The organism is Pontibacillus litoralis JSM 072002 (genome assembly GCF_000775615.1).
In the GTDB taxonomy this organism is placed as follows: Bacteria; Bacillota; Bacilli; order Bacillales; family BH030062; genus Pontibacillus; species Pontibacillus litoralis.
Genome location: NZ_AVPG01000008.1, coordinates 57,672 through 113,219, shown reverse-complemented (window position 1 = coordinate 113,219; position 55,548 = coordinate 57,672). Strand labels below are relative to the sequence as shown.

46 protein-coding genes and 1 riboswitch (1 of these 47 cut by a window edge) are annotated in these 55,548 nt (G+C 38.5%); of the genes, 29 read left to right on the top strand and 17 right to left on the bottom strand.

Annotated features, from left to right (window positions below; translation table 11 throughout):
- Positions 1-8: 8 nt before the first annotated feature.
- The 4 genes from N784_RS07350 to N784_RS07335 form a co-directional block, all read right to left on the bottom strand.
- A complete protein-coding gene (locus N784_RS07350; RefSeq protein WP_052127188.1) occupies positions 9-668 on the bottom strand; it encodes a YpmS family protein in 660 nt (219 codons plus the stop codon).
- A gap of 1 nt (position 669) precedes the next feature.
- A complete protein-coding gene (locus N784_RS07345) occupies positions 670-1,497 on the bottom strand; it encodes an SGNH/GDSL hydrolase family protein (protein WP_052127187.1) in 828 nt (275 codons plus the stop codon).
- Between the two features lie 135 nt (positions 1,498-1,632).
- Positions 1,633-2,355 (bottom strand): amino acid ABC transporter ATP-binding protein, encoded by a 723-nt coding sequence (locus N784_RS07340; protein ID WP_036833744.1) that lies wholly within the window; start codon positions 2,353-2,355, stop codon positions 1,633-1,635.
- 196 nt (positions 2,356-2,551) lie between these two features.
- The gene (locus tag N784_RS07335; RefSeq protein WP_036833742.1) at positions 2,552-4,048 is read right to left on the bottom strand and encodes an FAD-dependent oxidoreductase; all 1,497 of its coding nucleotides are present in this window, start codon (positions 4,046-4,048) and stop codon (positions 2,552-2,554) included.
- Between the two features lie 127 nt (positions 4,049-4,175).
- On the opposite strand from N784_RS07335, the gene N784_RS07330 reads away from it, so the two are divergent.
- On the top strand, positions 4,176-4,748 hold the full coding sequence (locus tag N784_RS07330; RefSeq protein WP_036833741.1) for a biotin transporter BioY: 573 nt from the start codon (positions 4,176-4,178) through the stop codon (positions 4,746-4,748).
- 58 nt (positions 4,749-4,806) lie between these two features.
- On the opposite strand, the gene N784_RS07325 is transcribed toward N784_RS07330, so the two are convergent.
- The gene (locus N784_RS07325) at positions 4,807-5,454 is read right to left on the bottom strand and encodes a glycoside hydrolase domain-containing protein (protein WP_036833739.1); all 648 of its coding nucleotides are present in this window, start codon (positions 5,452-5,454) and stop codon (positions 4,807-4,809) included.
- 77 nt (positions 5,455-5,531) lie between these two features.
- The gene (gene rarD, locus N784_RS07320; RefSeq protein WP_036833737.1) at positions 5,532-6,470 is read right to left on the bottom strand and encodes an EamA family transporter RarD; all 939 of its coding nucleotides are present in this window, start codon (positions 6,468-6,470) and stop codon (positions 5,532-5,534) included.
- Between the two features lie 344 nt (positions 6,471-6,814).
- Between rarD and N784_RS07315 the strand changes: the two genes are divergently transcribed.
- A complete protein-coding gene (locus N784_RS07315) occupies positions 6,815-7,447 on the top strand; it encodes a LysE family translocator (protein ID WP_036833736.1) in 633 nt (210 codons plus the stop codon).
- 110 nt (positions 7,448-7,557) lie between these two features.
- A complete protein-coding gene (megL, locus tag N784_RS07310; RefSeq protein WP_036833734.1) occupies positions 7,558-8,751 on the top strand; it encodes a methionine gamma-lyase in 1,194 nt (397 codons plus the stop codon).
- A 56-nt stretch (positions 8,752-8,807) separates the two neighbouring features.
- Here the strand turns inward: megL and phoU are convergent, their stop codons facing one another.
- Complete coding sequence (gene phoU / locus N784_RS07305) at positions 8,808-9,464, bottom strand: phosphate signaling complex protein PhoU (RefSeq protein ID WP_036833733.1); 657 nt, start codon at positions 9,462-9,464, stop codon at positions 8,808-8,810.
- Between the two features lie 210 nt (positions 9,465-9,674).
- Here phoU and N784_RS07300 point away from each other — a divergent pair, with 210 nt between their 5' ends.
- The 5 genes from N784_RS07300 to N784_RS07280 all read left to right on the top strand — a co-directional run bounded on the left by N784_RS07300 (position 9,675) and on the right by N784_RS07280 (position 13,725).
- Positions 9,675-10,283 (top strand): metal-dependent hydrolase, encoded by a 609-nt coding sequence (locus N784_RS07300; protein ID WP_232305989.1) that lies wholly within the window; start codon positions 9,675-9,677, stop codon positions 10,281-10,283.
- 157 nt (positions 10,284-10,440) lie between these two features.
- Positions 10,441-11,259: a pyrroline-5-carboxylate reductase gene (gene proC / locus N784_RS07295; RefSeq protein WP_036833731.1), complete on the top strand. Its 819-nt coding sequence runs from the start codon at positions 10,441-10,443 to the stop codon at positions 11,257-11,259.
- 239 nt (positions 11,260-11,498) lie between these two features.
- Positions 11,499-11,678, top strand: a complete 180-nt coding sequence (locus tag N784_RS07290) for a hypothetical protein (RefSeq protein WP_036833730.1) — start codon at positions 11,499-11,501, stop codon at positions 11,676-11,678.
- 192 nt (positions 11,679-11,870) lie between these two features.
- Positions 11,871-12,305, top strand: a complete 435-nt coding sequence (locus tag N784_RS07285; protein WP_036833729.1) for a MarR family winged helix-turn-helix transcriptional regulator — start codon at positions 11,871-11,873, stop codon at positions 12,303-12,305.
- Positions 12,306-12,333: 28 nt separating this feature from the next.
- Entirely contained in the window at positions 12,334-13,725 is a 1,392-nt protein-coding gene (locus N784_RS07280; RefSeq protein WP_036833728.1) for an MATE family efflux transporter, read from the top strand.
- 131 nt (positions 13,726-13,856) lie between these two features.
- Here N784_RS07280 and N784_RS16810 read toward each other — a convergent pair whose 3' ends face one another.
- Together N784_RS16810 and N784_RS07275 are read right to left on the bottom strand one after the other, a co-directional pair.
- Complete coding sequence (locus N784_RS16810; RefSeq protein ID WP_198134408.1) at positions 13,857-13,994, bottom strand: hypothetical protein; 138 nt, start codon at positions 13,992-13,994, stop codon at positions 13,857-13,859.
- Between the two features lie 51 nt (positions 13,995-14,045).
- Complete coding sequence (locus N784_RS07275; protein ID WP_036833726.1) at positions 14,046-14,345, bottom strand: hypothetical protein; 300 nt, start codon at positions 14,343-14,345, stop codon at positions 14,046-14,048.
- 311 nt (positions 14,346-14,656) lie between these two features.
- Between N784_RS07275 and N784_RS07270 the strand changes: the two genes are divergently transcribed.
- Entirely contained in the window at positions 14,657-16,027 is a 1,371-nt protein-coding gene (locus N784_RS07270; protein ID WP_036833765.1) for an alanine/glycine:cation symporter family protein, read from the top strand.
- A gap of 302 nt (positions 16,028-16,329) precedes the next feature.
- Here the strand turns inward: N784_RS07270 and N784_RS07265 are convergent, their stop codons facing one another.
- Complete coding sequence (locus N784_RS07265) at positions 16,330-17,532, bottom strand: S1C family serine protease (RefSeq protein WP_052127185.1); 1,203 nt, start codon at positions 17,530-17,532, stop codon at positions 16,330-16,332.
- Between the two features lie 187 nt (positions 17,533-17,719).
- Here N784_RS07265 and N784_RS07260 point away from each other — a divergent pair, with 187 nt between their 5' ends.
- Together N784_RS07260 and N784_RS07255 are read left to right on the top strand one after the other, a co-directional pair.
- Entirely contained in the window at positions 17,720-18,415 is a 696-nt protein-coding gene (locus tag N784_RS07260; RefSeq protein ID WP_036833725.1) for a response regulator transcription factor, read from the top strand.
- Positions 18,412-19,740 (top strand): sensor histidine kinase, encoded by a 1,329-nt coding sequence (locus tag N784_RS07255; RefSeq protein ID WP_036833723.1) that lies wholly within the window; start codon positions 18,412-18,414, stop codon positions 19,738-19,740. Before N784_RS07260 ends, N784_RS07255 begins: the two co-directional genes overlap by 4 nt.
- Before the next feature lie 51 nt (positions 19,741-19,791).
- On the opposite strand, the gene N784_RS07250 is transcribed toward N784_RS07255, so the two are convergent.
- A complete protein-coding gene (locus tag N784_RS07250) occupies positions 19,792-20,763 on the bottom strand; it encodes a GGDEF domain-containing protein (RefSeq protein WP_198134407.1) in 972 nt (323 codons plus the stop codon).
- A 166-nt stretch (positions 20,764-20,929) separates the two neighbouring features.
- Here N784_RS07250 and N784_RS07245 point away from each other — a divergent pair, with 166 nt between their 5' ends.
- A complete protein-coding gene (locus tag N784_RS07245) occupies positions 20,930-22,831 on the top strand; it encodes an ABC-F family ATP-binding cassette domain-containing protein (protein ID WP_036833721.1) in 1,902 nt (633 codons plus the stop codon).
- A 40-nt stretch (positions 22,832-22,871) separates the two neighbouring features.
- On the opposite strand, the gene N784_RS07240 is transcribed toward N784_RS07245, so the two are convergent.
- Positions 22,872-23,336 carry a DUF948 domain-containing protein gene (locus tag N784_RS07240; RefSeq protein ID WP_036833720.1) on the bottom strand — a complete coding sequence of 155 codons (465 nt, stop codon included), beginning with the start codon at positions 23,334-23,336 and terminating at the stop codon, positions 22,872-22,874.
- 22 nt (positions 23,337-23,358) lie between these two features.
- On the bottom strand, positions 23,359-23,763 hold the full coding sequence (locus N784_RS07235) for a DUF948 domain-containing protein (protein WP_036833719.1): 405 nt from the start codon (positions 23,761-23,763) through the stop codon (positions 23,359-23,361).
- 218 nt (positions 23,764-23,981) lie between these two features.
- On the opposite strand from N784_RS07235, the gene N784_RS07230 reads away from it, so the two are divergent.
- Entirely contained in the window at positions 23,982-24,803 is an 822-nt protein-coding gene (locus N784_RS07230) for a YihY/virulence factor BrkB family protein (RefSeq protein ID WP_036833717.1), read from the top strand.
- Positions 24,804-24,893: 90 nt separating this feature from the next.
- Here the strand turns inward: N784_RS07230 and thiE are convergent, their stop codons facing one another.
- The 3 genes from thiE to tenA are packed head-to-tail and all read right to left on the bottom strand — an operon-like array spanning position 24,894 to position 27,070.
- Positions 24,894-25,535 carry a thiamine phosphate synthase gene (gene thiE / locus N784_RS07225; protein WP_036833714.1) on the bottom strand — a complete coding sequence of 214 codons (642 nt, stop codon included), beginning with the start codon at positions 25,533-25,535 and terminating at the stop codon, positions 24,894-24,896.
- Positions 25,532-26,335 carry a hydroxyethylthiazole kinase gene (gene thiM, locus N784_RS07220; RefSeq protein ID WP_036833713.1) on the bottom strand — a complete coding sequence of 268 codons (804 nt, stop codon included), beginning with the start codon at positions 26,333-26,335 and terminating at the stop codon, positions 25,532-25,534. The genes thiE and thiM overlap by 4 nt, the downstream gene beginning before the upstream one ends.
- A 36-nt stretch (positions 26,336-26,371) precedes the next feature.
- Positions 26,372-27,070, bottom strand: a complete 699-nt coding sequence (gene tenA, locus N784_RS07215) for a thiaminase II (RefSeq protein ID WP_036833712.1) — start codon at positions 27,068-27,070, stop codon at positions 26,372-26,374.
- Positions 27,071-27,228: 158 nt separating this feature from the next.
- Positions 27,229-27,337: riboswitch (TPP riboswitch) on the bottom strand.
- 124 nt (positions 27,338-27,461) lie between these two features.
- Here tenA and N784_RS07205 point away from each other — a divergent pair.
- Both N784_RS07205 and N784_RS07200 read left to right on the top strand, forming a co-directional pair.
- Entirely contained in the window at positions 27,462-28,181 is a 720-nt protein-coding gene (locus tag N784_RS07205; RefSeq protein ID WP_036833710.1) for a GntR family transcriptional regulator, read from the top strand.
- Between the two features lie 121 nt (positions 28,182-28,302).
- Positions 28,303-29,760 (top strand): APC family permease, encoded by a 1,458-nt coding sequence (locus N784_RS07200; protein WP_036833709.1) that lies wholly within the window; start codon positions 28,303-28,305, stop codon positions 29,758-29,760.
- Between the two features lie 191 nt (positions 29,761-29,951).
- On the opposite strand, the gene N784_RS07195 is transcribed toward N784_RS07200, so the two are convergent.
- Positions 29,952-31,265: a nucleotide sugar dehydrogenase gene (locus N784_RS07195; protein ID WP_036833708.1), complete on the bottom strand. Its 1,314-nt coding sequence runs from the start codon at positions 31,263-31,265 to the stop codon at positions 29,952-29,954.
- A gap of 233 nt (positions 31,266-31,498) precedes the next feature.
- On the opposite strand from N784_RS07195, the gene N784_RS07190 reads away from it, so the two are divergent.
- The 14 genes from N784_RS07190 to N784_RS07125 all read left to right on the top strand — a co-directional run.
- The gene (locus N784_RS07190; protein WP_036833706.1) at positions 31,499-32,806 is read left to right on the top strand and encodes a UDP-glucose dehydrogenase family protein; all 1,308 of its coding nucleotides are present in this window, start codon (positions 31,499-31,501) and stop codon (positions 32,804-32,806) included.
- A gap of 239 nt (positions 32,807-33,045) precedes the next feature.
- Positions 33,046-34,152: a glycosyltransferase gene (locus tag N784_RS07185; protein ID WP_052127189.1), complete on the top strand. Its 1,107-nt coding sequence runs from the start codon at positions 33,046-33,048 to the stop codon at positions 34,150-34,152.
- Positions 34,149-35,279, top strand: a complete 1,131-nt coding sequence (locus N784_RS07180) for a glycosyltransferase (protein WP_036833700.1) — start codon at positions 34,149-34,151, stop codon at positions 35,277-35,279. The genes N784_RS07185 and N784_RS07180 overlap by 4 nt, the downstream gene beginning before the upstream one ends.
- 32 nt (positions 35,280-35,311) lie before the next feature.
- Positions 35,312-36,091, top strand: coding sequence for a glycosyltransferase family 2 protein (locus N784_RS07175; protein ID WP_036833698.1), 780 nt, complete (start codon positions 35,312-35,314; stop codon positions 36,089-36,091).
- A 53-nt stretch (positions 36,092-36,144) separates the two neighbouring features.
- Entirely contained in the window at positions 36,145-36,936 is a 792-nt protein-coding gene (locus N784_RS07170) for an ABC transporter permease (RefSeq protein ID WP_036833761.1), read from the top strand.
- 101 nt (positions 36,937-37,037) lie between these two features.
- The gene (locus N784_RS07165) at positions 37,038-38,765 is read left to right on the top strand and encodes an ABC transporter ATP-binding protein (protein ID WP_084600172.1); all 1,728 of its coding nucleotides are present in this window, start codon (positions 37,038-37,040) and stop codon (positions 38,763-38,765) included.
- A 25-nt stretch (positions 38,766-38,790) separates the two neighbouring features.
- Positions 38,791-40,728, top strand: a complete 1,938-nt coding sequence (locus N784_RS07160; RefSeq protein ID WP_198134406.1) for a glycosyltransferase family 2 protein — start codon at positions 38,791-38,793, stop codon at positions 40,726-40,728.
- On the top strand, positions 40,718-42,883 hold the full coding sequence (locus N784_RS07155; protein ID WP_052127184.1) for a glycosyltransferase family 2 protein: 2,166 nt from the start codon (positions 40,718-40,720) through the stop codon (positions 42,881-42,883). Before N784_RS07160 ends, N784_RS07155 begins: the two co-directional genes overlap by 11 nt.
- Positions 42,880-44,301 (top strand): ATP-grasp fold amidoligase family protein, encoded by a 1,422-nt coding sequence (locus N784_RS07150; protein WP_052127183.1) that lies wholly within the window; start codon positions 42,880-42,882, stop codon positions 44,299-44,301. Before N784_RS07155 ends, N784_RS07150 begins: the two co-directional genes overlap by 4 nt.
- A 123-nt stretch (positions 44,302-44,424) precedes the next feature.
- Positions 44,425-46,047: an acylphosphatase gene (locus tag N784_RS07145; protein ID WP_036833697.1), complete on the top strand. Its 1,623-nt coding sequence runs from the start codon at positions 44,425-44,427 to the stop codon at positions 46,045-46,047.
- A gap of 46 nt (positions 46,048-46,093) precedes the next feature.
- Positions 46,094-47,734 (top strand): acylphosphatase, encoded by a 1,641-nt coding sequence (locus N784_RS07140; RefSeq protein ID WP_036833695.1) that lies wholly within the window; start codon positions 46,094-46,096, stop codon positions 47,732-47,734.
- 99 nt (positions 47,735-47,833) lie between these two features.
- A complete protein-coding gene (locus N784_RS07135) occupies positions 47,834-49,258 on the top strand; it encodes an ATP-binding protein (RefSeq protein ID WP_036833754.1) in 1,425 nt (474 codons plus the stop codon).
- Between the two features lie 345 nt (positions 49,259-49,603).
- On the top strand, positions 49,604-53,479 hold the full coding sequence (locus tag N784_RS15945) for a peptidoglycan-binding protein (protein WP_052127182.1): 3,876 nt from the start codon (positions 49,604-49,606) through the stop codon (positions 53,477-53,479).
- A 147-nt stretch (positions 53,480-53,626) separates the two neighbouring features.
- Positions 53,627-55,548: the 5' portion of a peptidoglycan-binding protein gene (locus tag N784_RS07125; RefSeq protein WP_052127181.1), read on the top strand. 1,249 nt of this gene lie beyond the right edge of the window; 1,922 of the gene's 3,171 nt are visible here — the first part of the coding sequence; it begins with the start codon at positions 53,627-53,629; the stop codon falls past the right edge of the window.

The following is a 55,548-nucleotide window of genomic DNA, read 5'->3' as shown; positions in this document are numbered from 1 at the left end:
AAAGTTACTTAACTTTTCCCTCTACTCGATTGGAATAGTTTCTTGAGCCATGGAGCTTCCCCGATGCCAAGAGCTTCGTGGGGAATAGTAACTTTGAATGCGATTTGTTCATTTTGTAAATGAAACGTTTCGGCTTTAATGTTCACATCATTTTTCGTTTCGATTTGGGTTATGGCTACGTAAATATTCTCATCAGTTGGATTCACCATTACCCAATGGGGCATAGGATAATGGTCTTTTATATAATCGAGTACTTTTTTGTTTGGAAGTTTAAGCCGACCTAAGGTAATGGATTGTGGTTGTAGGATGAGGTCACCATTGTATTGAACGATAGGGTTGAACTTCATCGTTAATGGGATTTTCTTATCAAAGGCTTCAATCGTTCCTTTTAATTCGACAGCTTCTTTCAATTTTACCGAGTATTCTAATGGTTGCTCATCTGCTAGATCATTTAAGTAACTTTGAATAATGCTGTTAATGTTATCGGTGGTTGACATCACAATAAATTCAGCCTGTTCTTCTTTAATAGGAGCTTGTTTAGGAATGACCGTTTTAGAACTAGGTACGTAAAGGAGTATAAATAGTAAAATGAGTATACCGATATTACAAGTGGCTAACAACCAGAACAGGATTTTCCATTTGTTTTGAAGATGTATTGCTTTAAACATATTATCCCCGCTCTTCTAATGGAATTAAGTCTTGTTGTAAATAGTGTAAGACTCTTGTGGCTATAAGTTGATAAGCGATCTTATTTGGGTGAAAGTGGTCCTCGGCATATAGGGGTTGATTAGCATTTTCAAAAATATCTCTAATAGGAATGAACTGAGCATTTGGGAATTCATTTGTTACACGCTGCCCAACATTGTTCCAATCGTTCATAATCTGATCCAACTCCGGAATGTCACTGAAGTATTCTTGAAATGGATTGTATAGCCCAATTAAGTACACCATTGCATTCGGATTAAAGGCGTTTAATTGACTAAATATAGACCGAAGTCTCTTCTCGTATTCATCTTGCTCATTAGCAAAAGCCTCGTATTGTAAGTTGGTAAAGTTATTTTTGGCTACTTTCATAATATCATTAGCGCCAATGGTCACAATAATAACATCTGCTTTCGATATAGCTGATTGAATGTCTAGTTGCTCTTCTAGTCGTTTTAAAAGTTGATCGGTCCGGTTGCCTCGTTTTCCAAAACTTTTGATGGATATATTTTGTACAGCCTCATGTTCTTTGAGTGTTTGTTCTAGCGCACCTACATATCCACCGTTTTTCGATTCATCTCCAACTCCTTGTGTAAGTGAGTCGCCAATGGCAACGATGTGCAAATCTTCTCTCTTATGCTCATCCTCTTTCAAACCGTAGGAGAATGTTTCTTCCACTTTTGCTTGCTCTGTATTAGTAGTGATTTCTTTCTTTTGAAAATGAATGGAGCTGATGAGTGCAATAAAACATAGTAACACAATGAAGGAAACTCGCTGTATAACTCTTTTAATCATTTGCCTCCCACCTATCATGTAATTACCTTATATTATATATATTCGTATTATTATTCTATTCATGACGTTTATGTATGGAAAAGGAATTGCAAGAAAATAAAGCCCCACCTTCATAAAAAGAGGCAGGGGGATGTGTTAAAGTAGTTTACTTAAGAATGCTTGCGTGCGAGGGTTTTGCGGGGAATGGAATATTGTCTCTGGTGGTGCTTCTTCCATAATGATACCTTTATCCATAAAGAGAACGCGGTCTGCTACTTCTTTAGCGAAGCCCATTTCATGTGTCACGACGACCATGGTCATGCCTTCCCGTGCTAATTCTTTCATAACGGCTAGCACATCTCCAACTAACTCAGGGTCTAGTGCTGATGTAGGTTCATCAAAGAGCATTATTTTCGGGTTCATGGCAAGTGCACGTGCAATGGCAACTCGTTGTTTTTGCCCGCCAGATAGACTTTCTGGATATGTATGTGCTTTGTCAGAAAGGCCTACTTTACGTAGAAGTGTAAGCGCCGTTTGGCTAGATTCTTCTTTCGTTTTTCCTAATACTTTCGTTGGCGCAAGCGTAATGTTGTCTAAAACTGTCATATGAGGAAATAGGTGAAAGTGTTGAAATACCATCCCTACTTTGGAGCGAATTTGGTTCATATTCGTCTCGTCATTCGTAAGGGCGACTCCATCGACAATAATGTCGCCTGAGGTCACAAACTCTAGTCCATTTAAACAACGAAGAAACGTGCTTTTCCCAGAACCAGAAGGACCGATAACACAAACGACCTCTTGCTCATGAATAGTGGCATGAACGCCTTTCAATACGTCCATTTCACCAAATGATTTATATAAGTTCTTCACCGTAATCATAGTACTTATTGTGCTCCTTTTCTCATTTACGTATAAAGCATACTTGTGATGGTGGTGTCCAATGCTAGCAAACGCTTCTTGGACGCCCCTTCACGTATTGAATATACCTTACTGTAAATGATTTCAGCAATAGATGTGAGGAGAAAAGTAGAACATATAGGTGGGATGTCGTGTTTGGTATTGGTGTAATTTTTTGTTATTTAAAGCGTTTAAGCGACTTTTTTGCGGGTCCTTCTAGTACTTCCCCTTCAATAGAAAATCGTGATCCGTGGCAAGGGCAATCCCAAGACTTTTCGTCATTGTTCCATTCCACTTCACAACCTAAATGGGTGCATGTTGTATCGACAATATAAATGTCTCCGTCTGTATTTTTATAAGCGCCTGCTCTTTGATTGTTGTAATAAATAGTCGCCCCTTCATCCGCTTGGAGATCTTCTGGTTGACGAAACGTAATCTCAAGCTTTCCTTTCATTAGTTGGCTAGCCACGTTTACGTTCTGCATGAGAAAATGTTTAATGCTTGGATCCGCGTAAAAGCGTGATGGTGCAAATACATCTTCATATGGGGAAGGTTGTTTTTGTACTAGATCTGTTAAGAGAAGTGCCGCTGCTGTTCCGTTCGTCATCCCCCATTTACGAAATCCTGTTGCTATCAAAATGTTGTGACGACTTGTTGTGATTTGTCCTACGTAAGGAATATTGTCTAACGTAGTAAGATCTTGCGCACTCCATTGGTAGAGGGGCTCTTGGATGTCGAAATAGCGCTTGCCAAATTGTTGCAATTGATGGAAAGGGTTCTCGATGTCTTCGCTTTGTCCAGTTTTATGGCTTTCTCCTCCAATTAATATGAAATTATTCCCATTTAAGTTAGCTGTCCGGATGGAGCGCTTTGGTTCATCAGCACTTAAGTACATCCCTTTAGGTGCTTGTTTGTTTAAGGGGGCCGCTATGACATAGGAGCGTTCAGCATACATGCGGCTAAAGTAAAATCCTTTGTCGTAGAAAGGGAAATGAGAACAAGCAACAATCGTATGGCAGGAAATATGGTAACCGCTTTTGGTTTCTACTTTATGCACCCTTCCTTCTATAACATCCGTGACAGGTGTATGCTCAAATATATGAACGTCCATATCTGCTAATTGTTGAACGAAATACAACAAGTACTTTCTCGGATTAAATTGAGCTTGATTGTTTACAACTAATCCTGCTTTCGTAGGTAAATCAATAGGGATAGAAGATAAGTATTTCCCTGTTATCCCCAATTGCTCATAGGCTCTCGCTTCTTGCTGAAGTTGTTCAACAGTTGTTTCCTTATCGGTATAAATATACGCGTTTTGCTCTGTCCAATCACAATCAATGCCGTGTTCATGGACCATGTCATTCATAAATTCGAGCGCTTCTTGATTGGCTTTATAATAGTTTCTGGCACGTTCTTTCCCGATATGGTGCATGAGTTCATGGTAAATAACGTCATGTTGAATGCTCACTTTGGCTGTAGTGTGACCTGTTGTTCCTTTAGCTATTGTATCTGCTTCAAGTAAAGCGACCTTATATCCGGCTTTCCCGAGCAAATAAGCAGTAGTGATACCAGTAATTCCAGCACCGACAATAGCGACTTCTACATCTAGGTTACGATCTAGTTCGGAAAAGGATGGATAATTCGTTTGATCTATCCATATACTTGTAGATTTCATACCTATTCCTCCAATAAAAGTTGTTTTTATATATACGATGCCAATTTTATTGGTGAAATATACCCTTTACATCATCAATGATTTTAGTTAACCTTTAATATATAAAGTTAACGAAAGAGGCCTAGATATGAGAAATAACAAGCTAAAGAATATGATTATTTGTTCTATGTTCGCTGCTATAACAGCTGTATTGGCCCAAATAGAAATTCCGTTACCAATTGTACCGATTAGTGGACAAACGTTAGCGGTTGGTTTAACGGCTACCATAATAGGTTCTCGCTTAGGTACAATCGCAATGCTTCTATACGTCGCCATGGGAGCAATCGGTTTACCAGTATTTGCTGAAGCTAAAGGTGGCGTGCAAGTGCTAGTAGGTCCTACTGGAGGGTATATTTTTGGTTTCATCATTACAGCCTTTGTTACAGGGTATATATTAGAAAAGACGAAGTTCATATTGCCTTGGGCGATGGTAGCGAACACAGTAGGAATGGTTATTACATTAACAATAGGAACTGTGCAGTTGAAATATGTATTGGACATGACATGGACAGCCGCCTTTGTATCAGGTGTAGCACCATTTATTGTTGTCGGGCTTATTAAAGCGTTTTTAGCAAGTTGGATCGGTATTACCGTGAGAGCAAGGCTACAATCTGCTAATTTGTTACCTTCATTGAAGCAGTCCAACCAACATACTGCATAAGAAAAGAGATTTCCCAAAGGTCGAGTGGCTTCACTTTCGGGAAATCTCTTTTTCTTCTTTACCAAAGCATTTCATATAATCGGTTATTGATTACATTTGTATCGATGGGACATGCTTCTGCATCACGCCCGTATTGCCATCCCCATACGTTTGCTTTACAATTCGGTTTTTGTGGGTTGAATTTCGGTGCCTTTCTCGCTTTTGTTACTCCTGTTTCAGGCTCTGCACTCCAAAGCACCGCTTGCGTTCCTACACGGTTATCCTTTGCTAAAGCATCACAATACGCTTTTTGAAAGGGTCCATTCACGGGATCATTATAAAACCCGGGTTTATAATTCGTGTTGTACATCGCATCAACATAACCACGAATCCACTCTTCATCGACGTCAAAAAACTTTTCTACATTAGCGAACAGAATATTACCTTGAGGAAACTTTAGTCTGTTCGCATGAAATGCAGCATTTTGGGCTGTGACTCGCCCTTTGCGATACCCTGTTGCTTCTTTGAAATTATTATAAATCGCCATCACTTTCGTACCACTGTTCTGTAATAGATCAATTTCTTGTGGCGTAAGTCCTTCTGATGCGTTTGGGACAGTCGTTAAGTATCGCCCCCAGTATTTCGGTTTGCCATAATGGTTCAGCACACAATTGTACAATTCTTTTGTTACTGCTTGTGCAGAATCGACTCCCCATATATATGCCATTCATGTCCACCCTTTCCTAATGAAACTGTCCATTTATATATATTCAAAAAGAAGAAAGGTGACATTGTTTTCATTCATTATATGTGGTGGTGGGCTGATTTTTTTCTAGGAAATAGCTTTTGCTCGATGGAAATGAATAACTTTGTTCGTGATAGACTATAAATGAGGAGGCCACACCATATGAATACAAACGATATAAATGCTGTTTTCGTAAAAGGCTCATTATATAGAAAAACGCCTAACAGTAGCATAAGTGTCGGTGCGATATATTGTAAAAACCCGAGCATAGATAGTGGAATTCGACGAGCGCCACTAGCGAAAAATAAAAGAGGAACGGCTGTCATGGCACCAGCACCGATCAACAACAGGGTGACAACTGGTGAAATCGTTAAGGAACCATTTCCACTTACATGACTTTGCGTTAAAAAGATAAGTGCAATAGGTGTCACAATTAATGTTTCGATGGTAAGTCCGAACATAGAGCTTAACTGGATTTGCTTCTTTAATAAGCTGTATAAAGCAAAGCTAAAGGCAAGTATAAATGCAACCCACGGAATTTGATTCGATTGTAGCATTAAGTTCATAACACCAACGGCTGCTAGTAAAAAGGATAGGCTTTGCCACGGAGACAATCGCTCTTTCAACACAAGTACACCGAGTAAAATGCTAACGAGTGGATTCATATAATACCCTAAACTAACTTCAACAACGTGGTTTGCATTCACAGCCCATATGTAAGTTAGCCAGTTCATGCTAATCGTAATGGATGCGACTGTAATACCAATTGCTTGCCGTTTATTGCGAAATAATCCTTTCATCTCTTGCCATAGTGCTTTAGTGTTTCGAGTTATTAGCACAATAAAGAGCATAAATAAGAACGACCATACAATTCGATTCGCCAAAATTTCCCCAGCAGGAACTTGTTGAATCGTCTTCCAATATAAAGGTAATATGCCCCAAAGAATATAAGCGCATAATGTATAGAAAATGCCCCATTTATAATGCTGGTTGCCCAAACGAAACCCCTCCTATATCTTTCCATGTATATGCATTTTAGTATATCGGAAAAAAGGAATACATACTATAAAAGAAATGTAAAAATTATATAAGTTAATTTCATCATTTCTATACAATGTGATACATATTGTTTGACGCTCATGCTGTCTGATTAAAACGCAAGGTGGTAACTCTAGCGGGTCATACCCATAGAAAGCGCTCTCTGAAGTGGAGTGAAGTATTGTTACCCACATAGATTTGGTTCGGGTTTCAATAGGGTTATGCCTTTTTGAAATACTTTTTCTAGTTTCGTAAAGCCATCCAATGTAAAATAAATATAATACATTGGGAAGGGGAGGGAGAAATGGATTTTACTCTACTTATTTCATTTCTAGGAGCGGCGATTGTATTAACGCTGATGCCAGGTCCGGACAATTTATTTGTATTAGCCCAAAGCATATCGCAAAACAAACGAGCCGGCATTGCAACGACTTTAGGATTATGTACGGGAATATTATGCCACACGATAGCTGCCGCTTTAGGCATTTCTGCAATTATTTATCAATCAAGCTTTGCTTTTGCAATAGTAAAGTATGCCGGGGCAATTTATTTACTCTATTTGGCGTGGGAAGCGTTTCGAGAAGAAGGACAGACGTATACAATGGATCAGCAGCCGACGTTAAGCTTTAGGAAGTTGTATAAGCGCGGCATATTCATGAATGTATTAAACCCTAAAGTGTCTTTATTCTTCCTTGCATTGTTTCCGCAATTTATTGATGAGAATTCAGGTGCGTTACTTGTACCTGTACAAATGGTCATATTAGGGTGCGTATTTTTGTTGCAAGCATTGGTTATTTTTTCTTTAGTTAGCATCTTTGCCGAAAAGGTGGGAGAGTGGCTGCACAAATCCCCCCATATTGGAAAACGAATGAACATTATAAAAGGCGTGTTATTCGGGTTAATTGGGCTAAAGTTAGCTTTAGGGCAGAAGGGTTAAAGGGTTGCTTCTCCTTATTCTATCACAAACAAGAAAACGCTTTCATTTTAGGCTGCATTCCCATATGATAAAAGAAGAAGCATAAGTATAGAGAAAAGGGGAGAAGCATAATGAAGAAAGAGCATGCTTTCGAAACGCAAGTAATTCATAGTGGGTATGATGCAAAAGAGCATTTAGGAAGTTTAACAACACCTTTATTTCAAACTTCTACCTTTACGTTTGAAAGTGCTGAACAAGGAGAGAAGCGCTTTGCTGGTGAGGAAGGGGGATATATTTATTCTCGCTTAGCTAATCCAACCGTTAAAGCATTAGAAGAACGAATGGCACAATTAGAAGGAGCGGATGCGGCGTTAGCGTTCGGATCAGGTATGGCAGCGGTATCGGCTACGTTAATCGCTTTAACGAAGGCAAACGATCACATTATTTGTTCCCAAGGTATATATGGTTGTACGTATGGATTGTTAACGATGTTAGAAGAGAAGTACAATATTCAGACGGAATTTAGCAATATGAAAACAGAAGAAGCGCTTCGCTCCCTCATTCGGCCTGAGACAGCATGTATTTATTTAGAAACCCCAATTAATCCAACCATGGAATTAATTGATTTGTCTCTCGTTGTACGTGTGGCGAAAGAATATGATATTCCTGTTGTTGTAGATAATACATTTTGTTCACCGTATTTACAGCAACCATTAGCATTAGGGTGTGATATCGTGCTGCACAGTGCTACGAAATATATCGGAGGACACGGCGATGTGGTTGCAGGGGTGTTAGTTGGTAAACAAGCATTTATAGATTGTGTAGCAAGCACAACACAAAAGGATATTGGAGGCATTTTATCTCCATTTGATGCGTGGTTATTGTTGCGTGGGCTTAAGACACTTCCTGTAAGAATGGACCGACATTGCGTAAATGCTGAACAAATCGTAAGAAAGTTACAAAGTCATCCAGCCGTTGGTAGCGTTTACTACCCAGGGGATGCTACCAACCCTGATTATCCCATTATGCAAAAGCAAATGAAACGAGGGGGAGGGCTTATCTCTTTTGAAATAAAAGGGGACAAACAGGACGCTCAATTTATGTTAAATCAGCTTACATTTATTAAGAAAGCGGTAAGTTTAGGAGATGCAGAGACATTAATTCAGCACCCAGCTACGATGACCCATTCTGTTGTACCAGAAGCAACGCGAGAACAAATGGGCATTCGTGATTCATTGATTCGCCTGTCTGTTGGGCTTGAAGCATGGGAAGATATTTGGGATGACATGCAACAAGCGTTAAATAAACTAGTAAGTTCGGAATAGAAAGAAGCGCCACAGGTCCGAAGTTCTTCGGATGCTTGGCGCTTCTTCCATCTAGTTTACTGTTTTTCGTTTAGCTCAGTAGATTCACCTTTCACTAAGTAAAAAATGTATTCACCAATATTGGTAATATGATCGGCGTAGCGTTCAAGGTACCTAGCTATAAGCCCGATTTGCATCATAAAGTCCTTATCATAATGATTATTGGACAAAGTGTGTTGTATTACGTCGTTGTATAAGGTGTCTATTTCTTTATCCATTTGGGTAAGCTTTCGCGCGACAGAAATATCCGCGTGTTGCCATGCGTTCATGGCTGTTTCTAACATAGCTAAAGCTAAGTTTGCCATCTTCTGAATGTGGATAGGAATGGGCAACTTATTTTGCTCACCGATGTGAATGGTGCTCTTATTAATGTTCTTTGCATGATCCCCCATACGTTCTAAATCACTAGTCACTTGTATCGCAAACAACAGTCTTCGCAGGTCAGAAGCGACAGGCTGTTGTCTCGTTATGAGTAGTGTTGCCCCTTCTTTAATAGATTGCTCAGCTTCATTTAATTGCGTATCAAACGTAATTAACTTCTTTGCTTTGGCTACGTCCTGTTTGCAAAGAACATCTACTGATTGTTTTAAAGCATTGGCAACCCCATCAACCATTTCGTGAATTTGCTTTTCCATTGAAGTTAAATCATGTTGGAAGCGTGCTCGTGTTTGCATCCTTTTAATCTCCTTTCGCAACCTTGGTTAATTGTAAATTCTATGTAAAGATTATATTTCCTGCTTGTAACAAATATTAATGTTTTATTTTTCTGAAAATTAAGCATTAATATTTACCTCTATTTATAGTTGAAGAGGGGACTTATATTTCGTATGATGAATACTCTTGACTAATTTTCAGCAACTTAGAATAACAACCCGAAAGGAATGATGGCTATTTTAGCTACAAGTCACCAGGTGATGGGATTCACGTGGGGAATGGGAACTATTGCGTTGTACAATCATTATGCTTCTGTTCCTGAGGATTTCTTTGCGCCGGTATTGTTCTTTGGTGCAGTTTTATTCGGGGCGTTAATTCCGGATATTGATACACCAAAATCGAAGCTAGGCGGACCATTTGCGAAATGGGGATTTACATTGGTTCTTGTCTTGCTTGGAATGGAACTAGTAACTCCGGGAATATCCCAATCCATACAATTTCTACTACTGATTTTGTCACCTTTATTATTTGTGTATACTGGTCATCGTAAATTTACCCATTCCATTTCATTTTTAGCTTTAATGGGGGCATACAGTGTGCTCATACATACGTACTTCTCCATCCCTTCTTTTTATTTGATCGGGTTTATGGTCGGCGTCGTTTCTCATTTGTTTGGTGATTTTTTAACGAAACGAGGTATCCCCATTTTCTATCCTTTTCATCGACGGTATGTGAAGTTTTTGTTTACATTTCGCACCGGTTCAGCTATTGAAACGGGCATTACGGTAGGGTTGATTTTGTTTAATGTCATCCTAATCACAACGACGGTTATGGGGTAATGATTCCTTTCGTTGTTCGTTTTACTGTATGCTACAATATAGAAACCCATAAGTATTATAATGAGTAATGGTAACGGATGAGTAGTTGTGTAATAATAAGACTATTATTTTGCATGGAAGATAAGGTGGCAACTTTAAATAAAGGATGTGAAACGACATGGAGCAAACGATAGGATTTATTGGAAGTGGCAACATGGCTCAAGCGATGATGGGAGGAATGATTCGCTCAGAATTAGTTCCAGCTTCGCAAATTATTGCAAGTGCTAGAACGGAAGCAACACTATCACGCGTGGCTGCTCAGTTTGGAATTCAAACGAATCTTAATAACCGTCATGTAGCTCGTGAAGCTGACATATTAATTTTGGCCATTAAACCACATGATTATCAAACAGTATTGGAAGAAATAAAACACGATGTATCGCAGGAGGCCATTATCATCCCGATTGCTCCCGGTATTCGTTTTGTTGATTTACAACAGGCGTTTGAACAAGAAATGAAAGTAGTATTAGCGATGCCAAATACTCCTTCTTTAATTGAGGCGGGGATGTCTGCTCTTTGTCCGAACGATAAGATTTCCAGTCATGAATTAGACCTTGTGATGCAATTATTCGGTAGTATTGGCGAAGTAGATGTGCTATCCGAGAAGCAGATGGAAGCCGTTCCTGCGATTAGTTCTTCTGCGCCCGCCTATGTATATATGATGATTGAAGCGATGGCAGATGGAGGAGTTGCACAAGGACTTGGGCGTGAGCAAGCATACCGTCTTGCAGCACAAACCGTTTTAGGAGCAGCGAAAATGGTGCTTGATACAGGGAAGCATCCAGGAGAATTAAAAGATAATGTAACATCACCTGCTGGTACAACAATAGCTGCTGTTGCGACATTAGAGCAAAGTAAGTTTCGTGGTACGATTATGGCAGCGATGCAAAGCTGCACGGATCGGGTTATGGAAATGCAAATAGACTATGAGGATTAAAGCTTAGCCTTTCGAGGTTGAGCTTTTTGTGTGGATGAATAATTGCCATAATGGTAAAAATGAGAAAACATAATGAAGAATATGTAAACTAGAGTGGGTTTTTATACCTTTAAACAACGGGAAAAAAGCAAGAATCGCCACTTCCATTAGGAATAAAGAGTCAAAAAAAGAAAAATCAGACTATTAGATCCTTTTCCGTGATATAGTTAAGAAGAATCTAAATCAGGAGGGATTCTGTCATGAAAAAAAGTCTATTTCTAACACTACTTTTGAGTATGATGCTAGTACTAGGAGCTTGTGGCGGTGCTGGTGATGAAGATGGCGACACAGAAACAAATGAAGAAACAAATACAGAAGAATCTACAGATGAAGGTACGGAAGAAGGCGGCGAAGAAGGCGAAGAAGATTCAGAAGAATAATAGTCACGAAAGCTCTCCCTTATTGCACATGTAGGAAAGTACATAGCATAAGGGAGTTTTTTTGTGTTGGAAATTAGTTAGGATACTAATGATTATTATACAGGAAAATAACTCTTTTATACTTACAAATCATCATTCTTTACATATATAATGGAGAAGTGTATACTTAGAAAATGCTTAGGAGGCTAAGTAATGAAACGAGATATTAATCATGCTTTAGGGTATCACATCAATGTCGTATCCCATTTTATTCACAATAAATATAATGAAAAGCTTGCAGAGTATGGGTTAACTTCCGCACAAGCAAAAGTGATGTACTTTCTAGGTGGTTATGGGGAACAGATCCAGTCGGAGTTACAGCAAAGGCTGTATATTAAAGGTTCCTCTATGAATGGACTGGTCGAAACCTTGTATAAGAAAGATTTGATTGTTAAAAGAGTTTGTGAATCTGACCGGCGCGTCAAGCTAATTTCTTTAACGGATAAAGGGAAGGCACTAGAAGGAAAACTGTGGGATGTATTAGAGGAATTAGAAGTGCAACTCGTAGATGGATTTAATAAAGAAGAGCGGCAAGTTATGATTTCTTGGCTAAAAAGGATGAAAGAAAACATACAATCTTGTCATTAACAGCAAGATAAACGGAGGAGGAGAGGCTATGAAACAGCAAAGTGAACGTTTAGGAACAGAGCCCATTCCTAAACTGTTAGCTAAATTATCCATCCCTGCAATGATAGGGATGTTCGTAATGGCGTTTTATAACGTCGTTGATACGTTATTTATTGCCCGAGGTGTTGGGATTTTAGGAGTTGCGGGTGTTAGTATTGGCTTTCCGGTCATGATGATATTAATGGCTGTGGCAGGAGCGGTAGGTATTGGAGGAGCTTCGGTTATCTCAAGGAAGCTCGGTAACAATGAACAAGAAACAGCGAACCAAGCACTTGGTAACATATTTATTATGATGGTAGTAGTGAGTGCAGTGGCTACTATCGGAGCATTTACATTTTTAGAACCACTACTTATTTTATTTGGTGCAACACCAGACATAATGCCATATGCAATGGATTATTTATTTCCAATTATGGCTGGGTCTATTTTCTTTACTTTCGCTTTTGCATCGAATAATATCATTCGCTCAGAAGGAAACTCTAAATTTGCGATGATTACGATGATTATTCCAGCAGTTTTAAACATTATTTTGGACCCGATCTTTATTTTTGGGCTAGATATGGGGGTTAAAGGTGCCTCCATTGCCACTGTTATTTCTCAAGCATCTGTTGTGCTCGTTATCGCTCAATACTTCTTAAGAGGAAAAAGTACATTAGCTATTGGAAAGCAATATATGAAAGTACGTATTGGTTTGGTAAAAGAAATTCTGTTCATTGGGTTGCCTGCTTTCGTTCGTCAAGTTGGCGGCAGTGCTATGATGGTCGCCATTAATGCCATGCTTATCAAATTCGGTGGGGAGTTTGAAGTAGGTGTCTTCGGTATTGTGCAGAAGCTTTCCATGTTTGCCATTATGCCAATGATTGGCCTATTGCAAGGAATGCAACCAATTGTTGGGTATAATTTCGGAGCTAATAATCAAGGCAGGCTGAAAGAGACTATTTTATTAGGTTTAAAAGTATCCACATTAATGTCGGTTATTGTGTTTGTCGTTATGCTGGCCATTCCAGATTGGCTCATGATGATATTTACAAGTGAAGCGGCTGTCATTGATGCAGGAGCGCAAGCAATACGCATTATATTTGCAGCAGCGATCATCATTGGTGCTCAAATTATAAGTGGAGGACTTTATCAAGCTTTAGGAATGGCAAGGCCAGCCTTTCTGTTATCAATTGCTCGTCAAATGCTATTTTTAATCCCGCTCGTTCTAATACTCCCTCATTTATTCGATTTAGGTGTCGTTGGAGTGTGGATAGCTTTCCCAGTGGCGGATGTGTTAGCATTTTTCTTATCGGCATATTTCTTATATAAAGATCGAAAATTATTCTTTGTATCCAAAGAAGAGAAACGTGTACAACTTGAAAAAACATCACCATCTTCTTAATGGAACTGGGACATAATATGAAAATAAAACCACATGAAATCCATTTATTATAATTAATTTCATGTGGTTTATTTATTTTTTGGGGGATGTAGTCCCATCAACTGCGTACATCTTTGGCCAGTCTTACTAGCTTAACGTTGTTTCGAGTGTATTTCTTGCTTTACTTGGGCAACGTTTGTGTCGCTGTACTGTTTCGTATGATGACCACCAGTTGTTTTTGCTAAATAGCGCTTTACTTCATTATAAGTCATGCTTCTTTTGTCATTCATACGTGCACTCCTTTTCTAAGAAGGCTATTGAGGTGAGCGAGAGGCAATGTGTTATTGTTCTGGGTGAAATTCTTCTGAGAAAGCGTACTGTGCTTTTTCTAATGTCTCTGGCTTAGTAGAAGTTGTAAAACGGTCGAAGTTAAGGAAACCGTTTGCTGCATTGTCTCCCATTCGTTCCTTATTTCGCATCGTACCGTAAAGGACTCCAGCGACCCCTAGTAAAGTAAGAACGAGTCCGCCGCTATTGCTACGTCTTCTTCCTCTCATTAGGGAGAAGCGTCTTCTTCTTCCAAATAAGGCAGAGCGACGACCTAAGGCAAACATAGATGTTAACCATTGAAGATTATTCACATACATTCCTCCCATTAAGCATTTGGAAGATCTAATAAGACCTTCATGATTAGTTTCTTTAAAAACGGGCAAATTATCATAGTAATCTTTACTAATTACAGCCAAGCAAATAAGGCAGTATTCAAAAAATTCTTTTAAGAAACTTTTATAAAGTGTATAATTTAATTTAGTTCGTATTTTTAATAGTTGCGTATTGGTGTTTATATCGGGGAGGATAAAGGGGTACACACGTATTGGTCGTGCATATGTGTATCGCCTAAAATTAAATTGATAAAGTAGGTGACATCGTGATTCTTGATATCATAAACAGTATGAATAATGTGTTATGGTCTTATGTACTTATTATTGTCTTATTAAGCATCGGACTGTATTTTACGATTAAAATGAAGTTTGTTCAGTTTCGTTTGTTTGGTGATATGTTCCGCGTGTTGTTTGAGAAGGATTCCTATAAAAAGCAAAAGAAAGGCACGACACCGTTTCAAGCGTTTACCATTAGTACAGCTTCCCGAATCGGAACAGGAAATCTTGGTGGTGTAGCAATTGCTATTGCTATGGGGGGACCTGGTGCCGTCTTTTGGATGTGGATTATTTCGTTGCTAGGTGCTGCTACGAGCTTTGTTGAGAGTACGTTGGCTCAAGTGTATAAAGTACCTGATAAGGATGGGTTTAGAGGTGGACCAGCTTACTATATGGAACGTGGGTTAAAGAATCGTAAGCTAGGTGTTGCCTTTGCCATCGCTATTACTTTCACGTATGGATTAGTATTTAACTCTGTTCAAAGTAATACGATTGGATTAGCGTTTGAAGAATCCTTTAATATGTCAAAATGGCCGTTAGCAATTGTGTTGGCAATTATGACAGCTATTATTATTTTTGGAGGAATTAAACGTATTGCCAGCGTGACACAACTAATAGTGCCGATTATGGCGTTGTTATATTTATTGTTAGCATTTATTATTCTAATCGTTAACTTTAGTGAGCTTCCAGCATTGTTTACGATGATTTTTGAAAATGCATTTGGAATTAGACAAATTGCTGGTGGTGGATTTGGTGCAGCGATTATGATGGGAATTAAGCGAGGACTATTCTCCAATGAAGCTGGTATGGGTAGTGCTCCTAATGCGGCGGCTACAGCGGAAGTATCTCACCCTGCGAAGCAAGGACTTATCCAAACGCTTGGCGTATTTGTAGATACGGTTGTCATTTGTAGTGCTACAGCATTTATCATTATGCTTGCTGGTGATCCAAGCGAGTACATGCATTCAGATCTACAAGGTATTCAATTAACGCAGAATGCTTTTGCTACTCATTTCGGTGATTGGGCAGGAATTTTCATTGCTGTTGCTATCTTTTTATTCGCTTTCAGTTCAGTTGTTGGTAATTATTATTATGGAGAGACGAATTTACAATTTATTAAAGATAACAAAAATCACTTAACCATTTATCGCATTGCGGTAGTTGCGATGGTTATTTTCGGTACTGTAGCGAAAATGGAACTTGTTTGGGCGTTAGCGGATTTGTCCATGGCGATTATGGCGTTAATTAACTTGTATGCGATCTTCCGATTGTCCAATGTTGCTAAAGATGTGTTGTTGGATTATTTGCGAAAACGCAAAGAAAAAGATGAAACAACGTTTAGTAAAGAGGAAGTAAGGCAGAAACAAGGGATTGAAATGTGGTAGTACGCATATAGTATAGATACGAGAAAACGACGTTGACCAGTAATGGCACAACGTCGTTTTCTTTTTATTTAATAAAAAAGGAGGTAGCATTCATGTTGATAAAGATGAATGCTTTAAACATTGACTCGGACTTATGAGGGTAGCATAAGTCCCATTTAGGGATAGAGGAGTACTTGATGAGGGTACTCCCTGTAATCTATATAATCAAAAAAGAGGGGGAAGGAAGCCTCTTTTTTGTTAGCAACTTTAATACGTTTCTGTTAACTGTCCAATCCTTATTTTAAGGAAGTGGGCTCTTTACTTTAATCGGATAATGTTATGGTCGTTTTTTGTTTTTTACCGTCGCGATAATAGGTGACTTCTGCTTCATCGCCAACAGATTTCTCTTCGTATAAATACTTTCTTAAATCAACGACGGATGTAATGTCGTGATCATCTACTTTAACAATAACATCATATGGTTTTAGTCCAGCTTTTTGTGCGGGTGAACTTGCTTGACTAGATACAACGAGTACACCTTGCTGCACGTCTTCTGGTAATTTTAAAGTTTGTTGTAGGTCCCGTATAGAAATCGTAGATAAATCACGAGATTGAATACCTAAGTATGGTCGAGTAATTTCACCATTTTCCTCTAAATCTTTAACAATTGGTTTAGCAGTAGAGGAAGGAATGGCAAATCCTAACCCTTCTACTTCTTGCTGAGCAATTTTCATTGAATTGATACCGATGACCTCACCATTTAAATTGACTAAAGCTCCACCACTATTTCCAGGGTTAATGGCAGCATCTGTTTGGAGTACATCTGTTTCATAATCAGATACACCGTCTTGGTTTAAGTCAACAGGAATGGTACGTTCAACTCCGCTAATAATTCCTTGTGTTACAGATCCCGCAAATTCCATACCGAGTGGGTTACCAATTGTTAGTACCGTTTCCCCGACTTTTAAATTCTCGGATGAGCCGAAAGAAGCGACACTTTTCACTTTAGAACCATCGATCTGGAGAACAGCTAAATCGGTAAGTGGATCACTGCCTAATAATTGGGCTTCTACTTTGTCTCCGTTGTTTAAAATGACTTCCAAGGTTTGCGCACCATCAATAACGTGATGATTGGTTACGATATATGCTGCATCCCTTTCCTTCTTATAGATTACTCCTGAACCTGTCCCACTTTGAGTAGGTTCTAATAAGAATTGAGATGGTTTATAATTCACTACTCCGACCACAGCATCTGATACTTTTTCCACGGCATTAACGACTGCTTTATCTTCTTGCGTAGTCACTTGTGCTATCTGTGTCGTTTCATTGTTGCCAGCATTCTCAGATACTTCTGATGTACTCTCTGCATTCTGGAAAGGGAATATATCTGCTTTGAAGAATACATAGGTGACAAGAAATACAATAACGGTTACGACTAATGCACTTATCGTAAAGCGAAGTAACCAATGAAAGTAATTTCTCTTCACTCTGCTATTCGTTTCTGATTTGTTAAATGGATCCTGCATGAGCCTTCTCCTTTCTGCTCTTTGCGAAGTATGTTTCGTTTGTGTGTACTTCTTATTGTAAGGATAAGGTTTGGCATTCGTTTGGCACAAGTGTGTAAAAAGTGTGTAATAAGTAATAGATTATTTAGGTGATTTCGTGAAGTTATGGCACAATAGAGAGTAGTAACATATACGAGGAGGGTAATCAATGTCATCAACTATTGCGATTGTGGAGGACGACCCACATATTCAGCAAATTGTTGAAGCGTATTTGCAGAAGGAAGGATATCATACAATCCGGCTTGAGACGGCGGAGGCCGCTTGGGATTTGTGGAAGACGAGTCCTCCAGACGTGTGGGTTTTAGATATTATGTTACCTGGAATGAATGGATATGAATTCTGTAGTCGGATTCGACAAGAGTCAGACATGCCTATTATTATTATCTCAGCCCGTGATGAAGAAGTAGATAAAGTAATGGGACTTGAGCTAGGTAGTGATGATTATTTAACTAAGCCGTTTAGCCCAAGAGAACTTGTTGCAAGGGTGAATAGAGTTGTGAAGCGCTGGAATAAATTTAAGAATAGCCAATCTTCTGTAGAAGCGGATCACAGCATTTTGCAAAGTGGTGAGCTGCATTTATCAATGGTAGAAAGGCTTGTTTGGTGGCAAGGGGAAGAAATAGACGTTACGGCTAAAGAGTTTAACTTACTGGAAATCTTAATTTCCCAATTGAATCGCGCCTTTTCTCGTGAGGAATTGTTAGTTCGAGTGTGGGGGGATGATTATTTTGGGAGCGATCGTGCTGTAGATGATTTAGTGAAACGACTCCGAAAGAAAATGCCTGAAGTACCTATTGAAACGGTGTGGGGATATGGGTATCGCTTAAAGGAGCAAGATGAATGAAGTTGTTATACCAGCTCAATGCGGCTTTTGCGATGTTATTGATCATCATCATGTCTGTTACAGCATTTTTTATCTATACGCTTCTATTAGACATGTTGATTAAAGATGAACAGCAGGAGCTTCAAGAAAACGGAGAGTTTCTTCTTAATATTATGTATGAAGAAGAAAGTGTTCCAACGGGTCCGTTGTTAGCGAGTCTTATTGGCAACGACGATTTTCGGGTGCTTTTCTTCGATCCTGAGCATAATGATATACTGTTCTCTACACTTCCGAAAGATATTGCAAAACAATGGAGCCAAGTGTTTGAAAAGGATGAACCACATAAAACGCTTTGGAAGAGTGGAGAAGATACGTATGTAACAACGAAAATACCATATCAATATAATGGGAAGTTTTATTTACTTATTATGGCTACTCCATTAGAAGAGTTGCGAAGTCTCCAATCTGTTTTTGCGATTAGAATGATTGTGATATTTATTATCGGTATATTCGTTGCGGTGTTGTTTAGCTATATTTTGACGAATCGGCTCATAACCCCTCTTTCGCAGTTAAAGCGGGAAGTGAAAAAGGTGAAGAATCGACAATTTGATGCTATTGAACGAATTCATGCTGAAGGAGAAATTGGAGAAGTAGAACAAAGTGTGTTCGAAATGGCGAAAGAACTAGAACGCTATATTGAAACGCAGAAACAATTTTTCCAAAACGCATCACATGAGTTAAAGACGCCGCTCATGACGATACAAGGATATGCGGAAGGGGTAAAGGATGGCGTATTTAAAGGAGAGGCAGCTGATCGTAGTTTAGATGTGATCGTCAAGGAAAGTGAACGGTTAAAGAAAATTGTTAACGAAATTATTTTGCTAGCAAAATTAGATAGTGAAGAGGGGATTTATACGCGTGATTTTGTTCAATTGAGTGAATTGGTGGAACAAACACGTGAACGTTTACTGCCGGTGGCTAACGATTATCATGTCAGTATGGAAATAAATATACTAGAAGATGCCACGTTGCAATTGGATCAAGAAAAAGTGCTACAAGCATTGATTAATATTGGAGGTAACGGTATTCGCCATGCCCATCAAGCTGTTACCTTGACAACGTATAAACAGCGTCATAGCTATGTGATTGAAGTTGCGGATGACGGAGAAGGTATTGCAGAAGATCTATTACCACAATTGTTTCATCGATTTGTAAAAGGTAAATCTGGTGAAACAGGACTTGGATTAGCTATTTCACGAGCCATTATTGAACGGACAGGTGGCACGATACGGGTGTATAATAGAGAAGAAGGTGGAGCAGTGTTTGAAGTTCGTTTACCTTTATAAATTGGTAACGATAAAGGCACTATTCTGTTTATAGAATGGCGCCTCATACGTTTACACCTTACTAGGATAATCAACATCGACAACGTAACGACTACCAGATGTTAGCTTACAAAATGATTTAAGTTGGGATGCGTAAGCACTGAGCTCATTAGTAGAATGAAAAGTGGTATGTTGATTGGTTATAACGGCAATTGCAAGGGAGAGTAAAGGCGTTTCCTTTAGTTTCTTGTCTCGATCGTAAGCAATGACAAACCCTCTATCTAAATCTTCTAAGGAATAAAAATGTCGCACGCTTTGATCAAATTGCCGGAGAATGTGTTCGCAAATAGCTCGGTAATTGTAATGATGAATAATACCGATAAAGTCATCTCCACCAATGTGACCAACAAATTTCTTGTTCGAGTCATAGCCATAGAATCCATCTTGAATCATAGCAGCTGTTTCTCTAATGACGAGATCCCCTTGTTTAAAGCCATACAAGTCGTTATACGCTTTAAACTGGTTTAAGTCAAAATAGAAGATGCTGTATTCAGGTTGACATAAGGCTCGTTCTAGTTGTTCTTCTATCATGATGTTGCCTGGGAGCCCTGTTAAAGGATTAGAGAAGCGAGCTAAATACGTTTGAACTTCAGCGAATGTTTGGAGCAAATCTTTGATACTAACGATGCCGTAAAAGGAACCATTATTCGTAACAATGACGTAATCATACAGTTGAGATTGTGTACGGTGCATCGCTTTAGTGCTTACGTGAATAATCGAATCATAATAATCAACGACGAGAGGGGACGTATCCATGATAAGTTCAATTGGTCTTCCCATGAATAAGTCGTAGCCATATTTAACAGCAATTTTTTGATAGAATTTATTTTTCATCAGTAAGCCGTCAATGATGCCTTGATGGCCAACGACGGCACCTTCTAAATCAGGATGTTGTTCAAAGAGTTGATTGACGTTTAAGCCGAGCGTTGATTTAGAAACCATTGGGATTGCTTCGGCTATTTCACCAATAAATGTAAGCATCATCACACCCACTTTTGTCATTTGCTAGGACTATTGTTATGAGAATATTATCCCATATTTGTAGGCGGTTTATGAAGTCTTTTATTGTAGATATTAGTTAAGATTGTGTAAAGATGTGTAAATTGTTGTAAAACAAATGTGATATGGATGAAAAGGGCGGTTACGATTAATGAGTATATTATCCGTTGAGAATGTATACAAAACGTATGGAGATAAAGAATTATTTCGAGACATTACCTTTACGATTGAACCGCTAGAACGCATCGGTTTAATTGGGGTAAATGGTACAGGGAAATCGACTTTACTAAACGTTTTAGCAGGGATGGATTCTGCAGAAAAAGGGAAGATCATTCATGCTAATGATTTTCATCTTGAATATTTGCCGCAGGAGCCTAAATTAGATCCTGCTTTAAATGTTTTGGAGCAAATTTATTATGGGGATTCCGTAATTATGAAAGCGATGCGTCAATATGAGAAGGCGATTCAACAGCTTGAGCAAGATCCAATGAATGAAAAGATGCAAGGGCAGCTTTTTAAGGCGCAGCAACACATGGATGAATTAGATGCATGGGAGGCGAATGCCGTTGCCAAAACAGTTTTAACAAAGCTTGGTATTACGGAATTTGATAAGAAAATCATCGAACTTTCAGGTGGACAAAAGAAACGAGTAGCTATTGCGAAGGCATTAATTCAGCCTGCCGATCTTCTTCTATTAGATGAACCAACGAACCATTTGGACAATGAAACGATTGAGTGGTTGGAGTCGTTTTTAAACACGTATCAAGGTTCTTTAATCGTCGTTACGCACGATCGATATTTCTTAAATCGGGTGACGAATCGGATTTATGAATTAGACAAAGGAAACTTGTACATTTACCAAGGTAACTATGAGACGTTTCTTGAGAAAAAAGCCGAACGAGAGGAGCAAGAACGTCAATCTGAAGAGAAGCGGCAAAACTTGTTACGACGTGAACTTGCTTGGTTAAGAAGAGGACCTAAAGCAAGAGGAACGAAGCAAAAGGCGCGTAAAGAACGGGCGCATGCCTTGATGGATGATGCACCAGAAACAAGTAGTGAGCAATTAGAAATAGCAATTGGGTCGAAACGGTTAGGGAATGACGTATTAGAAGTGAAGGGTGTATCTAAATCATTTGATAAGGTGTGCGTTATTAACGACTTTAACTATTTGGTTGTCCCAGGAGAACGACTCGGCATCATAGGAGCAAACGGAAGTGGGAAGTCCACACTACTCAACATAATGGCTGGTCGTATTGAATATGATGAAGGGGAAGTTGTGACAGGACAAACAGTGAAGGTAGGTTACTACACGCAAGATCATCAAGAAATGGATGAATCCTTACGCGTAATTGAGTATATCAAAGAAGAAGCAGAAGTCATTTATACGCCAAATGGAGATGTTATTACAGCAGAACAAATGCTAGAACGGTTCATGTTCTCACGCTACATGCAGTGGAGCTACATTTATCGATTATCTGGAGGAGAAAGGCGCAGACTATATTTATTACGTGTGTTAATGCAGGAACCGAATGTGTTGTTCCTTGATGAGCCTACCAATGACTTAGATATACAAACATTATCCATTTTAGAGGAATATTTAGAGCATTTTCCTGGTGTAGTCATCACGGTATCTCATGATCGCTATTTCTTAGATCGTGTCGTTGATCATTTAATCGCATTTGAAGGAAATGGGCAGATTCGACGTTTTCAAGGCAATTATACAGAATACTTAGATGTTCGCAAGGAAGAAGAAGGGGCAGCATTAGCGTTAGAACGACAACAAGCAAAGGAAGAAAAGAAAACATCACCACATAAAAAGCAAAAGCGAAAGAAATTATCTTATCATGAGCAACAAGAATGGAACACAATCGAGGATCGAATCGAGGAATTAGAAATACGATTAGAAGAAGTGCAAGAAGAAATGACGCAAACTGGTAGTGATGCCATAAAGGCTCAGCAGTTGTTAGAAGAGCAACAAGTGTTAGAAGAGAAACTAGAACACTTAATGGAGCGATGGGAAGAGCTGTCGACCATTATAGAGGGCGTGGAATAAAAAAAGGTGGCCACCTTGAGAAAAGGGGCCAACCTTCCTTTTAAGCATTTTCGTGAAATGCTTCAGCTGCTTCATCAGCGGATTTTTTTAGGATGTTGCGTTTTTGCATAATATAATATCCAAGTGCGATAGCGCCGTATAGACCATTTAAATTATGATTATTTGCAACGTCTTTTCCTTCTTTAGTGCTTTGTTTCATAGATTCTGTTACATGAACAAGTGATGAGGATAGTTTTCGAGAAGACTCCCCAATATCCCCAACAATATAAAACAGTGGGCTTAATGCAGCTAATTTCGTGTTTACATCTTCAAGTGTATCATTGCTTTTGTTTAACAATTGTCCCGTTTCTTTCATCACGCTGTCTAGCTGTTCAGGTAACTGATCAACCGTCTTATGCACACCATCTAGCACATTCGCTAATTGGTTAAGTGTTTTAGAAAGGTAAATGACTAGAATAAAGAATGCAATTCCAATAATCAGTACACCAATACCTAATAACGTCATTGTCTATCTCTCCATCCGTAAATTATTTTTTCTTAAGTGATCGATATAATGTTAAGGCTGTTTCACCCCAACGAATATATGTAGCAAGTGTATCCGTGTTTTCTTTAGCGCTTGTGTCGTATGTAGTTTTCGTCGTTTGTAGCGATTGGTGAATGTTCTCGGTTGCTTTTCCGACATCTTCAAGCGATTCGAATAAGCTGTTCGTCGCTTGAACCTTGTGTTGAACATCATCTGTAAGTTTACTAGATTGGTGAATAAGTTGTTCTGTTTCCTTAGTGATTCGATCTGTTTTTTGCACGACATCTGCTAACGTGTTATCCAAGCCAGTAATCGTATGAGTGACATGTTGAAGTGTTTTGACAACGTATAACGTTAGTATGGCAAAAGCGATAGCAATGATGAGTGCGCTAATGTAAATCAATTCCACAAACTTGTCCCTCCTTTTCTATAATATGGAGTGTTAAAGTAGATAAATAGTGGATGAAAAAAGCCAGCAGTAGATATATCCCTCTTTGTTCCCTATTATATAACAAAATAAACAACTAATGATAGCGAGGAAACGGAATCTTTCGTAATTGTTAAGAAGAATAAGCTTATATATACATGTGGATAAAGGTAAAGTAACATATTACGGAGGTGAACAAGATGCAAACGGCCCTGTATTTTGCAAAGGAATTGATTAAAGAGTTTCAGAAAGACAATGTACCTATTCTTGCAGCGGCTCAAGCTTATTATTATTTATTATCTATTGTACCATTACTCATTCTAGTATTAGCTATCGTACCTTATTTCAATATTGATCCGGATCGTGCGGTACAAATGATAACGAACTCAATTCCTGGTGAAACAGGAGCAGTATTTGAAGAAACGATTGTTGATTTAGTATCTGTACCTAAAGAAGGATTATTAACGTTTGGTATTATCGGTACTATTTGGACTGCATCAAGCGGCATGACAGCGTTTATAAAAGCGGCCAATGAAGCATACAATGTCGAAGAAACACGTTCATTTGTCAAAGTAAAAGCTTTATCGGTTTTGTTAACATTAGGGATGATTGTTGCATTAGGAGTGGCGCTACTTCTTCCTGTTTTTGGCGAGGTGATTATTCAATTGATCAATCGTATTATTTCGATTCCCGACTCTGTTATGGGTGGGCTGAGTTTCGCAAGATGGGGAATTAGTTTCGTCGTCATGAGCACGATATTAATTTTGCTCTATCGCTTTGCACCGAATAAACGATTGCCATATAAACATATATTCCCTGGAGCTTGTGTTGCAACCGTGCTATGGCTCTTGATTTCGTTAGGGTTCTCTTATTATATTAGTAATTTCGGTAATTACTCGGCTACTTACGGAAGCTTAGGAGGGGTAATTATATTAATGGTATGGTTCTTCCTCATTGGTTTAATTTTCGTAATAGGAGCTGAACTCAATATCATTTATCACCGACTTGCTGCGAACAAATAAAAACGGTCGGGAAAGCGTCTTATACATAGCTTTTCCGACCGTTTCAACATATAGCGGGCAACGTTCATTTGGCGAAGAGTCAACCTCTCCTCATGCCAGTGTTAAAATGGCTTTTAATTGTTTAGCAGCTAGTTGTGGGTAATCACTCATGCTAATGGCTGATATAAGGGAGATTCCCTCTGCACCGGCTTGAATAACATGATGCGCATTTTGCTTTGTAATCCCACCAATTCCCACGATAGGAGTTGAAATACCAGCATCCCGTATGGTGTGAATATGTGATGCGCCAACTGGTTTCTTAGCGTCCTTTTTCGTACCAGTTGGGAAAATAGGACCAACTCCAATGTAGTCAATATTATGCGTGGCAGCTTGTTTGGCTTCCTCGACAGTATGAACGGATAGACCAATGATGTTCCCCACAAACTTATGCACAACTTCCTCAATAGGCATATCATCTTGGCCGACGTGAATGCCATCTGCCTGTAATGTATTAGCCAGTTCTATGTCATCATTAACGATAAAGGGAATATTACTTTCTCGACATATTCTTTGTAGCTTTCTCCCTAATGCTACTTTCTCCGTTCCTTGTAGTGAGCCTGGTCCTTTTTCGCGGAATTGAAAGCAAGTGATGCCACCTTTTATTGCTTCCGTTAATGTAAAGGCGGGATCTAACTTACAATCTTGACTTCCCATGATGAAATATAATGGTAGAATCTGTTTCATTTCACTCATCGTACTTTCGCTCCTTGTTCAACACGTGCATGCTGATGAATTTGCTGCTCATCCACAGCAGCTAAAGCATCTAGAAAATAAACGTGGAAAGAGCCTGGTCCTTCTGCTTTGTCCACAGCTTGTTCACTTGCTATTGTGTACGTTGTAATAGCGGCAGTAGCTTTATCCACAACCTCTCCTTCCAACGTTAAAAAGGCAGTCAATACGGAACCGAGCAAACAGCCAGATCCCGTAATGGTTGCAAGCATAGGAGAGCCATTATGACAAACGATGGTTTCTTCTTTATAGGCAATCACGTCCATTTTCCCTGTTAACAGTATGAGTGTATTTAATTGTTTCGTTGCAGTTTGGGCAAGTGCTACGACATCACCATCATCAGATGAATCAACGCCACGTGCTTCCCATGGTTGGTCGATTAACGTCGCAATCTCACCTGCATTGCCTCGAATGGCAGTGAAGTGTATATCTTTTAACAGCTCCATACAAACCTGTTTTCGATATGGGGTAGCGGCGACGCCAACTGGATCAAGTACGACAGGAATATTTAATTCATTTGCTTTCTTTCCTGCCGCCTTCATGGCTTTTACCTCATTAGCAGTTAACGTACCGATATTAATTAGCACACCATCTGCTATAGATGCCATTTCAGCTGCTTCTTCCGGGGCTTTACTCATAACAGGAGAAGCGCCTAACGCATATAATCCATTGGCAGTAAAATTCGTAACGACTTCATTTGTTAAGTTGTGGATAAGTGGATTCTTTTTTCGTAAAGTTGTTAATAATTCACCTTTCACGTTCATTTCAGATGCTCCTTCTCTATCATTGTGGATAAAAATTTAAAGTGATGTTGAGGTGGCGTGCTTCGGGTTTAAATCCCAAGTTTCTACATTATATGACATCTCCCAGAAGCCCCATTCTAACTGACAACTCTTTATAAATGCATCAGTCATTGCCTTCTTTTCTCGTTCGCTCGCTCCTTCAGCCCAGCTGTCGAGGTGCCGGCGTAATTTCATTGTCGTATTCTCCATTTCCCCATCTGCATAGAAATGAATCCACTCATATAATGGGTGGTTCTCATCAGGCTTAACTTCGTCCATTAGTCGATTCCCAATTTCAAGGTACGTCCACGGACATGGTAATAAGGCAGCGAGAATTTCGCCTAAACTTCCTTCATGCGCATAATGTTTCATATGTTTAATATAGTGATCTGCACTAGGTGGAAGCGGGTAGCCTTGTAACGCTTCATAAGGAATGCCGATATAGTTACATAGATTGTGGTGAGGGTGCGTTTCACTGTTGATAACAAAGTTAATTTGCTCTGAGAAGAACGCCATATCCTTTCTGTCGTGACATTTAGAGATAGCGATTCCATAGACATGCATAAAAGCATTTAAGTACTCAAAGTCTGCTTTAACGTAATGTTTGACAGCTTCTTTCGGTACATTTCCAGCAGCAATCCCTCTTACAAACGGATGCTCTATAATGGCTTCAAAAATTGGGTCCGCCTCTTGGCGAAGTTGTTCGGTGAATGTCACTTAAATAGCCTCCTAGAATAATAAATTTGGAAGCACTAGCGGGGTGGGAGGAGGGTGATTGGCTTAGACAAGAATCCCCATAAAAAAAACCACTCCGAACTGGAGCGGTTTGGTATACAGAAGAATCCCTTCTTAACTATGGAACATAAAATTCGTCCATCCAACCGACTCCACTTCCCTTCGCTGGTATTAGCCAGATCAGGTTCAAAGGGACCAAAGCAAACGCTTTATCTCAGCCTCTTAAACGAAGCGCCCCTAGTGGACTTCCTATTTGTGTAACACTGTAACATATAATGGGATTTAATGCTAGAGGTAAACTTATTTTTTTGAAGGTAAGAGAAGCAACCACAATAATGATAATGATATAATGCTCACAAGAGGTGAATAGAGCATGCCGTTAAATTATACGAATTCAGTACCATTACATCTTCAATTGAAAGAGCGAATCGAAGGTCATATATATAGTGGTAAATATGTAGATAAAATTCCGAGCGAGCGGGAGTTAATGGACGAATATTACGTTAGTCGGAGCACAGTAAGAGAAGCTGTTGCTCAATTAGTAAGAGAAGGAGTGCTTGTAAAAAAGCCGGGGAAGGGAACATTTGTAGCGCTAAAGCCGATTAACGATTGGTTAGGAAATTTAAGTAGCACATCAGAGACTATAGAACGTATGGGGATGACTCCAGGTACGAAAATGGTCGAATCGAAAATTATTCCATTAGATGACTTTTTGCAAAAGGTGACAGGTTTACGTGAAGCTTATCATTTCGCGCGAATTCGTTATGCGAACAACATTCCTATCGGGATTGAGCGGCATTATTATCCTGTTGCTTTAGGGGAACAGCTGATGCAATATGATTTAAATAAAGAAGCGTTTTATGATTTGTTAAATAGGGAATTAGGAGTAAAAACGTTGGAAGCTGAGCAAATTATTAAGGCAATTCAGTTGTCAAAGGAAGATGCCAATTTACTTGGTGTAGAGCCGATGACAAGTGTCTTAAATGCGGAGAGAAAGATAACCGACATTGATGGCAGCTTTGTTGAATTTGAGAATGCTTATTATAGATCGGATATGTATTCCTTCAAAATTAAACTTTCTCGAAAAACGTAAGGACGTAACTAGTTGTCTAAAGGCTTTAGTTTAACTGGTACGGACGTTATGACCTCATTGCATTCCACGCTTTATGTTCAGTATTATAGACGTAATCTGTTTTTTTACGAAGGAGTTTCTTATGGAAGAAAGAACAACATTAAAGAAAACGTTAAAGCCACACTGGGTATGGGCGATTGCACTAGGGTCTTCGATTGGTTGGGGCGCTTTTGTACAACCGACGAATTGGATGGCAACAGCAGGTCCTTTAGGTGTCATCATTGGCTTTGCTATCGGTGCCTTGTTAATGATGCTTATCGCAGTAAGTTACGGTGTATTAATTAAGAGCTTCCCTGTATCTGGTGGTGAATTTGCTTACGCATATATTAGTTTAGGCCGTACACACGCCTTTATATGTGGGTGGTTTTTAGCTTTAGGGTACATATGTATTGTTGCTTTAAATGCTTCTGCATTCGTACTTATGCTTAAATTTATTTTTCCTGTATTAATTGAGAATATACCGCTATATCAAGTGGCAGGCTGGGATGTTTATTTAACGGAGATCGTCATTGCTTCTGTTATGCTAGGTGTTTTTGGTTTCTTAAATATGAGAGGAACTGGTTTATCTGGTCGCATGCAATTCATTTTCTGTTCTATTATGGTAATCGGTGTAGTTGTCATTACGGTTATGGTCGGTGTACAACCTTCGACTGAATTAGCGAACATACAGCCATATTTCCCAGCAGATACAACTGCGTTAGCTGCTATTATATCAATTGTAGCAATTGCGCCGTGGGCTTATGTTGGATTTGACAATATTCCACAAGCTGCAGAAGAATTTAACTTTTCTTCTAAGAAGGCATTTAGTTTGATTATTTTAGCGATATTGTTTGCTGCTTTACTATATAGCTTAATGATTATTGCTACTGCGATGGTTTCTCCTTGGCAAGGTTTAGTTGACGAGAGCCATTTATGGGGAACAGCAGCAGCTATTGAGGGGTTATTAGGTACAGCTGGATTAGTTGTATTAGTGACGGCACTGACGATGGGGATATTTACAGGTTTAAATGGTTTTATCATTTCAACGAGCCGTTTGCTGTTCGCCATGTCACGTGCGAAAATTTTGCCAGAAGCTTTCTCTAAGTTACATCCGAAATATAAAACGCCTTATTTAAGTATTATCTTTACAGTTGTTATTGCTATGTTAGCGCCGTGGTTTGGGCGTGAAGCGTTGTTATGGGTCGTAGATATGTCATCTATTGGGGTAACGATTGCTTATTTCTATACGTGCTTTACAGCGTTTAAATTGTTCAAGGTGAAGCGAGATGAGTCATTTAATCAAGATATGAATATCGTCTCACCATTTAAGAAAATGATTGCTCTTGTAGGTATGATTGCAAGTTTAACATTTTTAGCCCTATTGCTGTTCCCAGGTTCACCAGCTTACCTAGGTGTCCAATCAAGAATAGCATTAGTAGCATGGATTGCAGTAGGAGTCATTTTCTATTTAGTGAAACAAACGGATATGAAGCGTATATCGACAGAAAGGCTAAACTATTTAATCTTAGGTATGAAAGAAATTAAATTGAAAAATGATTAGTGAATAGTGGAATGATAACAAAAAAATAGCTTTATCTATCCAAAAAGCTAAAACGATAATAAATGAGCTGTATGAAACAAGAAAAAAAAACACTTCTAACGTCGCATGTAATGACAAGCGACATTTGGAAGTGTTTTTTTTCATTTCCTCTTGCTTTGGCAGTTCCTATCAGAGAACTGTCGTTTTTTCGTTTATAGGCTCCAATATTGATAACCTTCTGCTTCGCATTCTTTCTGGGAAAAGATGCTTTTTACATCGACTAAAACGCGTTGTTCATTTTTATATAGACCTTTTAAACGTTCAGGTGTATAGGTTTCTTTAAATTCATTATGCGGTACAGCCATAACAACGGCATCTAAGTCGTGCATTTCTTCTTTCTCTACTAAACGAATACCAAACTCGCGTTGAACAGCATCTTTCTCGGCAACAGGGTCGTGAACCAGTACTTCTACATCGTATTCTTGTAGCTCATGAATAATATCAATGACTTTCGTGTTACGTACGTCAGCGACATTTTCTTTGAACGTAAGACCCATCACAGCGATCCGAGCACCATTAATATCTTGTTTCGCTTTAATCATTTGTTTAATAATGTTACTTGCAATGTATTTGCCCATATCATCGTTAATTTTTCTACCAGATAAGATGATTTGAGAGTGGTAGCCTAATTGTTCTGCTTTATATGTGAAATAGTAAGGATCGACGCCGATACAATGACCGCCAACCAATCCTGGTGTAAATTTCAAGAAGTTCCATTTAGTTCCTGCTGCTTCTAGTACAGCATTTGTATTGATGTCCATCTTGTTGAATACCATGGACAATTCGTTCATAAAGGCGATGTTAATATCGCGTTGAGAATTCTCGATTACTTTGGCAGCTTCAGCAACTTTAATCGATTCTGCTTCATGAATACCAGCTTCAATAATTGATCCGTATACATCTGAAATCTCTCTTAATGCTTCTTCATCAGAACCAGAAACAATCTTTGTAATCTTCGTAAGGGTATTTACTTTATCTCCTGGATTAATGCGCTCAGGAGAATAGCCTACTTTAAAGTCTTCCCCAAAGGTTAAGCCGGATTCTTTCTCTAATATAGGAATACAAATTTCTTCTGTTGTGCCTGGGTAAACAGTAGATTCATAAACAACGATAGAGCCTTTTGTGAGGATTTTACCAATTGTTTCACTCGCCTTAATCACAGGGTTAAGGTTCGGTGTTTTATCCGTATTAATTGGTGTTGGAACAGCAATGACGTGAAATTTGCATTCTTTCAGGAAATCAGGATCATTTGTAAATGTCATCGTCGTATTTTGAACGGCTTCATCACCAACTTCTTCTGTAACGTCAACACCGTTTAAATATTGCTTTAATTTCTCTTCGTTTACATCAAAGCCAATAACATCATATTTTTTAGCGAACTCAACAGCGATAGGTAGACCGACATAGCCAAGTCCAATAACAGATAGTTTGTCTTTTCTTGAACGAATATTTTCAAACAAGCTCATAGTAGTTAGCCTTCCTTTTTCTAGTTAGATTTATATATAACATCATAACCTTAATATCATTGTCTTGTATAGTAAATAGTATGTGCCAAAAAAGGTAACGTTTTATGACAAGCACTACTTCGATTGGATACGCTGAATGCATGTGGTAAACTTAACAATGGTATGAATGGAATTTACAATGAAAGAGGAACATATAAGTTTAATCCTGTTAAATGAGGAAGGAGTGAGTACCGATGGATATTGCGGTAATCGGTGCTGGGTATGTTGGTTTAGTGACAGGTGTTTGTTTATCAGACCTTGGCAACCAGGTCACCTGTATAGATATTAATGAAGAGAAGGTAGCAATGCTAAAACGTGGGGAAAGTCCCATTTATGAAGAAGGCTTAACAGAACTGCTGCAAAAGAATATACAACGAGGTAATTTAGATTTTACGACACAATATCGGGAAGGTTTAGCTAATAAACGCGTCATCTATATTGCTGTTGACACACCTCAATTAGAGGATGGTTCTGCAAATCTAACGTATATTAACAAAGCTACGGCGTCGATTGCTGAACATTTAGATCATGACGCGATTATCGTCACTAAGAGTACGGTTCCTATGGGGACAAATGAATATATTAAAGAGCGCATGGAATCGTTGTTAACGCATGATATTACCATTAAGATTGCTTCGAATCCAGAGTTTCTACGTCAAGGTTCTGCTGTGTATGACACATTTAATGGCGATCGTATAGTCATTGGTTCTGACGATGAGGAAGCAATGCGTGTGTTGACGGAGATTAATGAAGGGTTTAACTTACCGATCGTCCAAACAGACTTGCGAAGTGCAGAAATGATTAAATATGCATCGAACGCTTTTTTGGCAACGAAGATTAGCTTTATTAATGAAATTGCTAACTTATCGGAGAAGACAGGTGCGAATATTCAACACGTTGCCAAAGGAATGGGAATGGATAAACGAATTGGAAGTGCGTTTCTGAATGCAGGTATTGGCTATGGGGGCTCTTGTTTTCCGAAGGATACGAATGCGTTATTATCAATCGGGGAACAGGTGAATTATTCCATGCCGATTTTGAAGAATACCGTTTATACGAACGAACGGCAAAAGGGCATAATTGTTGATAAAATGCTGGAACGCTTTGATTCATTAGAAGGGAAGAAGATTGCGATACTAGGCGTTGCTTTTAAGCCGAATACGGACGATATGCGCGAGGCACCTTCCATTCTAATAACGAAACGTTTACTAGAAGAAGGCGCCAACTTACGAGCGTATGATCCTGTTGCGACTGTGAATGCCAAAACCATTCTTTCAGAGGAAATAGAATTTACCACTAGCGTTGATGAAGCAGTAAAAGGGGCAGACGTGGCGGTTATTTTAACGGAGTGGGAAGATATTAAACATTACCCGTTAGAAAAATACAAGCAGCATTTGTCACATCCTATTCTTTTTGACGGTAGAAATTGTTTTACAGTAGATGAGGTAAAAGGACAAGGTGTGGAATATCATTCGATTGGCCGTCCGACAATACAAGCGTAAATAAATAAGAGGAAGAAGTCTGATTGAAGGCTTCTTCTTTTTGTGATGAGTTTCCTATTCTCCCCTTTTTCATTCTTAAATTTAGGGGAATCATCTAGGTAGAAATTTGAGGGAATTTGTCTTACTATGGTATAATTCGTTCAGTGTAACGAGCTTGCATTTAGAAGAGAATTGCTTGTATAAGGAAAGGCTGAAACCGTGTGGATAAGAAGATAAAAGTATTGTTTTTTATATATCAGATGGGTGCTGGCGGTGCTGCTAGGACCTTGTTAAATGTTATCAATAATATCGATCGTACAAAATTTGAACCAGTGCTCGTTACCCTTAATTATGATGGGAGTTACGAACAATATATAGAGCCTGATGTGAAATTTGTGAAATTGAATACACAACGATTGCGATCCGCTATTATACCTTTATCCAAAGTGATTCGCCAAGAAAGTGTGGATATTGTATTCAGCACCATTCCTAACTACAATATCATTGCAATATTGGCAAGATTATTATCTTTTACGAAAGCGAAGAATATTGTACGCGAAGCAGCTTTCCTTGGTGGAACTCGTTCAATGAATTGCAAGCTTCTCATTTATGGACTGTTCTATCGGTTTGCTAGTAAGGTTATCTCCTTATCGAATGGCGTGAAAGAGAACCTTGTTGAGCGATATAAGGTGAATCGCGATAACATTCAAGTTATTTACAATCCGGTTGATTTACGTAATATTCAACAAAGTATTGAACAAGGAACAATTTCTGAAGAACATGCGTCGATCTTTTCTGGAAATGATAAAGTTATTGTAACTGCTGGAAGGTTGGTAAAGGATAAAGACCAACGAACATTACTCCAAGCCTTTGCAAAGGTGAACGCCCGTATAAATAGCAAGCTAGTCATCCTTGGTGAGGGAGAGCTGGAAGAAGAGTTAAAAGCGTTAGCCCTTCACCTCCATATACATGAGGATGTTCACTTTATTGGATTTCAAGAGAATCCATACGTGTACTTTCAGCAAGCAGATTTATTCGTACTTTCTTCTATTCGAGAAGGCTTCGGACACGTGTTAGCTGAAGCGTTAGCAGCCGGAACACCAGTCATCTCTACCCATTGTAAACCAGGTGCTGAAGAAGTGCTTTGCGGAGGAGAATACGGCAAACTATGTGAAGTAGGAAACTCTGAACAAATGGCAGAGTTTATGTATGCTGATTTGTCGATGACGAAAAAAGAAGAGATAGAGCGAATAAATAAAGGATATAAAAGAGCAAGTCAATTTGACGCTGTAACCATTGTGAAACAGTATGAAGACGTATTTAGGCAAACAGTTGGACAGCTAAATGAAGGAGTTGAAGGATCATGAATTCGCCTAAGCAAGTAGTGCATCTAACGACTGTACACCATCCGTATGATCCGCGTATTTATCATAAGGAATGTATGTCACTACACCACGCAGGCTATGACGTGACCTTAATTGCACAAGAAGCAGATACTAAACAAGACGGAGATAAACCAATTCGCCATGTACCTATTAAGAAATACACAAGTCGTTTAAAGCGTATGGTACTTGGTCCAATAGATGTGTATAAAAAAGCGAAGCGGTTAAATGCAGATGTGTATCACTTTCATGATCCAGAGCTATTATTCGTAGGTTGGTTGTTGAAGAAGAAGCATAATGTCGTCATTTATGATATTCATGAAGATTATATCACTAGCATTATGCAAAAGAATTACATGAGTGCCCCTGTTAAGAAAATAATAGCGAAATTGTATAAAGGACTCGAGAAAGTCTTTGCAAGAAATATGGAGCTTTGTTTGGCGGAAAAGTATTATAAAGATATTTACAAACGAGGAACATGTGTATTAAACTACCCGACCATTAATGAGCATTTTATACATCACAACCGAACCGATAAGCCATTAGAGAATAAATTGTTGTACACTGGAAATGTAACGTATGTAAGAGGAGCACAAATTCATGCGAAGATTCCGCTAATCGATGAACAAATGTCTGTACACTTCATCGGCAAATGCCCAAGTGAGCTAGCCGAGGAAATGTATGAAATCGCTAAAGACAAGCGTGCCCATTTGCATATAGAAGGTATTGATCGTTTTATTCAGAAGGAAGATATTGAAGCGCGTTACCTTAGTCATCATTGGCTAGCTGGTGTTGCGTTATTTCCACCAACGGAGCATTATATGAAGAAGGAATTAACGAAGTTCTTTGAATATATGAACGCCGGACTTCCTATTATATGTTCCAACTTTCCGGTGTGGAAGGATTTTGTTGAGAAGCATCAATGTGGAATAGCAGTAGACCCATATGATGATGAGGAGATAAAGCGAGCCATAGACTATTTGCGCAATCACCCAGAAGAGACGAAACAAATGGGTGAAAATGGTAAAAAAGCGGTTTTAGAACAATTAAATTGGCATACGGAAGAGCAGAAATTAATTGATTGGTATAATCAATTAACGATTGTCTACTAACGTGTGCTACAACGCGAAGGAATGTTTGGATAGTGAATAACGAAAACCCATTGATTTCTGTCGTGACACCTGCCTATAATGCAGAGCGATTTATAGCAGAAACGATAGAATCTGTTATGAAACAAACGTATACAAATTGGGAAATGATCATTGTGGATGACTGTTCGATGGATCAAACCGTGGACATTGTACAAAGCTATCAAGAGCAAGACCCGCGGATTCAATTAATACGATTACAGCACAATAGTGGATCGGCGGTAGCGAGAAATACAGCGATGGATCATGCTCGCGGACGCTACATTGCTTTTTTAGATAGTGATGATTTATGGATTCCGCAAAAGTTAACAAAACAACTCGCCTTTATGCAAACGAAAGATATTGCGTTTTCGTTTACGGAATATGTCCGTATTCAACAAGATGGAACAAGAACACAAGCAATCGTAAAAGCGCCTCAATGCGTTGGATATGATGATTTAATGAAACGTTGTGTAATCGGGTGTTTAACGGTAATGATTGACCGGGATAAAATTGGCGACATAAAGATGGTAAACATCCGAACGAGGCAAGATTATGTATATTGGCTAACCTTAACGAAGCGCGGTTTCCTTGCCTATGGATTACCTGAAGTGCTTTCAGAGTACAGGTTAGTTTCTAATTCAATCTCGAGTAATAAGTGGAAAGCCGCGAAACAAAATTGGTATGTATTTCGACAGATTGAACAACAAAGCTTGTGGAAGAGTATGTGGTATTTCTCTCATTACGCGATTAGGTCCGTATATGATTTAATGAAATATAGAAGATTAAACTCTTAATAGAATGTAATTTGGTTTATATGAAAAAGCTAGGCGGTGTGAACGTGACTGATATGAAAACATATCTTCAAGATATACGTAAGCGTAAAGATTTAATATTGTATTTGGTGAAGTCAGGATTAAAAGCAGAACATAGAAATAGTTATTTAGGTTACTTTTGGTGGTTGTTAGATCCACTTTTAAATGTGCTTGTTTATTACTTTTTGGTTGTCGTTATTTTAGGCAGAGAGTCACAGGAATTTAGCTATGCTGTCTTTCTCGTTATTGGTCTTGTCGTATGGCGTTGGATCAGTTCTGCTATTAACGCATCATCGAAGTCGATTTTGCGATATAGTTCGATCATTAATCAAGTGTATTTACCGAAAGCGATATTTCCGTTATCCTTTACGATTACGCAGCTAGTAAACTTTATGTTTGGTATAGTGGTTATTGCTATTTTCTTAATAGCGTATGGGGTGACACCTGGTTGGCAAGTCGTATACTTACCATATCTGATTTTGGTAACGTTGGTCTTTTTGTTAGCTATTGGCTTTGTACTTGGGTTTATTACTATATTCGTTCGGGATATTGAGAACATTATTTCTCACATTATCCGTATTTTCTTCTATGCATCTCCGATTATTTGGGAAGAGTCTCGTTTAGCTCGTCTAGGACCGGAGTATACATGGATTACAGAAGCGAACCCAATAGCAATTATTATTACTTCCTTTAGAGATATACTAATGTTTAACAGTAGTCCTGATTTCTTTGGTCTTACCGTTATTTTAGTCATCTCAAGTGCCGTATTGGTGTACATGCTTTATTACTACAGCAAGCATGAACACAAAATAATTAAAGCTTTATAAGAGGCAACCTCCTTTACGATTTAAAAAAAGTTAATGATTTCATCGTCTACTTTATATAGAGGCAATGAAATCATTATTCTGTATAAAAGAGGGTAATGAACATGACAAATGAACATAATGAGAAAAATGAGCAACAATCGAATGAATCAGCTGTTCCTGTTGTACAAGCAGAAGGCATAGGTGTTGCTTTTGAAGAACGAAACAATGATGACTATAAATCAAAGTTAATTAATTTGTTTAAAAATAAAAAGAATAAAAAGAAGAAAGAAAAGAAATGGCCATTAACGGATATTGATTTCACAGGCTATGAAGGTGAAATATTAGGCATTATCGGTTCAAATGGCGCGGGGAAAACGACATTAAGTAAAATTATTACTGGCATTCTTAAAGAAGATAAAGGCTTCATCGATGTTGATGGAAAGGTAACAGCTTTATTTTCATTTGGAATGGGCTTTAATAAAGAGTTAACGGGAAGAGAGAACGTTTTTCTAAATGGAATGATGCTTGGAATTAACAAAGATGTTATTGAACGTTATATTGATGACATTCATGAATTCTCTGATTTAGGCGATTTCATTGATCAGCCGATGAAATATTATTCTAGTGGCATGAAGGCGAGACTCGGCTTTAGTGTCGCAGCCCACCTAGAACCGGAAATCCTAATTTTAGATGAGGCGCTGAATACAGGTGACGCCAAGTTTAGCCGCAAAGCATCATTGAAGATGAAAGAACTTGTTAAGAAAGCCAAAATGGTTATTATCGTTACCCACAGCTTGCCGTATGCGCAGCGCAATTGCGATCGTTTAATGTGGATAAACGGCGGGGTGATAGAAGCTATTGGAGATCCGAAAGAGGTCGTACAGAAGTATCGTGCAACCGTTCCTGTAATGCCAAGAAGAAAGCCAAAGCCGAGCTTACAAGTAGAGAAAACCGATACAACCGTCGTCGATAAAGATATTATAAAAGCTGAGAATGTTGGGGTTTCTTTCCAATTAAACTCAGGCAAATTTTGGGCTTTGAAGGATGTTAGCTTTAACATTAAAGAAGGAGAAGTAGTTGGTATAATCGGGCATAATGGAGCTGGTAAAAGCACATTATGTAAAGTACTGACGAAAATCTTGGCCCCTGACACCGGTAACTTAGAATTAAATGGAGAGACGTCCTCTTTATTAGGATATGGCACAGGCTTTAATGCTCAATTAACAGGAACCGACAATATTTATCTGAATGCGATGTTGCTCGGTATTTCTAAGAAACGAGTAGAAGAAAACTATGATGAGATCGTGGAGTTTTCTGGTTTGAAGCAAGCTATTCATAAGCCGGTGAAAGAGTACTCTAGTGGAATGAAAGCGCGTTTAGGTTTTAGTATCGCCGCTATACTGAAGCCGGATATATTCATTATTGATGAAGCATTATCCACAGGTGACATGGCGTTCCAACAAAAAGCAAGCGAACGTATTCAAGAAATGATGGAACGGGCCAAAGCCGTTATTATCGTAACGCACAGTATGCAATTCGTAGAGAAAGTATGTACTCGCGGCATTTGGATGGAACAAGGTCAAGTGAAATTTGATGGTCCGGCTGAAGAAGCAGTGGAAAAGTATCGAGAATCTTTAGGGGTACAAAAACAAGGTAAACAACGGAACTTAAGAAATATAAATAACGGTCAAAACGGAAAGAATAACAACGGCCCAAACAGAGCGAACAATGGCCAGAAAGTGAATGCTCAAAATCGGCTAAACAACAAGCAGAACCCGAACGTCCAAAGTCAAAGGAATCAAGCTAAGCCGCAAACAAACAACCAAACGGATGATGGTAACAAAGCTTAGTGAACAATAAATGGTGGTGAATGAATTGTTACATCTAATGAAGAAAGCGATGACCAATACGCTGGATTTTATTTTATATAACGTGTTAAATGAAAATCAAAAGAAAAAAATGGCGAATCTTTTTTCTAGTAAGCAAAAAGAAGCTATAAAGAAAATTACGAGTAGCGGGAAACGTCATATGCAAAAGAAAAAAATAAAACAAATCAAACACCATTTATATAGCTTAGGCTTTACGCATAAAGCTTTACAACAGTTAGAGGATGTTTATGTGAATGCTGAGGATGCATTTATGAAACAATTGGCGGCATGGGAATTGGCTCTTTGGCATGTGAATGAATTGACAGAATCGGGTGCAAGGGAAGCTTTAACCTATCTGGAAGTAGCAATCGAGAACGTGAAAGATAAACAAACGCTAAGAAAGGCAACTATTCTTCAGGTAGAGTGCTATGAGCGCTTAGGAGAGATTTCATTAGGAAAGCAGCTTCTTGATGAAAGGCTATCCGAACAACAACATCCTGATCTATATTTAGCAGCGGCGAATTTAGAGACGGACCTCGCCGCACGTACTACTTGGATCAATAAGGCGTTAGCAACGTATCAATTAAGTCCAATTGCCTTTACGGAAGGACATTACGATAGTTTGATTACACAATCCGTTCAGAGAAGCATTCAAGATGGGCCGAAAGTGTCGGTCATCTTACCTGCATTTAAAGCAGAGGAAGGAATTCGAATAGCGATTGAATCTATTTTATCGCAAACATGGCACAATATTGAACTGTTAGCGGTCGACGATTGTAGTCCAGATCAGACAGCTGCTGTCATTAAGGAATACGCTGAGAAAGATTCCAGAGTCCGCTATTTATCAACCCCGCAAAATAGCGGTCCATATGTTGCAAGAAATATTGCTTTACAACAAGCAACAGGAGACTTTGTCACGATTAATGATGCAGATGACTGGTCCCATGCAGAGAAGATAGAAATACAAGTTCGCCACTTGCTAGAGCATCCAGAAGTAATCGCCAACACATCAGAGCATGCACGTTTAACAGAAGAAGACTTGAAACTATATCGACGAGGCAATCCGGGGCTGTATATTTTCTCTAATATGTCTTCGTTGATGTTTCGTCGTGAACCTGTTATGAAAGAAGTCGGCTTTTGGGATAGCGTTCGCTTTGCTGCAGACGGTGAATTTAAACGTCGATTAATCAAAGTGTTCGGGAAAGAACGTATTATGGATGTAAAGACGGGACCGTTATCTTTGCCGCGCCAATCCGTATCTTCACTAACAGGTAGTTCTGCATTTGGTTATAATGGCTTTTTTATGGGGGCGCGTCAAGAATATGTGGAGAGTCTTGAACATCACCATAATCGCGCTGAAACTCTGTATTATCCTTATCCGCAATCTGAAAGGCTATTTCCTGTACCAGAGCCGATGTGGCCGAAACGTGAAGACAAGCCGAATGGCAGTCGTTTGTTTGATGTCGTCATAGCGGCAGATTTTCGGATAGATAATCAAGAAGAAATGGTACAAGAAATTAAAGCGTTGCAACAAATGAACAAGCGAATTGGGCTCGTGCAATTAAATCGCTATCAAGTTGATCTTCCACAATCTATTCATACAACTATTCGTGAATTGTTAGACGGGAATCACGTTCATATGCTTGTCTATGGTGAGAAGATTTCTGCTACCACATTGTTCGTACTCGATACAAAAGCAATGCATCACTGGCAGAAATACATTCCGATGATACAAGCACATCGAATCCATGTGAAGGTAGCAGAAGAAGAAAATCGTGATTCGTATACGGCAATTTCACATCATGTGACGGAATATTTTACAAACGAAGCAGTGTGGCATCCGGTTAATCAACAGGTAAGAATGCAATGCTTGGAAAATGAGACGATACAACAGATTACAGTAAGTGAAGAAGATTGGAAGACGATGGTGTGTTATGTGGAATAAAAAAGACAAACAAATGTCAGACGTCAATCAGACAGCTCTTGTGGAACTGCAACAACAACTTAAGCAGGCCAAGCACCAAACAGAAAGAAAGCAACAGCAATATATCGAGCATAAATGGCAATTTGATTCGATGCAATCGTTTATTCTTCATTTCATTAGACCAATGAAGCGTGTGATGAAATGGTCCAAAACGTTGGGCGGTGTAGTGCTCAGGAGACGTAACAAACAACAGCTATACAGCAGCTCATATAAAAGAAAGGACGCGGCTAACAAACTAAAGCCGTATAAGTACCATATGTATGAGTTGGGCTTCAGAAACAAAGCGTTAACGGATATGAAACAATTGTATGAGCAAACAGAAGATCGATTCCTAGCGCAGGCCATTGCGTGGGAACTGGCACTATGGTATGCGAATCAATATACGAGTGATGGGTGTAAACAAGCGTTACAGTATTTGCGCGTGGCTATCGAAAAGGAGAACAATCAAGACTTACTTCGTAAAGCAGCCATCATACAAGCCGAGTGTTATGCACGTATTGGTGAGCGAGAAGAAGGAAAACGAATTATACAGCACATGTTAAAGCAACAACAGCATAATGACTTATATTTGGCGGCAGCTAATTTAGAAACATCCATCATTCAACGTCTAGGTTGGATAAATCAAGTATATGTAAGGTATGGGTTACAACCTATTACTTTTACTAATTTAGATGCACCAACTTATGATGATTTAACGACTGTACCTGCAGAGCACAGTATAGCAAGTGGCCCAAAAGTATCGGTCATTCTTCCGGCATATAATGCACAAGAAGGTATTCGTACAGCGATTGAATCAATCCTAAACCAAACGTGGCGTAATCTAGAATTGTTGATTGTCGATGATTGTAGTAGCGATAATACGTTTCAAGTGGCAGAGCAATATGCAGAGCAAGATGATCGAGTGAGCGTTTTCACAACGCCTAACAATAGCGGTCCTTATATTGCGCGAAATATCGCATTAAAAGAAGCGACAGGTGAATTTGTTACGGTTAATGATGCGGATGATTGGTCTCATGTGGAGAAAATCGAGAAACAAGTAACGCATTTAATAGACAATCCACATGTCATCGCCAATACATCAGAGCATTCAAGATTAACGGAAGAACTTACATTATATCGTCGCGGGACACCAGGGGTTTACATTTTTCCAAATATGTCATCATTAATGTTTCGGCGAGAGCCTGTTCTGAGCGAATTAGGCTATTGGGATAGTGTCCGCTTTGCCGCAGATGGTGAGTTTAAGCGCAGATTGTTGAAAGTATTTGGACAAGATAAGATTATAGATTTACCAACCGGTCCATTATCGTTACCAAGGCAAACTGTTTCTTCGTTGACAGGTAGTTCTGCATTTGGATATAACGGATTTTTTATGGGGGCACGTAAAGAATATGTCGAGAGCTTTGAAGCTTATCACAATGAAGCAACAAACTTATACTATCCAGCACAGCAGTTGCAACGATTATTCCCAGTGCCTGAACCAATGTGGCCGAGAAGAGAAGAAAAGGTCAATGGTAGCCGCTACTTTGATGTAGTAATTGCAGGGGATTTTCGAATAGATGATGAAGCGTTACAAACGACTTTGCAAGAAATAAGGATTCATCAACAATTAGGACTTAAAACAGGCCTTCTGCAAATGGCGAGTTATAATTATTACTTACCAAAGCAAGTGGTGCCTGAAGTAAGAGCAATGATTAATGGTCGAGATGTGCAAATGCTTGTGTACGGGGAAAAGGTTACAACAGAGCTATTTATGGTGAAGCAACCAGCCGTTCTACAAGAGAAGCAGCAATATATTCCAAGTATCAAAGCAAAAACGGTACGAGTAATTGTCGACAGGCTACCAAAGGAAGAGAAAGTACATCTGTACGATATAAGACAATGTATGAAGCATTTAGAAGAATATGTGGGGCATAGAGGGAAATGGTTTCCTTACAATGAGTCGATTAGACAAGATTTACTAACCAATCATTCCCGTTATGTGTCTACCATAAAATTAGCCTCAAGTATTTGGAGCGATCATAATGAGGATGCTTATGAGATCTATCGTAGCCGTCTAGACGAATGGCTCATACACGGTTTAGCACCAGGCAAAAGGCAAGGGAGAGGGCGCTCATGAACAAATGCGATGGAGAGTCAATCAACGTTAACAACAAAGAAAGAAATCATCACCAGCCCGATCTATTGGCGCAACTAATCGATACAGAAGCAAAGATTAAAGAATTAGAACAACAACAGAAGCAATATGAAAAGCAAATCAAGCATATGTACAAAAGTAACACATGGCAGAAGACAGGGTGGCTGAGAAAAGCTTATGCACTTGTTACAGGAAAAGCAGGGCGTAAACAAGCTGCATATATTCATTATTTAGAAACACAATTAGAAGCCACGTTAGAGCAGCTGTATGCAACGAAAGAATTGTTATCAGAGCAAATGGTGCATAACCCAGGGTTAAGCCAGTACCAAATAATTGACGTCATCAAAGAAAAGAAACGAGAAGGACTTCTAATGGACTATTTAGATAAACTAATAGTACATAAGCAAGTTCTTGAGAACAATTACAATAAAGCGCTCACGTATGCAGCACGTACTTTTATGAAAGAACAGCCAGCCTTTCGAAATCATGTATATGAACAAGTGTTACAAGGATTAAAGATAGAAGATATTCCAGAATTTATGATTCGAGCAGGATTGGATGAAGAAAGCATTCCTCTCGTTTCTACTGCTTCTTATCGCGCGAGTTTAAATATGAGAATGAGGCAATATCAATGGATGGGTTCATTACCTGAATGGTCATTAGACGATAAACAAGAAGCGTATGCCTTTATGGACCAATTAGATATTCGAAGACCTTGGACTTCTGAACATAGTTTTCCGCTTTCTGACATGCCGCAGCATACTCAAGTAGCCATCAAGCCGGTCGACGGAGCCGGTTCACGAGGTGTGTACCTTGTTCGAGCAAATGATGATATAATTGACCTAAAACGAGCTAATTCGATCAAAAGTTGGAATGACCTTAAAACCGCCATGCAAGAAGATTTGGATTCAGGTTGGGTGGAGAAGGACGAATGGTTTATGGAAGAACTTATTTTCGAGAACAAGCTGGAGAAACAAGCGGCAAGTGATGTGAAGTTTTACTGTTTTTACGGTAAGGTTGGCGTTATATTAGAAATCAAACGTTATCCAGAATTGGCTTATTGTTGGTGGACAGCAGATGGACAAAGAATTCACACAGGGAAGTACGAAGATGAGCTGTTTAAAGGACAAGGAGTTTCTAAACAAGAGCTGCAATTAGCAGCAAATCTTAGCTTAGAAATCCCTGCACCATTTATTCGCATCGACTTTCTCCGTTCAGAGGATGGTTTAGTATTCGGCGAATTCACACCGAAGCCAGGGAATTATGACGGGTTTGACCAGCAAACTGACCAATGGCTAGGAGATTTATTTCTCGAGGCAGAAGGTCGTCTAAGCCAAGACTTGTTAAATGGAAAATCATTTGAAGCATTTCGTCGTAAAATGGAAACAACACAACAGTGAAGGTTATTATTCACTAGATAATAAAGTAGGAAACGAGTATAAACATCGACGAATTGAGATAGTTGTATTTGTCGAGTTTTTCTTGTGTTTATAAATGAATAGTGTTCTAGGAGGAAAAATGTAATGGAAGAGACTCACTCAGAGTGGCTACCGCACTTATCAGACAGCATTGTAGCAGACGCACACGGATATTTGTTAGATTCATACGCTGTATCACTTGAAGGCTGGAGAAGAGGCCTGACCCTTAAATGGCACTTAAAGAATACAGAGAAATTCAAGGAAATGATGACTTGGTATGTGGACAAACCAGGACAATTGTACTCTTTAAGTAATAAAGAAAGAACGCACTATTTCTTTCGCACTAGAGGGGATAAAGTAACGAATGATGCAGTAACAATCGGCAAAGATAAAGAAAAAACGAAGCAAATGTTGCAGCAAGCAGGCGTACCTGTTCCAGAAGGGCAGCAATTTTTCGCAGAAGATACGAATGAGATGATCATCGAATATGCTTCTTCGTTAGGCTATCCAGTCGTTATTAAACCGACAGATGGAAGCTTTGGTAGAGGTGTTGTTTCGAACATTACAAGCTCTGGTGAGTTGGAGTACTCCATACAGTATGTACGCACGCAACTGAATATGCCAGAAGTGATTGTAGAACGATATATTCCTGGTGATGACTACAGACTATATGTCGTTGGTGATGAAGTGGTTGGAGCTATTAAACGCCTTCCACCAAACGTAATCGGAGATGGTGTCCATACCATACAAGATTTGATTGACCAGAAAAATGAGCAAAGAAAAGACAATCCAAGACTTATTACATGTTTAATTAATGTAAATCAAGAAATGGTTGATTACTTGAATCGGCAAGGTTATACATTAGATAGTGTGCCACAAGCAGATAAACAAGTGAGTCTTAGCTCGAAAAATAATATATCCATTGGCGGAGATCCCATTGACATGCTGGATGATTTACCTAGTGAAATCAAGAAAGTAGCGGTACAAGCATTACAAGCGGTACCAGGCCTAGACCATGGAGCAGTAGATATGATGGTCCATCCAGATAAGCCTGTTAATGAAGCTGCTTTTGTAATTGAGTTGAATCCAACTGCACAAATTGGTGGTCTTTTATATCCGATGTATGGAAAATCAAGAGACATTCCATCTGCCATTATCGATTACTATTTCCCAGAAACAAAAGGTATGGATGAGGAACGCACGAATACGTACTTTGATTTACATGATGTACTAGAGCCACTTCAGATGAACACAGCGTATTCCACAACGGTTACTCCTTCTCCACGTGGAAAGCTATACGCGAAGAAATACACTGTATATGGTGATGTAAAGGATATAGGCTATCACCGTGGTTTGCGTAAACAAGCCTTTGAACGTCAATTACACGGCTTTGTAATGAGCAATGAAGAGGATTCGATTGAAGTAGTAGTCGGCGGCTTAGATCCAGAAATGGTGGACGATTTCAAGAACGGAATATGGGAAGATGACGAACGAGCAGAAATATGGCAAGTTCAAGTAGAAGACTACCATGAACCACTTAAAGTAGGATTTGAAGTGAAATTAGACTTGAAGACACAATTAGAAGAATTGAAGAAATATAAACGTGAACTTGAAATAACCGAATTAGCAATGAAGAAAGCGGAAGTACAACGGAGGAAATTCTACGAAAGTAAGTCTTGGAAAATAACGAAACCGATTAGATATGTAGGATCATTCTTCAAAAAGTAGGAAGCGTGAAAAAGGTGAAGATATTCTACAGCAGGAGGAATCATACATGAAGGACAAACAAGGGATAAGCCTTCCTCAACTGTCAGCAGATGTTGTAAAGAACGCAAGGAAAACAAGATTAGATGCATTCGCAGTTGCCCTTGAAGGCTGGCGTAGAGGATTGAAGTTAAAATGGTATACACGTGATTCAGAACACTTTCAAGATATGGTAATCTTCGGTGTAAACCCGCCAGGAAGATTATTCTCTTTAAGCTCAGAGGAACGCACTCATTACTTTTTTAGAACACGTGGAGATAAAGTAACGAATGAAGCAGTAGAGATTGGATCAGAGAAAGATGATACGAAGATATACTTAGAAAAAGCTGGAGTGCCAGTGCCAAAAGGAAGAGGCTTTGAAGTAGACGCCACTGATGAAGAAATTATTGAATACAGCAAGACGTTACCATACCCACTTGTGCTAAAGCCAACGAATGCTAGCTTAGGTAACGGAGTAGTAACGAACATTAACAGCGATGAAGAATTTAAGAAGGCTGTCGAATATGTACGCCATGAATTAGAGTACGATGAGGTTATTGTAGAGCAATTCGCGGCGGGTAAAGAATACCGCGTGTATGTCATTGAAGACCAAGTAATTGCAGCCTATAACCGTATCCCGGCTAATATTATCGGGGATGGTGAACATACAATTGAAGAACTCATTGATTTGAAGAACAAAGAAAGAAGAAGAAACGCGCGGTTGAACAGTTGCCTAATTGAAATGGATAAAGAAATCATCGAATTCATTGGAGCAGCCGGCTATACGTTAGAGAGTATTCCTGAAAAGGGAGAAGAGATTTACTTAAGACAGAAAACAAATGTATCCTCTGGTGGTGATCCTATTGACGTCACCGATGAAATTCCAGAAGAATTCAAACAAATTGCCATTGATGCTGTAAAGGCCATTCCAGGTCTATACCATTGTGGTGTAGATATTATTGTGAATGATGACCGAACAGTAGAGAACCCAGCAGTTGTCATTGAATTAAATCCAACCGCACAAATTGGTGGTATTTTATATCCATTAAGAGGACAAGCACGTAACATACCAGCGGCTATTATTGATTACTATTTCCCGGAAACGAAAGGAATGGATACAACCCATTCTAAGATCTATTTCGACTTACCAGCAGTATTAGAGCCATTAGAGAATCGCTCTGCTATTGAAGTAGAAATACCACCAGCACCTATGGGAAAACTATACGCCAAACGTTTCGTAGTAAAAGGAAAGGTACAAGGCCATAGCTATCACCGCTTTTTAAAACGTCAAGCCATCGACCGAGGTTTACACGGGTACGTCAAGAACATGGTATTTGATGAAATTGAAATTATAGTAGCAGGTACAGAAAAAGATGACATTTCCAAATTTAAGCAAGTCATTACTTCTTACAAGAAAAATACACAAGTAAATGACTTGAAAGAAGAAAATTACGAAGAGCCAGTAACCATTGGATTTGAAATTACCGAGCGATACAACACGAAAAACATTAAGTCCGTCCAGCATGCGCTACGCAAGATGGAAAAAGAGCTCAAACGAATGAACAAGCACAAAAACAGAATGGAAAAAGACAACCAGCACGTGTTGAATAGTACATCCTGGAAAGTAACAGAGCCTGTACGTAAGGTTGGGGAAATGGTGAAGAAGAAGTAAAGAAACCATTATTTAGCTAGTAATGATTTTTAACGCAACTAGAATAAAAAAAGTTATCAAAAACCTATTTACAATGCCCTAGGAATGAGGAGTGCGTTCATGTTTGGAAATGAAAAAAATTGGTTGGAGCATTTAGACAATGCTATTCCAAAAGCAGCATACGGTTATAAGACTTGTGCATATACTGTTGCATTAGAAGGTTGGAGAAGGGGTCTAGAATTAAAATTCATAAATACATTTAATACTAGTATGAATGCTCCAATAAAATTCTCTTTAAGCGATGGCAAAAAGCAATACACTTTTGCAACTAGTAGAGGAGAATTGGTTACTAAAGAAGCTATTAAAGTTTGTATAGATAAAGATAAAACCAAAGAAATACTTTCTAAAGCAAATGTTGCTGTCCCAGAAGGCAGAGCATTTAACAACAATAATTCAGATGAAGAAATAATTAATTATACAAAATCTATAGGCTTTCCTGTAGTATTAAAACCTACAAATGCAGGTGGTGGCACTGGTGTCATTACAAATATAACCAACATTGATCAATTTGTTAGTGCGCTTTTTCATGTTCGTAATGAATTACAATATAAAGATATAATGGTGGAGAGATATGTATTAGGTGACGATTATAGAATTTATGTTTTAAATAATGAAATAATAGGTGCATTCAAAAGGATGCCTGCAAATGTAATTGGTGATGGTGATACAACTATTAAAGGGTTAATTGATAAAAAAAATAAGATTAGAAAAAATAGTCCATTTCTTTTTTACAAGCCAATTAAGGTCGATGAGGATGTAAAAAGATTTCTATATAAACAAAATTTATCAGTTGATTATATTCCTAAAAAAGGTCAATTAGTTATGTTGCGGGATAAAGGATCTTTTATTGAGGGAGGAGATCCGATAGATGTTACTGATTTATTAACAAATAGTATTAAAAGTAACGCAATAAATGCTGTAAAAGCTGTCCCTGGTTTAGTGCAATGTGCAGTAGATATGATTGTTGACGAAGAAAATGATGTTGGAGTAATTAATGAATTAAATTCGAAACCACAAATTAGCAATCATTTATTCCCTAGTGAAGGAATTGCTCGAGATATACCTAGAGCAATTATTGATTATTATTTTCCACATACAAAAGGAGAATTTCGAAATGATCAATTCTATTTTGATTTAAAATCTATAATAGAAAATTTTAAAAATGGGTTTGCTAAAAGTATTATTATACCTAATGTTCCTTCACGAAATTATATTACGAGACGATATGTGGTTTCTGGAACATTAAGTAATTCTAAGTATAAAAGCTGGATTATGAAGAAAGCCAAAAGTTTAAAGCTTAACGGTAGAGTTAGGGATTTAAATAATGGTGATGTTGTGATTATTGCAGCAGGGTTGCTAAAAAATTTAGATGAATTTAAGGAAACTATTATTAATAATTCCCCTGATAAAGTGCACGTATCTGGTGTTTCACAGAAGGATTGGAATAAACCTGTTAAGATTGGTTTTGAAATTTTGGAGAAATAAATATATGACTTGTTAGTATTGTTTTATCTATGTTAAATATTTTAAGAGCTGTCCCTGATTTTTATATGTGGGATAGCTCTTTTGGTTGTACTTACTAACAAATAATTAAAAAGAAGCTTGTCCCATTTATTTTTATCAACTATTTTTTAGAAGTTATAGGTAGATGATGTAATATCTTATATTCCTATTAAATATGCTCGAAGTGCAATTCAATAAAATTTGATGTTAAATATGTAAAAAAAATGAATCATAGTAATCTGTGCATAAAGCAGTAGGTTTACTAAAATAAAATGTGAGTCTTCCGATATAAGAAGAGACAATGCATAATAAGGAGGTGAAAATAGAGTGAGAATAAAAAAGGGCCTCATTGTGCTTTCTTTCATTTTTCCTCTATTCTTCTACTTAAATTTATCTTTTGTTCAAGCGACAGAAAACGAAATGGAACCTTCTTCTGCAATTAGTAAGGAAGGTGAAGAAGAAGTTCCAGATGAATCTACTACTTCTGAAGATGATAGTACAAGCGGTGAACAGTCTAACGAGGTACATAATGAAGAGGAGTTAGATGACGCTACAGAACAATCAACTGAAGAAACAGCCGTAGAAGAAGAAGTGGAAGATGAGGTAACAAACGAAGATACTTTAAATTCTTCTGAAGAAACATCAACGGAAACGAATGATGTTGAAGAACAGGTTGATTCACCTCAGCCAGAACAACAAACGATTGAAGAAGACAATAACGAATCAGTTCAAACAGAGGAACGTGTAACAACTAAATCAACTACCGTTAAGGAAGTAACTGGACCGCCATATGAGTATGGAGATCGCGCACCACAGATTTCAACTTTTAAAGAAAAGTTAAATGCCATTGGTTTTGGGAATATTACAGTTACAGATTACTTCGGCTCTTATACGAAGACGAAGGTTAAAGGTTTTCAAAATTATTACGGGTTGCCTGTGACAGGGATTGTTGATCAAGTAACTTTAGATAAGATTGATGAAGTATATGTCAGCCCACTTCAATATGGAAAGCGCCACGATGATACGATTCTATTAAAAGAAATGATGAATAGTATTGGGTATGGCAACATCACGGTCACGACATACTTCGGTTCTTATACAGAGAAACGTTTAAAGAAATTCCAATCGGATTATGGGCTTGTTGTTAATGGTATAGCTGATTCTGTTACGTGGAATACGTTAACTTCAGTCTATGAAGCAGGTTACCAACAAGGTGATAGAGCCGACGGGATTGTAGAGATGAAGGAGAAGATGCACCGTTTAGGTTTTGGTGGAATGAGCATTACCTCCTATTTTGGGAGTTACACCAAACAAAGGGTAAAAGATTTCCAAGGGTATTATGGCCTTGAAGTGACAGGTATTGCAGATCGAAAAACATTGGACAAAATGGATGACGTGTTAGCGAGTCCGTTGCAAGAAGGAAAGCGTCATGAAGATACAGTTCAGCTTAAGGAGAATTTGAACCGTTTAGGCTTTGGAAGTATTAAAGTGACAAACTTTTTCGGCAGTTATACAGACAAGAAGTTACGACATTTTCAAGACTATTATGGATTAGTAGCCAATGGTATAGGTGATGAACCTACATTAGCGAAGCTAGCGGAGATTGTGAATACTCCATTCCAAAATGGCCAGCGTCATGAAGATATAGTTACTATGAAGAAGCAGTTAAATCGACTAGGCTTCGGAACTATTAAAGTTAGCTCTTATTATGGAAATTATACCGAGCGGGTAGTTCGCAAATTCCAAGAGTACTACGGTTTAGTAGCGAATGGTATAGCTGATCCAGTTACCTTAGAGCGTTTAAATAAGGAATTTGATAAAGGTTTCCAATATGGGGCACGTCATGAAGGAATATCAGAGCTGAAAGTAAAGTTAAACAGCTTAGGTTTTGGTCATATTCAGGTAACGGATTATTATGGTTCTTATACGGAAAAGAAAGTGAAGGACTTTCAACAATATTATGGCCTTAACGTAACTGGTAAAGCAGATATGCAAACCCAAGATAAAATCGATACAGTACTTGTGAGCGATTATCAAGAAGGTAAACGTCATGATGGCATTATACCGATGAAGAAGCAGTTAAATTGGTTAGGATATGGATACATTTCAGAAACGAATTACTTTGGTTCGTATACTGAGAAGAAAGTGCGACATTTTCAAGCCGACCATAACTTACCTGTTAGCGGTATAGCAGAAGAGAATACTCGAAAGAAAATAGCTGATCAATTTAATGCGATGCTGCAAGTTGGTTCACGTCATGACAGTGTTATTAAGTTAAAGCAAGACTTGATTAAGGTCGGATTTGGTGGCATGAAAGTAACCAATTACTATGGTAACTACACTAAACAACGAGTAGAGGATTTTCAACAATATTACGGCCTTAAGGTTACTGGTCAAGGAGACTATGAAACTGTGAAAATGCTAGATGATATTCTAGCAAGCCCGTTCCAATACGGAAAAAATAGCAGTGATACAATTGGCTTAAAGAAGAAGTTAAATCAAATTGGTTTCGGTCAAATTCAAGTAACAGATTATTATGGTGCTTATACTAAGAAAAAAGTAAAGGGACTACAATCTTATTATGGCCTTCAAGTGAATGGAATAGTAGATCCACCTACGATGTCTAAGATTGATAAGGTGTACAATAGTCCATTTCAAGAAGGAAAGCGCCATGAAGATACGATTCAACTGAAAGAGAACTTAAATCGATTAGGCTTTGGAGCGATTCAAGTAACGACATACTTCGGTTCCTATACTGATAAGAAACTAAGAGAATTCCAATCTTATTATGGTTTAAGGGTAAATGGAATTGCGGATGAGCGTACGTGGGCGAAGATGGATGAAATATTAGCTAGTCCATTTCAATACGGAAAGAGTCACCCAGATACAAAACAGTTAAAACGATATTTAAACCGTTTAGGGTATGATGGAATCCAAGTCACGACATTTTTCGGCTCATTTACGGAAAAACGTCTGAAAGAATTCCAGCGAGATTATGATCTTCCTGTTAGTGGAATTGCAGATGAAAAGACATGGGCTGCTTTAGAAGAAGCGGCTGAGTCGAAGGAAACGATTACGTATACGTATTATGATCAAACACTGGATCAAGCGATTAATGCTCAAATGTCTAGATCTCCACAAACGGATAAATATCGTAATGAACCAGGTTATGTGAGCGCTGATTACGTAAGTATCACAGAAACAGGTGTTATTACAGAGAACGGTGTTCGTTTGCGTACCAAGCCTAATTTTGATGGAGATATAGCTGCTACCGTGTACAGCGGTACAAGAGTTACCATTTTAAATACTGTTACAGGTGCAGAATATAATGGTAGTACGAAATGGTATGAGATTACATACAATGGAGATACATTATATGTGCATTCATCATTAGCTGACCCTAATGGAATGGTGGCAACAACAACAGCTTCTATCAATGTACGAGCTGATGCAAGTACATCCAGTCATATTTATGGTACGCTCCCGAAAGGTTATCAAGTAACGATTATAGATAAGGGAGCGAATTGGCACCAAATTAGCTATACAACTTGGCGTAATGCTACAAGTTCGGATGTGAAATATTACATGGACCCTGCTAACAATGATCAATTCCAGCATTTATTGTTAACGGAAAGCGTCGGTGTTTCAGCTGATGAGTTAAACAATGTGCTAGAAAGTAAAGGTGTATTAGATGGTATGGGACAAGCCTTTATTGATGGAGGAAAGAAATATTCCGTAAATGAAGCATATTTAATTTCCCATGCTTTGTTAGAAACAGGTCATGGTACATCTTCTTTAGCTAATGGTTCCATCGAAGTCGGACTTAATCAAAATGGTCAAGCCGTAATTGTAAATAGTAGTAATCGAGATAATTTAACAAACATTAAGAAGACATACAACATGTTTGGCATTAAAGCCTATGATTCTTGCCCTTTAACGTGTGGAGCTACCCATGCCTATGAACAAGGATGGACAACACCTTATAAAGCGATTGTAGGTGGAGCAGAATTTATAGGAAGAGATTATATTCATAATGAATATGAACAGAATACACTTTATAAAATGCGTTGGAATATTAATTCACCATGGAAGCAATATGCAACCGATATTGGTTGGGCTGCTAAGCAAGTTTATGGTATTAAGAATATTTATAGCCAATTAAACAATCCAACATTACATTTTGATATACCTAAATTTAAATGATTGATATAAAAGCCTAGACTCTATTAACAAAGTCTAGGCTTCTTTTTTTAGTAGAATAAAATAATTGGTATTAAATTGTTAATAATATAGATCATATTGTCGATATAAAGGGAGATTGATACATATATAACAAGGAGGTGAAATAGAGTGAAAATAAGGAAGCGTCTAATTGTGTTTTCTTTTGTTTTTTCTCTATTATTCTATTTTAACGTACCTAGCATGGGGGCAGCAGAGGTAGAGGAATTAAAGCGTAGTAGTCAAGTAGAGAATGAGAAGAAAGAAGAAGTAAACCAAGATATATCGTTGCAAGAGGAGGCCATTGAGGAGAATACTCAGGACTCTTCGTCAACTGCTGAAGACACAACAGAAGAACAAGTTGAAATGAAAGATGAAGAAGTAACCCCATCTACCAACAACGAAGGTGTTTCTAATGGACAATCAGAGAAGGTTTCGGAAGAGGAAACCACTGAAGCAGATGTACCTAAAGAGGAACAGCCGAAAAAAGAACAGGAAACAGGCGTAGACCAATTGCCTAAAGGTGAAAAGCCTGCTAAAGACACATCTGAAATAGAACAAAGAGAAAAACAGCCACAGAAGCAACAACCTTTACAAATTGAAGGTGAATCAGAGGGTCAGTCTCCAACAGAAGAACAGCTTGTACAGGAAGATCAGCCTAGAGCGAAGAAGAACGAAGATAGTGCTGTTAAGGAGGTAAAGACATCTCCACCATATCAGAAAGGGGACCACTCTAAAGAGATTGCGAAGTTTAAGAAAAAACTAAATGCAATTGGTTTTGGCCAGATTCGAGTGACGGAGTATTTTGGTTCGTACACAGAGAATAGAGTAAAGAAATTTCAGAAGTATTATAGCATACCTGTTAGTGGAGTAGTAGATCAGCAAACATTGAATAAGATTGAACGTGTATATAGCAGCCCTTTTCAAAAAGGCAAGCAACATAAACAAACTCGCAATATTAAAAAGAAATTAAATCGATTAAGCTATGGCTCTATTTATGTAACAAACTATTATGGAGGCTATACAGATAAAGTTGTTCGTCAATTCCAAAGGAAGAACAACTTAGTAGTAAATGGAGTGGTGGATTCAGTTACGAAGGAAAAGCTAGATAAAGAGTTTCGTGCAACATTTCAAATGGGTGGTCGTCATGAAGGTATACCTAAAATGAAGCGGAATTTGAAGAGACTAGGCTTCGGAGGAATGAGAATAACGAACTATTATGGTTCTTATACAGCTAAGAAAGTGAAAGACTTTCAACGCTATTATGGGTTAAACGTTACTGGAAAAGCAACTATGGCAACTCAAGACAAAATGTATGAAGTGCTTACAAGCAATATTCAAGAAGGAAAACGTCATAAAATTATTCCTACCATGAAGAAGAAAATGAATTGGTTAGGTTATAGCTACATTTCAGAAACGAACTACTTTGGTTCTTATACAAATAAGATGTTAAAGAAGTTCCAACGTGATCATCAATTGCCTGTGAGTGGTATTGCTGAAGAGAATACTTTAAACAAATTAGACAAAGTATTTAATAACACTTTCCAGCCCGGTTCTCGCCACGATAGTGTAGTTACGCTGAAGAAAGAATTGCGTAAAGTTGGTTTTGGTGGAATGCGAGTAACAAGCTATTATGGTAACTATACGAAGAAGCGTGTGAAAGATTTCCAAAGGTATTATGGATTAAACGTTACAGGCGAGGCTAACTATTCCACGTTAAGCAAGCTAGACAATATATTAAATAATCCATTCCAGAAAGGGAAACGAAGTAAGAAGACCGTTTCACTTAAGAAAAAGTTAAACCGTATTGGGTTTGGCTATATACAAGAAACATCGTATTACGGTTCTTACTCTGAAAAGCGGGTGAAAGAACTACAGTCTTATTATGGTCTTTATGTTAATGGTATTGTAGATGAACCAACACTTAACCAAATAAATAAAGTGGCTAACAGTCCATTCCAAAAGGGGAAGAGGCATAAGAACACTGTTACGTTAAAGAAATATTTGAATAACTTAGGCTATGGTAATATTCGAGTTACATCATACTTTGGATC

Bases quoted from the DNA above. Each gene is read 5' to 3' on its own strand.
- N784_RS07265 (WP_052127185.1), bottom strand. From the start codon at position 17,532: ATGCAGGATCCATTTAACAAATCAGAAACGAATAGCAGAGTGAAGAGA.
- N784_RS07285 (WP_036833729.1), top strand. From the start codon at position 11,871: ATGAAACGAGATATTAATCATGCTTTAGGGTATCACATCAATGTCGTA.
- N784_RS16810 (WP_198134408.1), bottom strand. From the start codon at position 13,994: ATGAATGACAAAAGAAGCATGACTTATAATGAAGTAAAGCGCTATTTA.
- N784_RS07290 (WP_036833730.1), top strand. From the start codon at position 11,499: ATGAAAAAAAGTCTATTTCTAACACTACTTTTGAGTATGATGCTAGTA.
- N784_RS07145 (WP_036833697.1), top strand. From the start codon at position 44,425: ATGGAAGAGACTCACTCAGAGTGGCTACCGCACTTATCAGACAGCATT.
- N784_RS07245 (WP_036833721.1), top strand. From the start codon at position 20,930: ATGAGTATATTATCCGTTGAGAATGTATACAAAACGTATGGAGATAAA.
- N784_RS07335 (WP_036833742.1), bottom strand. From the start codon at position 4,048: ATGAAATCTACAAGTATATGGATAGATCAAACGAATTATCCATCCTTT.
- N784_RS07150 (WP_052127183.1), top strand. From the start codon at position 42,880: ATGAACAAATGCGATGGAGAGTCAATCAACGTTAACAACAAAGAAAGA.
- N784_RS07280 (WP_036833728.1), top strand. From the start codon at position 12,334: ATGAAACAGCAAAGTGAACGTTTAGGAACAGAGCCCATTCCTAAACTG.
- megL (WP_036833734.1), top strand. From the start codon at position 7,558: ATGAAGAAAGAGCATGCTTTCGAAACGCAAGTAATTCATAGTGGGTAT.
- N784_RS07180 (WP_036833700.1), top strand. From the start codon at position 34,149: ATGAATTCGCCTAAGCAAGTAGTGCATCTAACGACTGTACACCATCCG.
- N784_RS07135 (WP_036833754.1), top strand. From the start codon at position 47,834: ATGTTTGGAAATGAAAAAAATTGGTTGGAGCATTTAGACAATGCTATT.
- N784_RS07325 (WP_036833739.1), bottom strand. From the start codon at position 5,454: ATGGCATATATATGGGGAGTCGATTCTGCACAAGCAGTAACAAAAGAA.
- N784_RS07140 (WP_036833695.1), top strand. From the start codon at position 46,094: ATGAAGGACAAACAAGGGATAAGCCTTCCTCAACTGTCAGCAGATGTT.
- N784_RS07330 (WP_036833741.1), top strand. From the start codon at position 4,176: ATGAGAAATAACAAGCTAAAGAATATGATTATTTGTTCTATGTTCGCT.
- N784_RS07230 (WP_036833717.1), top strand. From the start codon at position 23,982: ATGCAAACGGCCCTGTATTTTGCAAAGGAATTGATTAAAGAGTTTCAG.
- N784_RS07165 (WP_084600172.1), top strand. From the start codon at position 37,038: ATGACAAATGAACATAATGAGAAAAATGAGCAACAATCGAATGAATCA.
- N784_RS07345 (WP_052127187.1), bottom strand. From the start codon at position 1,497: ATGATTAAAAGAGTTATACAGCGAGTTTCCTTCATTGTGTTACTATGT.
- N784_RS07200 (WP_036833709.1), top strand. From the start codon at position 28,303: ATGGAAGAAAGAACAACATTAAAGAAAACGTTAAAGCCACACTGGGTA.
- proC (WP_036833731.1), top strand. From the start codon at position 10,441: ATGGAGCAAACGATAGGATTTATTGGAAGTGGCAACATGGCTCAAGCG.
- N784_RS07250 (WP_198134407.1), bottom strand. From the start codon at position 20,763: ATGATGCTTACATTTATTGGTGAAATAGCCGAAGCAATCCCAATGGTT.
- N784_RS07155 (WP_052127184.1), top strand. From the start codon at position 40,718: ATGTGGAATAAAAAAGACAAACAAATGTCAGACGTCAATCAGACAGCT.
- N784_RS07205 (WP_036833710.1), top strand. From the start codon at position 27,462: ATGCCGTTAAATTATACGAATTCAGTACCATTACATCTTCAATTGAAA.
- N784_RS07255 (WP_036833723.1), top strand. From the start codon at position 18,412: ATGAAGTTGTTATACCAGCTCAATGCGGCTTTTGCGATGTTATTGATC.
- N784_RS07340 (WP_036833744.1), bottom strand. From the start codon at position 2,355: ATGATTACGGTGAAGAACTTATATAAATCATTTGGTGAAATGGACGTA.
- N784_RS07350 (WP_052127188.1), bottom strand. From the start codon at position 668: ATGTTTAAAGCAATACATCTTCAAAACAAATGGAAAATCCTGTTCTGG.
- N784_RS07195 (WP_036833708.1), bottom strand. From the start codon at position 31,265: ATGAGCTTGTTTGAAAATATTCGTTCAAGAAAAGACAAACTATCTGTT.
- N784_RS07260 (WP_036833725.1), top strand. From the start codon at position 17,720: ATGTCATCAACTATTGCGATTGTGGAGGACGACCCACATATTCAGCAA.
- N784_RS07270 (WP_036833765.1), top strand. From the start codon at position 14,657: ATGAATAATGTGTTATGGTCTTATGTACTTATTATTGTCTTATTAAGC.
- phoU (WP_036833733.1), bottom strand. From the start codon at position 9,464: ATGCAAACACGAGCACGCTTCCAACATGATTTAACTTCAATGGAAAAG.
- thiM (WP_036833713.1), bottom strand. From the start codon at position 26,335: ATGAACGTGAAAGGTGAATTATTAACAACTTTACGAAAAAAGAATCCA.
- N784_RS07185 (WP_052127189.1), top strand. From the start codon at position 33,046: ATGGGTGCTGGCGGTGCTGCTAGGACCTTGTTAAATGTTATCAATAAT.
- N784_RS07315 (WP_036833736.1), top strand. From the start codon at position 6,815: ATGGATTTTACTCTACTTATTTCATTTCTAGGAGCGGCGATTGTATTA.
- N784_RS07170 (WP_036833761.1), top strand. From the start codon at position 36,145: ATGAAAACATATCTTCAAGATATACGTAAGCGTAAAGATTTAATATTG.
- N784_RS07190 (WP_036833706.1), top strand. From the start codon at position 31,499: ATGGATATTGCGGTAATCGGTGCTGGGTATGTTGGTTTAGTGACAGGT.
- N784_RS07240 (WP_036833720.1), bottom strand. From the start codon at position 23,336: ATGACGTTATTAGGTATTGGTGTACTGATTATTGGAATTGCATTCTTT.
- thiE (WP_036833714.1), bottom strand. From the start codon at position 25,535: ATGAGTGAAATGAAACAGATTCTACCATTATATTTCATCATGGGAAGT.
- N784_RS07300 (WP_232305989.1), top strand. From the start codon at position 9,675: ATGGCTATTTTAGCTACAAGTCACCAGGTGATGGGATTCACGTGGGGA.